The 56,529-nt window shown below is 63.7% G+C and carries 53 protein-coding genes (2 of these 53 running past the window's edge); 32 read left to right on the top strand and 21 right to left on the bottom strand.

Translation table 11 applies throughout. The features are described from left to right. Positions 1-1,231, top strand: the 3' portion of a protein-coding gene (locus PPGU16_RS19040; RefSeq protein ID WP_180724314.1) for a winged helix-turn-helix domain-containing protein. The gene continues 536 nt to the left of window position 1, outside the view; the window shows 1,231 of its 1,767 coding nt (coding positions 537-1,767); the start codon falls outside the window, past its left edge; its stop codon occupies positions 1,229-1,231. Between the two features lie 55 nt (positions 1,232-1,286). On the opposite strand, the gene PPGU16_RS19035 is transcribed toward PPGU16_RS19040, so the two are convergent. Both PPGU16_RS19035 and PPGU16_RS19030 read right to left on the bottom strand, forming a co-directional pair. Next, positions 1,287-1,550, bottom strand: a complete 264-nt coding sequence (locus PPGU16_RS19035) for a hypothetical protein (RefSeq protein WP_180724312.1) — start codon at positions 1,548-1,550, stop codon at positions 1,287-1,289. A gap of 171 nt (positions 1,551-1,721) precedes the next feature. Then, on the bottom strand, positions 1,722-2,636 hold the full coding sequence (locus PPGU16_RS19030) for a LysR family transcriptional regulator (protein WP_180724310.1): 915 nt from the start codon (positions 2,634-2,636) through the stop codon (positions 1,722-1,724). A 110-nt stretch (positions 2,637-2,746) separates the two neighbouring features. Between PPGU16_RS19030 and PPGU16_RS19025 the strand changes: the two genes are divergently transcribed. Both PPGU16_RS19025 and PPGU16_RS19020 read left to right on the top strand, forming a co-directional pair. Further along, positions 2,747-3,310, top strand: coding sequence for an ester cyclase (locus PPGU16_RS19025; protein WP_180724308.1), 564 nt, complete (start codon positions 2,747-2,749; stop codon positions 3,308-3,310). 39 nt (positions 3,311-3,349) lie between these two features. Continuing rightward, the gene (locus PPGU16_RS19020) at positions 3,350-4,063 is read left to right on the top strand and encodes an SDR family oxidoreductase (protein WP_180724306.1); all 714 of its coding nucleotides are present in this window, start codon (positions 3,350-3,352) and stop codon (positions 4,061-4,063) included. A 21-nt stretch (positions 4,064-4,084) separates the two neighbouring features. On the opposite strand, the gene PPGU16_RS19015 is transcribed toward PPGU16_RS19020, so the two are convergent. Continuing rightward, positions 4,085-4,471, bottom strand: coding sequence for a DUF488 domain-containing protein (locus tag PPGU16_RS19015; RefSeq protein ID WP_180724304.1), 387 nt, complete (start codon positions 4,469-4,471; stop codon positions 4,085-4,087). 39 nt (positions 4,472-4,510) lie between these two features. After that, positions 4,511-4,816: a putative quinol monooxygenase gene (locus PPGU16_RS19010; RefSeq protein ID WP_180724302.1), complete on the bottom strand. Its 306-nt coding sequence runs from the start codon at positions 4,814-4,816 to the stop codon at positions 4,511-4,513. Positions 4,817-5,024: 208 nt separating this feature from the next. Between PPGU16_RS19010 and PPGU16_RS19005 the strand changes: the two genes are divergently transcribed. The 3 genes from PPGU16_RS19005 (at position 5,025) to PPGU16_RS18995 (ending at position 9,167) form a co-directional block, all read left to right on the top strand. Further along, entirely contained in the window at positions 5,025-5,963 is a 939-nt protein-coding gene (locus PPGU16_RS19005; RefSeq protein WP_180724300.1) for a dihydrodipicolinate synthase family protein, read from the top strand. 101 nt (positions 5,964-6,064) lie between these two features. Further along, a complete protein-coding gene (gene araD / locus PPGU16_RS19000; protein WP_180724298.1) occupies positions 6,065-7,819 on the top strand; it encodes an L-arabinonate dehydratase in 1,755 nt (584 codons plus the stop codon). 124 nt (positions 7,820-7,943) lie between these two features. Then, complete coding sequence (locus PPGU16_RS18995) at positions 7,944-9,167, top strand: porin (RefSeq protein WP_180724297.1); 1,224 nt, start codon at positions 7,944-7,946, stop codon at positions 9,165-9,167. A 138-nt stretch (positions 9,168-9,305) separates the two neighbouring features. Here PPGU16_RS18995 and PPGU16_RS18990 read toward each other — a convergent pair whose 3' ends face one another. The 4 genes from PPGU16_RS18990 to hyi all read right to left on the bottom strand — a co-directional run bounded on the left by PPGU16_RS18990 (position 9,306) and on the right by hyi (position 13,217). Then, on the bottom strand, positions 9,306-10,076 hold the full coding sequence (locus tag PPGU16_RS18990) for an HpcH/HpaI aldolase family protein (protein WP_180724295.1): 771 nt from the start codon (positions 10,074-10,076) through the stop codon (positions 9,306-9,308). A 65-nt stretch (positions 10,077-10,141) separates the two neighbouring features. Continuing rightward, entirely contained in the window at positions 10,142-10,957 is an 816-nt protein-coding gene (locus PPGU16_RS18985) for an NAD-dependent epimerase/dehydratase family protein (protein WP_180724293.1), read from the bottom strand. Positions 10,958-10,994: 37 nt separating this feature from the next. Beyond that, positions 10,995-12,311, bottom strand: coding sequence for an MFS transporter (locus tag PPGU16_RS18980; protein ID WP_197986845.1), 1,317 nt, complete (start codon positions 12,309-12,311; stop codon positions 10,995-10,997). Between the two features lie 129 nt (positions 12,312-12,440). After that, entirely contained in the window at positions 12,441-13,217 is a 777-nt protein-coding gene (gene hyi, locus PPGU16_RS18975) for a hydroxypyruvate isomerase (RefSeq protein WP_180724289.1), read from the bottom strand. 367 nt (positions 13,218-13,584) lie between these two features. Between hyi and PPGU16_RS18970 the strand changes: the two genes are divergently transcribed. After that, the gene (locus PPGU16_RS18970; RefSeq protein WP_434064430.1) at positions 13,585-15,609 is read left to right on the top strand and encodes a glycoside hydrolase family 28 protein; all 2,025 of its coding nucleotides are present in this window, start codon (positions 13,585-13,587) and stop codon (positions 15,607-15,609) included. Positions 15,610-15,855: 246 nt separating this feature from the next. Next, complete coding sequence (locus tag PPGU16_RS18965; protein ID WP_180724288.1) at positions 15,856-16,629, top strand: DUF4410 domain-containing protein; 774 nt, start codon at positions 15,856-15,858, stop codon at positions 16,627-16,629. Positions 16,630-16,731: 102 nt separating this feature from the next. Here the strand turns inward: PPGU16_RS18965 and PPGU16_RS18960 are convergent, their stop codons facing one another. Next, positions 16,732-17,748, bottom strand: coding sequence for a 1-aminocyclopropane-1-carboxylate deaminase (locus PPGU16_RS18960; RefSeq protein WP_180724286.1), 1,017 nt, complete (start codon positions 17,746-17,748; stop codon positions 16,732-16,734). Positions 17,749-17,905: 157 nt separating this feature from the next. On the opposite strand from PPGU16_RS18960, the gene PPGU16_RS18955 reads away from it, so the two are divergent. Then, a complete protein-coding gene (locus PPGU16_RS18955; protein WP_091786641.1) occupies positions 17,906-18,415 on the top strand; it encodes an Lrp/AsnC family transcriptional regulator in 510 nt (169 codons plus the stop codon). A gap of 128 nt (positions 18,416-18,543) precedes the next feature. Beyond that, positions 18,544-20,979: a hybrid sensor histidine kinase/response regulator gene (locus PPGU16_RS18950; protein WP_180725133.1), complete on the top strand. Its 2,436-nt coding sequence runs from the start codon at positions 18,544-18,546 to the stop codon at positions 20,977-20,979. A gap of 14 nt (positions 20,980-20,993) precedes the next feature. On the opposite strand, the gene PPGU16_RS18945 is transcribed toward PPGU16_RS18950, so the two are convergent. After that, on the bottom strand, positions 20,994-21,659 hold the full coding sequence (locus tag PPGU16_RS18945) for a UdgX family uracil-DNA binding protein (RefSeq protein ID WP_243460633.1): 666 nt from the start codon (positions 21,657-21,659) through the stop codon (positions 20,994-20,996). 145 nt (positions 21,660-21,804) lie between these two features. On the opposite strand from PPGU16_RS18945, the gene PPGU16_RS18940 reads away from it, so the two are divergent. Together PPGU16_RS18940 and PPGU16_RS18935 are read left to right on the top strand one after the other, a co-directional pair. Further along, positions 21,805-22,206, top strand: coding sequence for a chemotaxis protein (locus PPGU16_RS18940; protein ID WP_180724283.1), 402 nt, complete (start codon positions 21,805-21,807; stop codon positions 22,204-22,206). A gap of 144 nt (positions 22,207-22,350) precedes the next feature. Continuing rightward, positions 22,351-22,974: a hypothetical protein gene (locus PPGU16_RS18935; protein ID WP_180724280.1), complete on the top strand. Its 624-nt coding sequence runs from the start codon at positions 22,351-22,353 to the stop codon at positions 22,972-22,974. Between the two features lie 85 nt (positions 22,975-23,059). On the opposite strand, the gene PPGU16_RS18930 is transcribed toward PPGU16_RS18935, so the two are convergent. The 3 genes from PPGU16_RS18930 to PPGU16_RS18920 all read right to left on the bottom strand — a co-directional run bounded on the left by PPGU16_RS18930 (position 23,060) and on the right by PPGU16_RS18920 (position 26,219). Further along, positions 23,060-23,218: a hypothetical protein gene (locus tag PPGU16_RS18930; RefSeq protein WP_180724278.1), complete on the bottom strand. Its 159-nt coding sequence runs from the start codon at positions 23,216-23,218 to the stop codon at positions 23,060-23,062. A 71-nt stretch (positions 23,219-23,289) separates the two neighbouring features. Then, entirely contained in the window at positions 23,290-24,042 is a 753-nt protein-coding gene (locus PPGU16_RS18925) for an endonuclease/exonuclease/phosphatase family protein (RefSeq protein WP_180724276.1), read from the bottom strand. Continuing rightward, the gene (locus tag PPGU16_RS18920; RefSeq protein ID WP_180725132.1) at positions 24,039-26,219 is read right to left on the bottom strand and encodes a VTT domain-containing protein; all 2,181 of its coding nucleotides are present in this window, start codon (positions 26,217-26,219) and stop codon (positions 24,039-24,041) included. The genes PPGU16_RS18925 and PPGU16_RS18920 overlap by 4 nt, the downstream gene beginning before the upstream one ends. A gap of 288 nt (positions 26,220-26,507) precedes the next feature. Here PPGU16_RS18920 and PPGU16_RS18915 point away from each other — a divergent pair, with 288 nt between their 5' ends. Beyond that, positions 26,508-26,711: a hypothetical protein gene (locus PPGU16_RS18915; RefSeq protein WP_180724275.1), complete on the top strand. Its 204-nt coding sequence runs from the start codon at positions 26,508-26,510 to the stop codon at positions 26,709-26,711. 77 nt (positions 26,712-26,788) lie between these two features. Here PPGU16_RS18915 and PPGU16_RS18910 read toward each other — a convergent pair whose 3' ends face one another. Beyond that, positions 26,789-28,375, bottom strand: a complete 1,587-nt coding sequence (locus PPGU16_RS18910) for an FAD-dependent oxidoreductase (protein WP_180724273.1) — start codon at positions 28,373-28,375, stop codon at positions 26,789-26,791. Between the two features lie 277 nt (positions 28,376-28,652). On the opposite strand from PPGU16_RS18910, the gene PPGU16_RS18905 reads away from it, so the two are divergent. From PPGU16_RS18905 to PPGU16_RS18895, 3 genes are read left to right on the top strand one after another with little or no spacing between them, the layout of a single operon-like run. Continuing rightward, positions 28,653-29,792, top strand: coding sequence for an acyl-CoA dehydrogenase family protein (locus tag PPGU16_RS18905; protein ID WP_180724271.1), 1,140 nt, complete (start codon positions 28,653-28,655; stop codon positions 29,790-29,792). An 11-nt stretch (positions 29,793-29,803) separates the two neighbouring features. Beyond that, positions 29,804-30,403 (top strand): class I SAM-dependent methyltransferase, encoded by a 600-nt coding sequence (locus PPGU16_RS18900; protein ID WP_180724269.1) that lies wholly within the window; start codon positions 29,804-29,806, stop codon positions 30,401-30,403. Then, positions 30,400-31,056: a glycosyltransferase family 2 protein gene (locus PPGU16_RS18895; protein ID WP_180724267.1), complete on the top strand. Its 657-nt coding sequence runs from the start codon at positions 30,400-30,402 to the stop codon at positions 31,054-31,056. The genes PPGU16_RS18900 and PPGU16_RS18895 overlap by 4 nt, the downstream gene beginning before the upstream one ends. 21 nt (positions 31,057-31,077) lie before the next feature. Here PPGU16_RS18895 and PPGU16_RS18890 read toward each other — a convergent pair whose 3' ends face one another. Beyond that, positions 31,078-31,713, bottom strand: coding sequence for a TetR/AcrR family transcriptional regulator (locus PPGU16_RS18890; protein WP_180724265.1), 636 nt, complete (start codon positions 31,711-31,713; stop codon positions 31,078-31,080). Between the two features lie 85 nt (positions 31,714-31,798). Here PPGU16_RS18890 and PPGU16_RS18885 point away from each other — a divergent pair, with 85 nt between their 5' ends. From PPGU16_RS18885 to PPGU16_RS18875, 3 genes are all read left to right on the top strand, one after another. Further along, entirely contained in the window at positions 31,799-32,914 is a 1,116-nt protein-coding gene (locus tag PPGU16_RS18885) for an MBL fold metallo-hydrolase (protein WP_180724263.1), read from the top strand. Between the two features lie 948 nt (positions 32,915-33,862). Continuing rightward, the gene (locus PPGU16_RS18880; protein ID WP_180724261.1) at positions 33,863-34,264 is read left to right on the top strand and encodes a RidA family protein; all 402 of its coding nucleotides are present in this window, start codon (positions 33,863-33,865) and stop codon (positions 34,262-34,264) included. Between the two features lie 76 nt (positions 34,265-34,340). Then, the gene (locus PPGU16_RS18875; protein ID WP_224032403.1) at positions 34,341-35,210 is read left to right on the top strand and encodes an aldo/keto reductase; all 870 of its coding nucleotides are present in this window, start codon (positions 34,341-34,343) and stop codon (positions 35,208-35,210) included. An 82-nt stretch (positions 35,211-35,292) separates the two neighbouring features. Here PPGU16_RS18875 and msrA read toward each other — a convergent pair whose 3' ends face one another. The 3 genes from msrA to msrB are packed head-to-tail and all read right to left on the bottom strand — an operon-like array spanning position 35,293 to position 38,490. Continuing rightward, positions 35,293-36,030 carry a peptide-methionine (S)-S-oxide reductase MsrA gene (msrA, locus tag PPGU16_RS18870; protein WP_180724258.1) on the bottom strand — a complete coding sequence of 246 codons (738 nt, stop codon included), beginning with the start codon at positions 36,028-36,030 and terminating at the stop codon, positions 35,293-35,295. A gap of 52 nt (positions 36,031-36,082) precedes the next feature. Next, positions 36,083-37,927 (bottom strand): cytochrome c biogenesis protein DipZ, encoded by a 1,845-nt coding sequence (locus PPGU16_RS18865; RefSeq protein WP_180724256.1) that lies wholly within the window; start codon positions 37,925-37,927, stop codon positions 36,083-36,085. Positions 37,928-37,974: 47 nt separating this feature from the next. Next, the gene (gene msrB, locus PPGU16_RS18860) at positions 37,975-38,490 is read right to left on the bottom strand and encodes a peptide-methionine (R)-S-oxide reductase MsrB (protein ID WP_180724254.1); all 516 of its coding nucleotides are present in this window, start codon (positions 38,488-38,490) and stop codon (positions 37,975-37,977) included. Positions 38,491-38,681: 191 nt separating this feature from the next. On the opposite strand from msrB, the gene PPGU16_RS18855 reads away from it, so the two are divergent. Beyond that, positions 38,682-39,413: a response regulator transcription factor gene (locus PPGU16_RS18855; RefSeq protein ID WP_180724252.1), complete on the top strand. Its 732-nt coding sequence runs from the start codon at positions 38,682-38,684 to the stop codon at positions 39,411-39,413. Further along, positions 39,410-41,002, top strand: coding sequence for a sensor histidine kinase (locus PPGU16_RS18850; RefSeq protein WP_243460632.1), 1,593 nt, complete (start codon positions 39,410-39,412; stop codon positions 41,000-41,002). The genes PPGU16_RS18855 and PPGU16_RS18850 overlap by 4 nt, the downstream gene beginning before the upstream one ends. A 576-nt stretch (positions 41,003-41,578) precedes the next feature. On the opposite strand, the gene PPGU16_RS18845 is transcribed toward PPGU16_RS18850, so the two are convergent. Then, positions 41,579-41,923 carry a hypothetical protein gene (locus PPGU16_RS18845; protein WP_180724250.1) on the bottom strand — a complete coding sequence of 115 codons (345 nt, stop codon included), beginning with the start codon at positions 41,921-41,923 and terminating at the stop codon, positions 41,579-41,581. Positions 41,924-42,149: 226 nt separating this feature from the next. Between PPGU16_RS18845 and PPGU16_RS18840 the strand changes: the two genes are divergently transcribed. The 4 genes from PPGU16_RS18840 (at position 42,150) to PPGU16_RS18825 (ending at position 46,609) form a co-directional block, all read left to right on the top strand. Further along, positions 42,150-43,262 (top strand): ABC transporter substrate-binding protein, encoded by a 1,113-nt coding sequence (locus PPGU16_RS18840; RefSeq protein WP_180724249.1) that lies wholly within the window; start codon positions 42,150-42,152, stop codon positions 43,260-43,262. Then, complete coding sequence (locus PPGU16_RS18835; protein ID WP_180724247.1) at positions 43,262-45,091, top strand: GGDEF domain-containing protein; 1,830 nt, start codon at positions 43,262-43,264, stop codon at positions 45,089-45,091. The genes PPGU16_RS18840 and PPGU16_RS18835 overlap by 1 nt, the downstream gene beginning before the upstream one ends. A gap of 88 nt (positions 45,092-45,179) precedes the next feature. Further along, on the top strand, positions 45,180-45,353 hold the full coding sequence (locus PPGU16_RS18830; RefSeq protein ID WP_007744500.1) for a hypothetical protein: 174 nt from the start codon (positions 45,180-45,182) through the stop codon (positions 45,351-45,353). 173 nt (positions 45,354-45,526) lie between these two features. After that, a complete protein-coding gene (locus PPGU16_RS18825; RefSeq protein WP_180724245.1) occupies positions 45,527-46,609 on the top strand; it encodes a hypothetical protein in 1,083 nt (360 codons plus the stop codon). Between the two features lie 78 nt (positions 46,610-46,687). Here the strand turns inward: PPGU16_RS18825 and PPGU16_RS18820 are convergent, their stop codons facing one another. Further along, a complete protein-coding gene (locus PPGU16_RS18820; protein ID WP_180724243.1) occupies positions 46,688-47,881 on the bottom strand; it encodes an acyltransferase family protein in 1,194 nt (397 codons plus the stop codon). Between the two features lie 416 nt (positions 47,882-48,297). Between PPGU16_RS18820 and PPGU16_RS18815 the strand changes: the two genes are divergently transcribed. The 7 genes from PPGU16_RS18815 (at position 48,298) to PPGU16_RS18785 (ending at position 55,491) form a co-directional block, all read left to right on the top strand. Further along, on the top strand, positions 48,298-49,671 hold the full coding sequence (locus PPGU16_RS18815; RefSeq protein ID WP_180725131.1) for a GH1 family beta-glucosidase: 1,374 nt from the start codon (positions 48,298-48,300) through the stop codon (positions 49,669-49,671). An 82-nt stretch (positions 49,672-49,753) separates the two neighbouring features. Next, entirely contained in the window at positions 49,754-50,998 is a 1,245-nt protein-coding gene (locus PPGU16_RS18810) for an ABC transporter substrate-binding protein (protein WP_180724242.1), read from the top strand. 42 nt (positions 50,999-51,040) lie between these two features. Then, entirely contained in the window at positions 51,041-51,964 is a 924-nt protein-coding gene (locus tag PPGU16_RS18805; RefSeq protein WP_180725130.1) for a carbohydrate ABC transporter permease, read from the top strand. Further along, positions 51,964-52,872, top strand: coding sequence for a carbohydrate ABC transporter permease (locus PPGU16_RS18800; RefSeq protein ID WP_180724240.1), 909 nt, complete (start codon positions 51,964-51,966; stop codon positions 52,870-52,872). Before PPGU16_RS18805 ends, PPGU16_RS18800 begins: the two co-directional genes overlap by 1 nt. Positions 52,873-52,882: 10 nt before the next feature. Next, positions 52,883-53,980, top strand: a complete 1,098-nt coding sequence (locus PPGU16_RS18795) for an ABC transporter ATP-binding protein (protein ID WP_224032412.1) — start codon at positions 52,883-52,885, stop codon at positions 53,978-53,980. Positions 53,981-54,016: 36 nt separating this feature from the next. Continuing rightward, a complete protein-coding gene (locus PPGU16_RS18790) occupies positions 54,017-55,030 on the top strand; it encodes a LacI family DNA-binding transcriptional regulator (RefSeq protein WP_180724238.1) in 1,014 nt (337 codons plus the stop codon). 80 nt (positions 55,031-55,110) lie between these two features. After that, positions 55,111-55,491, top strand: a complete 381-nt coding sequence (locus PPGU16_RS18785; RefSeq protein WP_180724237.1) for a PaaI family thioesterase — start codon at positions 55,111-55,113, stop codon at positions 55,489-55,491. A gap of 280 nt (positions 55,492-55,771) precedes the next feature. Here PPGU16_RS18785 and PPGU16_RS18780 read toward each other — a convergent pair whose 3' ends face one another. Then, on the bottom strand, positions 55,772-56,529 hold the 3' portion of the coding sequence (locus tag PPGU16_RS18780) for an IS5 family transposase (protein ID WP_180724236.1). Its footprint extends 184 nt past the window's final position; the window shows 758 of its 942 coding nt (coding positions 185-942); the start codon falls outside the window, past its right edge; its stop codon occupies positions 55,772-55,774.

The following is a 56,529-nucleotide window of genomic DNA, read 5'->3' as shown; positions in this document are numbered from 1 at the left end:
CGCGGAGATCGCCTTCGAGCTTTCCGTCGATTACGTGCTGGAAGGCTCGCTCATGCGCGATGGCGGACGCCTGCGCATTCTCGTGCAACTGATCCGCTGCTACGACCAGGTGCAGGTGTGGCGCCACGCTTACGAGCCCGTCGCGAAGGGCGCGCTCGACATCCAGATGGAAGTGGGCGCGGCGCTCGCGCGGGAAGTGTCACTGGCGCTCGGCGAGCAGTTTCAATTGCGGCTTGCGCGCCGGCTGCCCGTCGATCCGCGTGCGCACGACGCATATCTGCGTGGCCGTTACTACTGGACGCGCCGCGTGCATTTCGATGCGGGGTTCGCCGCGCATCACGCGCTGAGCGACGAGGACTTCATTCGCGCGCGCGGCTATTTCGAAGAGGCTGTCGAACACGATCCGACCTACGCGCTGGGCTACGTCGGGCTGTCGAATGTGTTCGGCGGCACGGCGGCGCATGGTTTCTATCCTTCGTTGCAAGGCTATCCACGGGCGCGCGAAACCGCGCTGCGCGCGCTCGAACTCGATAGCAGCCTGCCCGAGGCGCATCAGGCGCTGGCCGGCGTGCATTACTTCTTCGACTGGGACTGGCGGCGCGCAGAAGAAGAGTTTCTGGAGGCGCTGCGCCTGAACCCCGAGCATGCGGAAACGAGCCGCCTGTATGCGCGGCTTCTGCTCGTGCTGGGCCGCGAAGCCGAGGGGCGCGCGCAGTTCGAGCGCGCAGAACGGGCCGATCCGCTCGGCTTCGAAGGCTCGCGCATTTTCGGTCTCGTGCAGTCGGGGCGCTACGAAGAAGTGACGCGCGACTATCTGAGCGCGGGGCACGGCAACCGTTCGCCGCTCGTGTATCAGTTGCTGGCCATCGCGTTCGAAGTGCGCGGCGACTATGAGCGCGCCGTCGAGGCAACTGTCGATGCGCTCACGCGCTGCAACGAATTCACGCGCGCCGAAAGCGTGCGCGCGGCGTGGGACGCGGGTGGTTATGACCGGGTGCTGCAGTGGTATCTGCAGGACCTGCAGGCGCGGCGTCAGACACGCTACACGTCGCCGTTCCTGTTCGCCGAACTCTACGCCCGGCTGGGACAGGCCGACGAGATGTTCCGCTGGCTCGAGGTGTCGCTGGCCGAACGCTCGCCGCGGCTGTGCGAACTGCGCACGAATCCGTGGTTCAACCACTATCGGTCGCTGGGAAAGTTCAGGAGTGTCGAGAAGCGGATCGGTTACTGAAGCGCGCAGGATGCGATGCGCCGCGAAGACCCTGGGCGCATCGCGTGGATGGCGTTCACTTGCCGTGATAGAGGCTGGCGTTCAGCCGATGCTGCTCACCGGACTGCTCGGACCGCAGCAGATCCTGATAGACGTCGGAGCGTGTCGTTCCCATCGCACGACCGGACTGACCCACCGACGCATCCGGCATGCCGCCGACATCCTGCGCCGTTTGTGCGACGGGCACGGCTGCGGGCTGCTGATCCTGTGCCCATGCGTGCCCAACATAGCCCACTGACAGAGCGACCGCGCAGGTCGCCGCGATACGAAGCGTCTTCATGATCTGACTCCTTCGAAACGATGTGGGTACGGTCAGCGGTGACTGGCCGCGAGGCGAAACCGGAGGATCGGAGTTCGCTGCTTACATGGTGCGAGCCGCAGGAGGAGGGCGCTATCGACAGATCATGAAGAAATCATCAAGCCGTAGCCGTGCGGCGCGTGCGCATGCGGCTTACAGCGTTTCCCATCGCCAGGCCTGCGCGAGCCGCTCGCGCAGATAGTCGACGAACGCGCGCACGCGCGGCGCGAGATGCTGGCTATGCGGATAGATTGCGTGCAGCGGCGCGGCGGACATCGAATGCTGCGGCAGCACGCGGCGCAGCTTGCCCGCGAGGATGTCGTCGCCCACGTCCCAGATCGACTTCACGGCAATGCCGGCGTCGGCGAGCGCGAACAGATGCGCGGCCTCGCCGTCGTTGGTGACGATTGCCGCATCGACGCGTACCGCGATGCTTTCGTCGCCTTCGAAACGCCATTCCGCGCGCCGCTGGTCGCCGATCAGGATGCAGCGGTGCGCGGTCAGATCGTCGGGGTGCTTCGGCGTGCCGTGCGCCTGCAGATACGCGGGCGACGCGCACAGCACGCGAAAGTTCGGCGCGAGCGAGCGCGCGATCAGCGACGAATCCGCGAGGCTGCCGAAACGGATCGCGAGATCGAACCCGCTTTCGACGAGATCGACGACGGCGTCCGTCAATTCGAGCTGCACGGTGAGCTGCGGATGAAGCCGCTGAAAATCGGCGATCAGCGGCGCGATCTTCTGCCGGCCGAGCTGGCCAGGCGCCGTGACGCGCAGCAGGCCGCTCACTTCCTGGCGTCGTTGCGACAACAGTTCTTCCGCCTGCTCGATTTCATCGAGTATCCGCACGACGCGGGCATGAAACAGCGCGCCTTCTTCCGTCAGCGTCTGACGGCGCGTGGTGCGCTGGATCAGCCGCACGCCGACGCTTTTCTCCAGTTGCGCGAGCCGCTTGCTGACGACGGACAGCGGCAGGTCCATTTCGCGTGCCGCCGCCGACAGACTTCCCGCCGCCACCACGCGGGAAAAGGCCATCAGGGCCGGCAGGCTGTCGATGCGGGTGTCGCTCATTCTTCTCAAAAAGGAAAGGATTCATCAATCTGGAAGTGGTATTTCTTCCATGGCGCGAAGACTAGCATACCTATCAATCCGATCCGTTGCTTTTCTTCAAGGAGCCCATCATGTCGTTTCGTCCTGCTACTCCGTTGCGCCGCGCGCTGTCCGCCGCGTTGGCCGTCGTGTCGATGGCGGCTGCGCCCGCGTTTGCCACGGCTGCGCACGACTCGCTCGTCCAGCCGCATCAGTTGACCGTGGATCACAGTCTGCCGAAAGCGCAGCGCGACGCGCAGATTCTCGCCGCCCGCCGCTACGACACGTTCTGGAGCACAGGCGACGAAGCGCTCGCCCGCGCAGCACTCGCGCCCGGCTTCACCGATCGCACGTTGCCGCCGGGCCGCGCGCAGGGAATCGAAGGGCCGCTTGCCGCGTCGAAGTTCGTGCGGGCCGCCGTTCCTGATCTGCAGGCGGATATCGAACAGATGGTGGTCAGCGGCGATCGCGTGGTCGTACATCTGCGTTTTCATGGCCATTTCACGGGCCAGTTCAAGGGCGTGCAGGGGCAGGGCCAGAACGTGGATTTCATCGCGACGGATATTTACCGCGTCGCGAACGGCCAGATTGCCGAAAACTGGCATCTCGAAGACAACCTGACGTTTTTGCAGCAGCTTGGCGTCGTCGCGAAGTGACGGCGCAATCCATCCCTTTTCTTGAGCAAGGAGACACACATGAATTCGCTTGAATCGAAACGCGTGCTGATCGTCGGCGGCAGTTCGGGCATTGGCGCGGCGGCTGCACAGGCTTTTGCCGCGCTCGGCGCGAAGGTGACGATTGCATCGCGCAATGCGCAGAAGCTGTCGGCGGCGGCACAGGAAATCGGCCACGGTGTGCAAACGGCTGAGATCGATACGACGGATGCCGCCGCCGTCGAAGCCTACTTCGCCGCGCAGCAACCGTTCGATCACGTTGTGATTTCGGCTGCGCAGACGCCGTCCGGTCCCGTGCGCCAGTTGCCGCTCGACGACGCCTACAAGGCGATGGACAGCAAGTTCTGGGGCGCCTATCGCGTGGCGCGCGCCGTGAAGATCGCCGAAGGCGGCTCGTTGACCTTCGTGTCGGGCTTTCTCGCAGTGCGGCCGAGCAAGATGTCGGTCCTGCAAGGCGCGATCAACGCGGCGCTCGAAGCGCTCGCGCGCGGTCTCGCGCTGGAACTGTCACCCGTGCGCGTGAACACCGTGTCGCCGGGTTTGATCGCGACGCCGCTCTGGTCGAAGCTCACCGACGAGGCGCGCGACAGCATGTTCGAAGGCGCCGCGAACCGGTTGCCGGCACGGCGCGTCGGCCAGCCCGAAGACGTCGCGAACGCGATCGTCTATCTGGCGACGACGCCTTACGCGACGGGCTCGACGGTGCTCGTCGACGGAGGCGGGGCAATCGCCTGAACGCGGTTGACGATCCCCTGGCTAGGCGAGCGTCGCGCCCCGGTCGGCGAGCAGCTCGCGTAGCACGCTGCGATGGCAGCGGTTCTCGTGCTCGCAATAGCAGCCGACCGAGAAATTCGCGGTGGCGGACAACGCGGCGAGGGTGTCGAGCACCTTCGGCGCGTCGCCGTGGTTCATCTCCGCGCGAAACTTGCGCACGAAATCCTTCCACTCGGCATCGGTTCTGGCGGCCAGCGCTTCGTGAACGAGTTCCGGAGTAGGCGACAGTGTCGGCAGCCAGACGTCGTAGAAATTGCGGCTGCCGAACTCGGCCTTCGGCACGCCGCGCGGCGGACGCCGCACGGTGCCGATGCGCACGCCTTCGTCCGGCGCGCGTTCCGATCCGAGTCGAACGATGCGTATGGCCATGGGCTTGGGTCTCCTTTTGCGGTGCGTCTTGTGTGACGCTCAACCGAGCGTGTTCTTCATGCCCAGCACGTCGATGCGGCCGATCTGCGGCGGCCGCGTGAACAGGTCGTCCGCGACGCTCATCAAGGCCTTCGCGATCGGACCGTCCAGATGCGCCTGGCGGCCGGCCTCGTCGGGGAAGGCATCGAACACGCCGTAGGTGTGCTCGGCGATTTTCAGCGCGAACCAGATCGGCGTGGTGGTTTCCTGGTTCGCCAGCTCCAGTCCCTTCTGCAGAAACGCTTCGACCTCGGCTTCCTTGCCGGGCTTGGCCTCGAATCGCGCGAACAGTGCGTACTTGATCATCGTCTGTCTCCTTTCGATGCGGCTTGCTACGGGTCTTCCAATGTAACCGGATGTCGGCGGCAATGGCGACTGCGGTGCGACGCGCATGACAACCGTTGTCAAACGATTTCATGGAAAACACCAAGTCGTCAAAAAGTTGTTTGACAACATTGCGACGCGGGTGCTAATTTTCTGGCTTGTCAGCCACCCATCCGAACCACGAGATCTTATGAACGAGTCCCAGATCGTCGAGAGCGAATTCGCATCGACCGTGATGGCAGTCCCGCCGCTCGCGCGCCGCGCGGATTTGTCGCTCGATATCGACGCCAACCAGAAACTGATCCGCCATATCGAAGCGGGCGGCGTGCGTACGCTGCTGTACGGCGGCAACGCGAATTTCTATCACGTGGCCGTCAGCGAATACCGCGAGTTGCTCGACATGCTGGCAGAGAGCGCGGCGCCCGCCACGCGCGTGATCCCCGCCATCGGTCCGGACTTCGGCAAGATGCTGGACCAGGCGCGCATCCTCGCGCAGACCTCATACCGCACCGCAATGGTGTTGCCGCTGTCCGGCTTCACGACGCCGGCAGGCGTCGAAGCGGGCCTGACGCGCATCGCCGACGTAGCGGGCATTCCGCTTACGCTCTATATCAAGAGCGAAGACTATGTGGATGTCGATACGCTGGCGCGCCTCGTCGACCAGGGCACGCTGATCGCCGTCAAGTACGCGATCGTCCGCGAGAATCCGGCGAACGATCCTTACCTGCGCCGTCTGCTCGAAAGCGTGAGCCCGTCGCGTGTGATCTCCGGCATGGGCGAGCGTCCGGCGCTCACGCATGTGCGCGACTTCGGCCTCGCCGCATGGACCACGGGCAGCGGCTGTATCGCGTCGCATGCGGTGATGGGTTTGCTGGCCGCCGCGAAGCAAGGGCGCGATGCCGAAGCGCAGCGTCTCTACGACGCGTTCATGCCGCTCGAAACGCTGCGCGACAACATCTCGCTGATCCGCGTGCTGCACGATGCCGTCACGTTCTCGGGTATCGCCGACATGGGGTCGATCCTGCCGCTGTTGAGCGAAACGCCCGTCGAGCATCATGCCGCCGTCGCTCAGGCGGCGCGTGAACTGCTCGAGTTCGAGCGCGCGTACGCGAGCACCGTGTCTGCCTGATCCGTTTGAATGCGTGCCCCGCGCCGCGTGACGAGCACGCGGCGCGGCGGCATCGCAGTGCAATTGAAGTGGACTTGAAGCAATACCTGGAGTGAGACGACGTGAGCAATAACGGCAACGAACGCAAGAAGAAGTCCCCCGAAGAGCTGCGCAGCCACCGCTGGTATGGCGTGAACGATCTGCGCTCGTTCGGCCATCGCTCGCGTACGGCGCAAATGGGCTACAGCCGCGAGGAGTATGCGGGCAAGCCCGTTATCGCGATCCTCAACACGTGGAGCGAGATGAACCCGTGCCACACGCACTTCAAGCAGCGTGTGGAAGAGGTCAAGCGCGGCATCTGGCAGGCGGGCGGCTTTCCGATCGAGTTGCCGGTGCAGACGCTGTCGGAGCCGTTCCAGAAGCCCACGACGATGCTCTACCGCAACTTCCTCGCGATGGAAGCGGAAGAGACGCTACGCTCGTATCCCGCCGACGGCGTCGTGCTGATGGGCGGCTGTGACAAGACCACGCCCGCGCTGCTGATGGGCGCGATCAGCATGGACCTGCCGACTATCTTCCTGCCCGCCGGCCCGATGCTGCGTGGCAACTGGAACGGCGCGACGCTCGGCTCCGGCTCTGACACGTGGAAGTACTGGGCCGACCTGCGCGCAGGCAAGATCACGGAAGAAGACTGGCAGGGCGTCGAAGGCGGCATTGCGCGCTCGCCCGGCCACTGCATGACGATGGGCACGGCGTCGACGATGACGAGCGCCGCCGAAGCACTCGGCTTCACGCTGCCGGGCTTCGCGTCGATTCCCGCGCCGGATTCTCGCCATGCGCAGATGTCCGCGAAAACGGGCATGCGGATCGTCGAGATGGTGTGGGAAGACCTGAAGCCGTCGGACATCCTCACGGTGAAATCGATCGACAACGCGGTCACGACCTGTCTCGCGCTGTCGGGCTCGACCAACGCAATCGTTCACATGATCGCGCTCGCGCGCCGCGCCGGGATCGAACTGACGCTCGACCGCTACGACAGCATTTCGCGCAAGACGCCGGTGCTCGCGAACATCCGGCCGACGGGCGCGTATCTGATGGAAGACTTCTATTACGCGGGCGGCCTGCAGGCGATGCTCGCGGAACTGGGCGAACTGATCGACCGCTCGCAGAAGACGGTGAACGGCAAGACGCTCGGTGAGAACCTCGAAGGCGCGCAGATCTTCAATGACGACGTGATCCGCCGCCGCAGCAAGCCGCTGATGCCGGACAACGGTCTGGCCGTCCTGCGCGGCAACATCGCGCCCGATGGCGCCGTCATCAAGCCGGGCGCAGCCGAGCCGCATCTGCTGGTGCACACGGGCCGCGCGGTGGTGTTCAAGGACTACAACGACATGGCCGCGCGCATCGACGACGATGCGCTCGATATCGACGAGAACTGCGTGATCGTGTTGCAGCACGCGGGGCCTGTGGGCGCACCGGGCATGCCCGAGTGGGGCCAGTTGCCGCTGCCGAAGAAGGTGCTGCAGAAGGGTGTGCGCGACATGCTGCGCATCTCCGACGCGCGCATGAGCGGCACGAGCTATGGCGCGTGCGTGCTGCACGTCGCGCCGGAGTCGTTTATCGGCGGGCCGTTTGCGCTGGTGCGCGACGGCGACATGATCGAACTCGATGTGCCGCAGCGCAAGCTGAACGTGCTGGTATCGGATGAAGAACTCGCGCGCCGCAAGGCCGAGTGGGTCGCGCCAACACCGCGCTTCTCGCGCGGCTACGGCGCGATGCATCAGGTGCATGTGCTGCAGGCCGACAAGGGCTGCGACTTCGATTTCCTGCAACGCGACGGCGCAAGCGCGGCAACGGGAGAGCCGGAGATTCATTGAAAGGCGTAACGGCCGTCCGTGTCGGGAAACAAGAAACAAGAAACAAGAACAGAGCAACAAGAACGCGCGCAGCGCGAAGACACCGAGCAACAACATCAATAACCAGGCCCAGGAGGGGATACGGATGGAGAAGAAACACTATGCAGGCGTCAAGGCGGTGCTGGTGATCGGCGCATCGCTGGCGACGGCGGCGCCTGCGTTCGCGCAGAGCAGCGTGACGCTGTACGGCATCGTCGATAACGGCATCGGCTATCAGTCGAGTTCGACGAGCCTCGGTTCGACAACGGGCGGTCACTCGGCCTTCAAGATGGTCACGGGTGTATGGGCGGGCAGCCGCTTCGGCCTGAAGGGCGCGGAAGACCTCGGCGGCGGTACGAAGGCGATCTTCACACTGGAAGAGGGCTTCAGCGCGAACAACGGCGCGATGTCGACGAGCAACCTGATGTTCAGCCGCCAGGCGTTTGTGGGCGTGTCGAATGCCACCTACGGCTCGCTGACGGCTGGCCGCCAGTACGCGTCGTACTACCAGCTGCTGTCGCCGTACAGCCCGACCACGTGGCTGACCGGTTTCTACGGCGCACATCCGGGCGACGTCGACGGTCTCGATACGATTTATCGCGCGAACAACACGCTGCTGTACATGTCGCCGCAGCTTTACGGCTTCAAGTTCAGCGGCTCGTATTCGTTTGCAGGTGTGCCGGGCAGCGCGTATCAGGGCTCGACGTGGAGCACGGCGGTCCAGTATGCGCAAGGCCCGGTCGGCATTGCGGTTGGCTTCTCGAAGATCAACAACTCGAACGTAAATGGCGGCACGTTCGGCACCGATACGACGACGTCGAACGCGGGCGGGCAGGCCGGTATCTCGGCTGTGACGAACGGCTACCAGTCGGCGCGCGCGCAGCAGCGCTTCGCGGTTGGCGCGGGCTACACGTTCAACAGCCAGTTCGACATCACGGCGACGTATTCGAACGTGCAGTATCTCCCGGGCATCGGTTCGGCGTTCCGCGACGAGGCGATCTGGAATACAGGCGGCATCGTGCTGCACTGGAAACCGACGGCTGCATGGGACTTCGCGACGGGCTACAGCTATACGCGCTCGACGAAGGCCAACGGCATCTCGAGCGCCGCGTCGTATCAGCAGGTCAATCTGTCCGAGTACTACTCGCTGTCCAAGCGCACCGGTCTGTATGCGTTGCAGGCATATCAGCGCGCGAACGGTCAGACGCTCGGCTCGAACGGCCGCAGCATCATCAACGCGACGGCAACGATTGGCGACGGCTTCAATTCGACGCCTTCGTCATCGCGCAGCATGGTTGGTGTGGGCGTCGGTATGGTGCATCGGTTCTGACGCTGTTCGAAGTTGCAGTAGCAGGACAGGGCGCCGCGATTGCGGCGCTTTTTTATCGAGTGCGCGAAATAGTTGGAGCACGAAAAGCCGCCCGTCGTGGGAAACGATCGGGCGGGTTGCTGTTCAGCTCACGCGGTTTTATCCAGCCGCCTTGAACCTCGCCGCAAGCTGCTCGGCGTTACGCGCAAGCAGCCCGATATCCGAACCCACCGCCGTGAACAGACAGCCGAGATCGATATAGTGCCGCGCGAGCGCTTCATCGCCGATCAGAATGCCCGCGGGCTTGCCCGTCGCAACGATCCGTTTGATCGCATCGTCGACGGCTGCCTGCACGTCAGGATGCTTGAGGTCGCCCACATGCCCGAGCGCCGCCGACAGATCGCCAGGACCGATAAAGATGCCGTCGACACCCTCGACGGCCGCAATGCGCTCCAGATTCTGCAAGCCGAGCCGGCTCTCGATCTGCACGAGCACGCAGAGTTCGCTTGCGCACAGCTTCGGATAATCCTTGATACGCCCGAAGTCCGACGCCCGCGCCGTCGATGCATAACCGCGCACGCCTTCCGGCGGATAACGGGTGAACGACACGGCATCGCGCGCTTCGTCTTCGGTTTCGACGTAGGGAATCAGCAGCGTCTGCGCGCCGCTGTCGAGCAGGCGCTTGATCGTCACCATGTCGTTCCACGGCGGCCGCACGACGGGATGCGTCGGCGTGCCCGCGCACGCCTGCAACTGGCTATGCACCATCGGCAGTTCGTTGGGTGAATGTTCCATGTCGAGCAGCAGCCAGTCGAAACCCGAACCCGCCAGGATTTCGACCGACACATGGCTCGCAAGGCTCGACCACAAGCCGATCTGCTGACGCCCGGCCTGCAGCGCGCGTTTGAATGGATTCTCCGGAAGCTTCATCGTGTTCTCCATGGAAGGGAACCGTCGGGGACTTGCAACACAGAGTGCGCCGGGCGGCGCGTCGATCAGCGCCGGACGTTGCGTTGTTCGGGCGGCGTGTAGTCGATCGTCACGAAGCTGCCGCCCTGAAAACGCTGTGCGACGGGATCGAGCGGATTCGGCTGCTTCAGGATTTCACCGGCGTAGTCTTCTGCGTTCTGCTTCGGCTGATAGCCGAGCGGCGCTGCCGCGGCATTGTCCCAGTAGCTGCGCGTGTTGTTGGACACGCCCCAGACCACCTGAAAACCAAGCTCGGGCACATTGATGCAGCGGTCGATGAGATGCAGGAAATCGTCGTGACCGAGCCAGGTGCTGAGGTGCCGAAACTCCGTCGGCTTTTCGATGCAACTGCCGATGCGGATGCACACGCTTTCGATGCCGTGCTTGTCCCAGTACATGCGCGCCAGCGATTCACCCCACGCCTTGCTGAGACCGTAAAAACCATCGGGACGGAACGCGCAGTCGAGCGTGAGCTTGTCTTCGACGGGATACATGCCGATCGCGTGATTCGAGCTTGCGAAGATAATGCGGCGCACGCCATGCCGCCGCGCGCCTTCGTACACTTCGACGAGGCCGCGCAGATTGTTTTCGATGATTTCGGGCAGCGGCCGCTCGACGCTCGTGCCCGCCATGTGGATCAGCACGTCGACGCCTTGCATCAGCCGGTCGACCACGGCGGGGTCGCGCAGATCGCCATGCATCACGTCCTCGCCGTCGAACAACGGTTCCAGCGCGCGCGAGCCCGCCGCGGACCGCAAGTTCACGCCACGCTCGTTCAGCGCGGCGCGCAGGAAGCGGCCAAGCTGACCGCCCGCACCGCTCAATGCAATTTTTTTCGTCATGATCAAACCTTATGGCAGATAGCAGGTATTCAGGAAGTCAGCGGCCCGAGGTCTGTTGCTCCGCGAGTTCCGCGGGTACGGCGACATGCGCGGGCGCGGACGACTCGCCGTGCGTGATCAGCTTCCACGCGACCGTCGCGCCGATGATGTCGAACAGCATCAGACAGACGAACAGCGGGTTATAGCCGAGAGTAGCCGCCAACGCGCCGACGATCAACGAGAAGATCATCCCGCCCAGCCAGCCGAACATGCCGGAGAAGCCCGTCGCCGTGCCGACTTCGTGCTGGCCGAACACGTCGGACGCGAGCGTGAACAGCGCGCCGGAGATGGCCTGGTGAGCGAAGGCGCCCATGCAGAACAGCGCGATCGCGACATACGGGCTGGCCGCGAGGCCGATGCACGCCGGGCCGACCATCAGCACCGCGCCGCAGATGATGACCAGCTTGCGCGACGTGATCAGCGACGCGTTGAAGCGACGAATGAAGAACGGTGCGAGATAACCGCCGACCAGACACCCGAGATCCGCAGCAAGGAACGGCATCCAGCCGAACAGCGCGATCTCCTTCAGGTTCATATGTCGAACGGTGAACAGGTAGAGCGGAATCCAGAAGTTGAAGGTCTGCCATGCCGGCTCGGCGAGAAAACGCGGAATCGCGATGCCCCAGAAACGGCGCGTCGACAGCACGTGACGCCACGACGGACGCGCCGTCGCGTCCTGCGCACGCCGCTCCTGGCCGGCCAGGATGTACTGGCGTTCGTCCGTCGACAGATTGGGGTGATCTTCGGGCTTGCGGAAGAACACGAGCCACAATGCCACCCAGATCAGCGCCGAGCCGCCCGTCACGACGAAGGCCATCTGCCAGTTGAACGTCAGGATGCAGTACACGACGAGCGGCGGTGCGAGCATCGCGCCGATCGACGTGCCCGTGTTCAGCCAGCCCGTCGCGATGGAGCGCTCTTTCGCCGGGAACCATTGGCTGATCGCCTTCATGCCCGCCGGGAAAATCGCGGCTTCGCTCATGCCGAGCAGGCCGCGGAAGAACGCCAGCGACGTCCAGCCAGTCGCAAGACCGTGCAGCATGTTCGACGCGGCCCACGCGATAGCGAAAATCGCAAAGCCGATCTTGAGCCCGACGAAGTCGAGGATATAGCCCGCGACGGGCTGCATCACCGTGTACGCGCCCTGGAACGCCGCGACGACATACGAGTATTGCTGCGTCGTCATGTGCAGCTTTTCGGTGAGCGTCGGCGCGGCGACGGACAGCGAGCTGCGCGCGAGATAGTTGAAGACGGTCCCGAGCATGATGAGCCCGATGATCCACCAGCGTAATCCTTTGATCGTATGGCGTTGCACTGCATGTCTCCTGCGGATGACGGGCATCGCGTGTGGCTCGCGATGACGTCTGGATGAGTCTGTATGTGGTGTGGCGCGAGGTTGTGACCGCTGCGGCTTGCGCCGCGCCGCAGCAGCGTGTTCAGGCAATCAGAGGTAGGCAGCCGTCCAGCCGAGGCCCGCATCCGTGGTCGTGGCGGGCTTGTACTCGCAGCCGATCCAGCCTTCATAGCCGATCGCATCGAGGTGGCCGAACAGGAACGGGTAGTTGATCTCGCCCGTGCCGGGTTCGTGGCGGCCCGGATTGTCGGCGAGCTGGACATGCGCGATGCGCGGCAGGTGTTTCTGGAGCGTTGCGGCCAGTTCGCCTTCCATCCGCTGCATGTGATAGATGTCGTACTGCAAATAGAGGTTGTCGCCGCCAGCCTCGTCGATCAGATCGAGCGCCTGTTGCGTGCGGTTCACGTAGAAACCTGGGATATCGAACGTATTGATCGGCTCGACCAGCAGGCGTATACCTGCCCGTTTCAACTCTGCCGCGGCGAAGCGCAGATTGCCGACGAAGGTCTCGCGAATCGTGTCCTGATCCACACCCGCTGGCGCGATACCCGCCAGCACGTTCAACTGTTTGCAGCCAAGGGCGCGCGCGTAGTCGATCGCGGTACCGACGCCTTCCTGAAACTCGCCGACGCGCTCCGGCAAACACGCGATGCCGCGCTCGCCGCCTGCCCAGTCGCCCGCCGGCAGGTTGTGCAGCACCTGTTCGAGGCCGTGCTGGTGAAGCAGCGCGGCGAGCCGGTCTTTTTCGTATGCGTACGGGAACAGATACTCGACACCCTTGAAACCTGCCTTCGACGCAGCGGCAAAACGCTCCGGAAAATCATGCTCGGTGAAGAGCATGGTCAGATTGGCGCAGAGTTTTGTCATGGCGTGTCTCGCTCCTGATGTCGGGCGGTGCAGCAAACGCGTGGTCGGGCGATGGTGCCGGAGCGTGTGCGTTGGGACTTTTCTATGTCAGACATCGTCGCTTTTGAGAAACAAGTTGTCAAGCAAATAGTGCGTTGTCTTAGGGCCATCCCTGGTCCACCAGGACGCAGTGATAATGCCTACAAGCCGCTTGTAATATCAGTATTAACGAATCAGACGCGCATTCATCGAGCCGAGAAGATTGCCGAATTACGCTTGACACTCATCAAGTTGTTTTACAACAATGTCTCCGTCGCGATCCAACAGGACAACGTGCGGATCGCGCGAACGATCCCCATCGAAGCAGGCAGACGACAAGGAGACATCGGTGACGACGCACAACAGAAGCAGTCGCGCGAACAGGGCAGGCTCGAGCACATCCAGCGTGGGCCCAGACGGCCCGCAATCCCCGCAACGCCGTACCTTCATCGCATTCGCGGGCGCGGCAGCGGGCGCAACGCTGCTCGGCACGCTGCCCGGTTGCGGCGGCAATCATTCGAACTCGACAGCGCCAACGGCAAACAGCGACCCGGTCTGGGGCAGCAATGGCGCAGCGGAGCAGATCATCGCGTCGCTGCAGAAGGTCTCGCAGTCGATGTTTCCGTCCGTCGATTTCGTCGTCACGAGTTACGGCGCGCAGCCTTGCGGTGTGATCGCCGCGACGAATCCGTACGGCGCTACGGCGTCATCGCCAACCAGTCCCGGCGCGGACCAGACCCACGCGCCCGGCTCGTTCGATTCGCGCCCCGCGTTCCTTGCCGCTATTGCCGCGTGCGGCGCGGCGGGCGGCGGGCGTGTCGTGGTGCCGGCGGGCACGTGGTATTGCGCCGGTCCGATCGTGTTGCAGAGCAATGTGAACTTCCATCTGGGCGCGAACTGCACGATCTATTTCAGCCCGAATCCCGCCGACTATGCGAAGGACGGCCCCGTCGACTGCGCATCGAACGGCAAGCTCTATTACAGCCGCTGGCAGGCAAACGATTGCCTGAATTTCGGCGCTCCTGTCTATGCGCGCAACCAGACCAACATCGCGATCACGGGCGAAGGCGCGAGCTCCGTGCTCAACGGCCAGGCGATGACGCCGTTCGCGGGCAGCGGCACGACGAGCACGTGCTGGTGGACCTATAAAGGCACGAAGAACGCCTATGGCTGCACCGGCTCGACGACGCCTTCGCAGGCCTACGCAAACCCGAATAACGTCGATCTGAAAGCGGTCGTGCCCGGTATTTCTGATGCGCTCTACGCGCTGTTGACCAGCACCGCGACGCCCTGGCAGCAGGACCAGAACTATCTGCCGGCGCTATCGGAAGCGGGCGTGCCCGTCGAGCAGCGGATCTTCGGGCTCGGTCATTATCTGCGGCCATGCATGGTCGAGTTCCTCGGCTGCACGAACGTGCTGATGGAGAACTACCGCACGAACAACACGCCGTTCTGGCAGCACCATCCGACCGACTGCGCGAGCGTCGTGATACGCGGCGTGACGGTGGACAGCATCGGACCGAACAACGACGGCTTTGATCCCGACGCCTGCAACAACGTGCTGTGCGACGGCGTCACCTTCAACACGGGCGACGACTGCATCGCAATCAAGTCCGGCAAGGCGCTCGACACCACGTACGGCCCCGCGCAGAACCACGTGATCCAGAACTGCACGATGAACAGCGGCCACGGCGGCATTACGCTGGGCAGCGAAATGGGCGGCGGCGTGCAGAACATCTATGCGCGTAACCTGCAGATGCTCAACCAGAACTGGCAAACCAATCCGCTGAACATAGCGATTCGCATCAAGACCAACATGAATCGCGGCGGCTATGTGAAGAACTTCTACGTCGATAACGTCACGCTGCCGAACGGCGTCAATCTGACGGGCGGCGGCTATGGCAGCGCGTTGCTCGCGGGCAGCCCGATCAATGCGACGGTGCCGCTGGGCGTGGCGACGGCCTCCGCCGCCAATCCATCGGCGGCGCAAGGCGGGTTGATCACGTTCGATTGCGACTACCAGCCCGCCAACGATGCCGTGCGCACACGTCCCGCGCTCGTGCAGAACGTGAACATCTCCAATGTGACGGCGAGCAACGTAACGGTGAACGGCGTGACGGCCTCGTGCTTTCAGGCGATCGTCGCGCAGGGGCCCGTCGCATTCGACTACAACGGTCCCGCGCCGGCGCCCGCGATTCCGCCCATCTCCGGCGTCACGATCACGAACTGCAATCTCGGCACACCTGTGTGCAACGGCACGGCAAGCTCGACCACGCCGGGGGCGATCTACGCGTACAACGTGAATGCGATTTCGCTGTCCAACGTGTCGATCGGCGGGACAGTCTACAACACCTCGGTGGTGGACTCGCGCTGAACCTTGAGAAACGCTGGAACGCCCGCCGCATAAGCCGCAGCGCCGCATGACATGAGTCGACATAATTCGTCGATAGCCATCGCCAGGGCGCTCGGAGATACTGCGTTCCGCGTGCAGAGCTAACGGAACACAACAACAGAACGACACCGGCGATTCACGCAACCGTGACATCGCCGATGTTGCTTCGAGTGAAGCCAGAAACATCGGACGATCTGCTTAATCTTCTGACCGATGACAGGATTTCACATGTTTGCAGCTCTCAACTCCGTTCGTGGCAAAACCCTTCGCAGCGCGTCCGCTGCCATCGCCTTCAGCGCGATGCTGCTGAGCGGCTGTGCAGCCGCCAGCGTCACGAACACCGCCCAATATTCGACGCTCACGCAAGCGAACCCGCAGAACGTCTACGTCTACACGTTCGCGAGCAATCCGGAATCCGTGAAGCTCGACAACAGCGGCCTGATTCACAAACTGGGCGCAAGCTTCTCCGGTTCGTCGCAAACGTCGCAATCGTCGCAAATGCAGGAAGCAGCCGCCGCCAGCGACACGCTGACGGACGAAGTCGTCGCGAAGCTCCAGTCGATGGGCATGCACGCAATCCGCACGGATGCACCGCCGCCCGCCGACCAGAACGTGCTGATCGTCGAAGGCGCGGTCGGCTCGATCGACGCGGGCAATCATCGCCGCCGCACGCTGATCGGCCTGGGCGCCGGCAAGAGTGAAGTGACGGCGCATGTTCAGGTGCTGTACAAGCCGGCAGGCGGCATGCCGCAACTGGTGCAGACGTTCGATGCCGACGCGAACAGCGGCCATATGCCGGGCGTCGCGGAAACGGCGGGCGTGGGGGCGGTGGCGGGACACGTCGCGACATCGGCGGCTGTCGGCGGCGCGCTGCATGTCGGCTCGGAGCACAAGGGCGATACCGTCACGAGCGATGCGAAGAAGCTGGCGGATTCGGTGGCGAAGCAGGTGGCGCAGATCGGCGTCGCGCAAGGATGGGCGTCGGGCGATCTGGTGAAGTAACGCGGGAAAAACTGGGAAATCGGGGCCGCGCGCTTCACGGCCCCGATGCGAGGAGACGGATGGCGATGCCAGGCGGCATCACCATTTGTTTTGGTACGCCGATCAGCCTTCGCGGAACAGGAAGCTATAGGCGTTCAGCGCGGGCACGCCGCCCAGATGCGCGTACAGCACCTTCGAGCCTTCAGGAAATTCGCCGCGCCGCACCTTGTCGATCATCCCGTGCATCGATTTGCCTTCGTAGACGGGATCGGTCATTACGCCTTCGAGCCGCGCACACAGGCGGATCGCTTCGAGCGTGCCTTCGTTCGGCAAGCCGTATTCCGGGCCGCCGTAGCGCGTATCGAGCACGACGTCCTGCGCGGTGATATCGCGGCCCAGATCGACCTGTTCGGCCGTGCGCTTCGCGATGCGCGTGATCTGCTCGCGCGTCTGTTCCGGTTTCGCCGATGCGTCGATACCGATCACGCGGTCCGCGCGTCCGTCCGCCGCGAAGCCGACGATCATCCCGGCCTGCGTGCTGCCCGTCACCGAGCACACGACGATGTAATCGAACTTGAAGCCCAGTTCTTCTTCCTGCTGACGCACCTCTTCCGCGAAGCCGACGAAACCCAGTCCGCCGAGCGGATGGTCCGAGCAGCCGGCGGGGATCGCATAAGGCTTGCCGCCTGCCGCGCGCACGCTGTCGAGCGCATCTTCCCAGCTCTTGCGAAACCCGATATCGAAGCCATCCGGCACGAGCCGCACGTCCGCGCCCATGATGCGCGACATCTGGATATTGCCGACGCGGTCATACACGGCGTCGGAATAGTTCACCCAGTTCTCCTGCACCAGCACGCACTTCATGCCCAGATGCGCGGCGACGGCGGCCACCTGGCGCGTCTGGTTCGACTGGATCCCGCCGATCGACACCAGCGTGTCGCAGCCTTGCGCGAGCGCTTCGGGAATCAGGTATTCCAGCTTGCGCGTCTTGTTGCCGCCGAACGCGAGACCGCTGTTGCAGTCCTCGCGCTTCGCATACAGCTGGACCTTGCCGCCGAGATGATCCGAAAGGCGCTTGAGCGGCTGGATCGGCGTCGGCCCGAAGGTGAGGGGATAGCGGGGGAAACGTTGCAGGTTCATGGTCGAGGTCCGTTGTCTGGAAGGGCGCGAACGGTGCCGCGCTGACAGACATGATAGAAAAGACCCCGCGAAATGAGCTTGCGAAATAATTCAGTCAAAGCTACTTTACAGGCGAATACATACCTTCCAGACCTCGATTAGTTTTGTGTAAAACTCCATGTGCGCAACAAAATTACGCAGCCAGTCTGCCGAAGAAGCCACACCGCTGTCGCAACTCGACCGCATCGATCGCGCGATCCTCAAGCAGCTCCAGCAGGACGCGTCGATCTCGAATGTCGCGTTGGCGGCGAAGGTGAAGCTGAGCGCGCCCGCGTGCCTGCGGCGCGTCGAACGTCTGAAGGAAATGGGCCTGATCCGCGCGACGGTCGCGCTGCTCGATCCGAAAGCGCTCGGCGCGGGGATGCTGGTGGTGATCGGCGTCGTGCTCGACCGTTCGACGCCCGAAACCTTCGCCGCGTTTGAAAAGGCCGCGCAAAAGGTGTCGGGCTGCATGGAGTGCCACGTCGTGACGGGGGAATTCGATTACTTCATGCTGGTGCGCACGCGCGACAGCGAGAGTTTCAACCGGCTGCACGCCGAGCAACTGCTCTATCTGCCGGGCGTGCGGCAGATCCGCAGTTTCATGGTGCTCAAGGAAATCCTGTCGACGACGAAGTTTCCGTTCTGAGCCACCCGAAGTCGCCCGAAGTCTCCCGAAGTCGCGCGAATAGCGGCGGGCATAGGGTTTGATCGGCATGCCGACAGCCGGCCGGTGCTTATACAATGACCGCGCAGAGAGAGGCCACACAACAGGCAATGAGCGACGACGACAAGGACATCGGCAGCGTGGCGGGCGACAACGCGAACCCACCTGAACCGCACGCGGACGAAAGCGCCGCGGCGAGCGGCACGTCCGCGCGCGCCGTCGGCTTCAGCAGCCAATGGCTGCGCCTGTGGGCCGAATCCACCACCGACTACTCGATCTTTGCGCTCGCGCCGGACGGTACGATCATCAGCTGGAACCGCGGCGGCGAGACGATCCAGGGCTACCAGCCCGACGAGATTCTCGGCCGGCACGTGCGCGTGATGTACACCGACGAAGACCAGCGCGCCGGTCTGCCGGAACTCGGGCTTCAGCGTGCGCGCGAGGAAGGCCGCTACGAAGCGGAAGGCTGGCGCGTGCGCAAGGACGGCAGCCTGTTCTGGGCGAACGTCATCATCAATGCGCTCTACACACCCGATGGCGATCTGCTTGGCTACGGGCGCGTCGTGCGCGACATCAGCGACAAGAAAAAGGCCACCGACGACGCCCTTGAAAGCGACCGGCGCTTCCGGCTGCTGGTGCAGGGCGTGAACGACTACGCCATCTTCATGCTGTCGCCGGAAGGATGCGTCACCAACTGGAATCCCGGCGCGCGGCGCATCAAGGGCTATACCGACGAGCAGATCATCGGTAAGCATTTCTCATGCTTCTACACGCCGGAAGACGCGGCGGCGGGGGTGCCGCAGCGCGGCCTCGAAACGGCGACGCGCGAGGGCCGCTGGGAAGCCGAAGGCTGGCGCGTGCGGCGCGACGGCAGCCGCTTCTGGGCGCATGTCGTGATCGACGCGATCCGCGACGAAAACGGCGAGCTGATCGGTTTCGCCAAGATCACCCGCGACATCACCGAGCGCCGCCAGGCGGCGGAACTGCTCGACCAGACTCGCAACGCGCTGTTTCAGTCGCAGAAGATGGAAGCGCTCGGCAAGATGACGGGCGGCGTCGCGCACGACTTCAACAACGTGCTGCAAGTGCTGCGCGGCAATCTGGAACTGCTCGGCGCGCGCCACGACGATGCGTGGAGCCGGGCGCGAATCGGCCGCGCGATCGAGGCGGTCGAGCGCGGCTCGAAGCTCGCGTCGCAACTGCTCGCCTTTGGCCGCCGCCAGGCGCTGCAACCTGTCACAACCCATCTCGGCGACGTGCTGCGCGGCATGGAAGACCTGCTGCGCCGCGCGCTCGGCGAGCGCGTGCAGGTGCGTGTCCACGAATCGCATGCGGGCGGCGAGCTGTGGAACGTGCTCGTCGACGCGCATCAGCTCGAAAACGTCGTGTTGAACCTCGCCATCAATTCGCGCGATGCGATGCCCGAGGGCGGCGTGCTGACCTTCGGGCTGTCGAACGCCATGCTCTATGCGCAAGCCGCGATGACCGCGCAGGTCGAGCCGGGCGAGTACGTGAAGATGACCGTCACAGATACCGGCGCGGGCATGAGCGCGGAAGTCGTCGAGCGCGCGTTCGATCCGTTCTTCACGACGAAGCCCGAAGGCGAAGGCACGGGGCTCGGCCTGAGCATGGCCTATGGCTTCGTGCTGCAAAGCGGCGGGCACATCGAACTGGCGAGCACGCCGGGTGTCGGCACGACGGTGACGATCTATCTGCCGCGCTCGACGGACCCGGCCGTCGCCCGGCCCGTCGTCCAGGCCGAGCCCGAGTCCGACGAAGACCTGCGCGGAGGCGAGACCGTGCTCGTCGTCGAAGACGACCGGCGCGTGCAGCTGACCGTGGTCGACATGCTGTCGCAACTCGGCTACGGCGTGCTGACGGCGAACGACGCAACAGAAGCGCTGACCGTTTTGCGCAGCGGCGCAAAAGTCGATCTGCTGTTCAGCGATGTCGTGATGCCCGGCCCGCTGCTGAGTCCCGAGATGGCGCGTCAGGCGCAATTGATGCGGCCGTCGTTGAAGGTGCTGTTTACGTCGGGCCACACGCGCGACACGACTGGCCTCGACGCGCAACTGCGGCGCGGCGCCGATCTGCTGCAAAAGCCGTATAGCCGGGTGCAGCTCGCGCGAAAGATACGCGACGTGTTCGACGGCACCGCGCGGGCGGCCCATGACGCGGCGCTTTCCGCCACGCCGCGCACGCTGCATATTCTCGTCGTCGAGGACGACCGTGACGCCCGCGATGCGCTGTGCGAACTGCTCACGCTGCTCGGTCACACCTGGGACGCGGTGGCCAATGCAGAAGAGGCGCTGAAACGCCTGCAACTGCATCCGTTCGACGTGCTGTTGACCGATCTCACGCTGCCCGGTATGTCGGGCCTCGATCTCGCGCACGCGGCGATTGCCGTGCATGCCGTCAAGCACATCGTGTTCTCATCGGGTCGGGAGGCGCCGTTGCACGACGAATCGCTGCCGTTCACATGGACGGCGTTGCGCAAGCCTTATTCATTCGATCAACTGAAGGCCGCGCTCGACGCGCAACATTGACGCGGTCCCGCGTTTCATCGGCCGCTTTCGCGCGCCGCTACGCGCTGCGCGAGTTTTCCTGCTTCACCCAATGCCGCGACGATGGCCGCGTAGGCGCGCTCGCGTGTCGCTTCATCGGGCGCACGCAGCGCAAACGATGGATGATAGGTCGGCACCACATGACGCCCGCCATGTTCGAGCACCTTGCCAACGACGGCCTGCAGCCGCGCGTCGCGATCTTCCAGTAACGCCTTCAATGCCGTCGCGCCGAGCGCGACGATCACCCGCGGATCGACGGAAGCCTGCTCGCGCTCCAGCCAGTAATGGCACGCGTCGATCTCGCGTTGCGCGGGCGTCTTGTGCATACGGCGCTTGCCGCGCGGCTCCCATTTGAAATGCTTGACGGCGTTGGTGACATACACGTCGTGGCGCGCGATGCCGGCTTCCTCCAATGCATCGTCGAGCAGTTGTCCGGCGGGGCCGACGAACGGCTTGCCCTGTTGATCTTCCTTGTCGCCTGGCTGCTCGCCGACCATCATGATCGGCGCATGGTTCGGCCCGACGCCGCCGACTGCCTGCGTCGCGTGCGCCCACAACGCGCAGCGGCGGCAATCGTCGAGGTGCTTCGGCTGCTGGTCGGGGTCGATCTGTGGTGTGTCCTTCGCTGCGGCGTCCGGTTGGCTGGGTTTGCGTGAGTTCATGACGTGGTGGTTCGAAGATAGATGCACGCGCTGCATGCATGGCGACGCGAGCAATCCATGTTCCCCGCAGCAGATCGATCAGCGGAATGCTTCTTGCGCTTTCGTAGCGACGCACCATCCAGATCAACCCACTGTGGAGGCCAGCATGAGCACACTCAATCCCGACGACGAACAACGCCCCGAGGTCAGGCAAACGGGCCACGACAATGCATCGCTCGGGCCGAGCGATTCATCGGATAGTGGCAGCGATGTCGCGGGCGCGAAGCGTCACGCATTCGATGTCGACGATGAACTCGACAATCACGCGCTCGAAACGGGCGAAGCGGAACTCGCGAGCGACACCGACCGCTTCGGCACAGGCGAACGCGCCTCCGCCGATGGCGACTCGACGCTCGAGGATAACGAGGACATCGATGTGGACCGCGTGATCAGCGCGGCGGGCGAAGAAGACGCCGACGGTATCGCGGACGAGATTGCCGAAAGCTCGGACGAAGATCTCGACGACGACACGGATATCGACGACGCGCCGCGCGAACGCCGCAAATGACGCAGGCAAATGAGGCAGGCAAATGAGGCACGCAAATGAGGCACGCAGATAAGCCAGGCGCGTGCCTTGCTCAATTCATGCCATAGCGGGACGGCATGTGCTGCCGTCTTTTATCGAACGAAGTCTGGAACAAGGGAGGCATCCATGTCGCTCATCGTTGCCGCACGATTCACCACGTTTCCGACGGCCGAAGCGGCCGCCGAGCGTCTTTTTCGAGCGGGTTTTGTCGAAGAAGACGTGTCGCTGTTCTTCGTCAATCCGAGCGGGCAGCATGCGCGCTTTCCGATCGGCGGCGATCACAACAAGGACGCCGCCGCCACCGATGCGCCGAAAGGTGCGGGCTTGGGCGTAACGATCGGGGCCGTCGCGGGCGCCGTGGTCGGGGTGGGCGTCTTCACGGCATTCTCGGCGCCCGTGCTGGTGTCGGCGATCGCGGCGGGCGTCGGCGCGTATATCGGTTCGCTGGTCGGCGCCATGTACAAGACACGCGGCGGCGGCAAGGGGGCGCATCACGTGCGGGCGCATCACGAGGAGCGCGACTCCGGCGTGCTGCTGGCCGTGCATGTGACGCCCGACACGCAGCAAATGGCGGCGGGTCTGTTGCGCGAGGCGGGTGGCGCGTCGATCGAGCGCGCCACGGGGCGCTGGCAGCAGGGCCGTTGGGCCGACTTCGACCCGACACAGCCGCCGCAGCCGGTGCAGTCGGAGCGCAGCGTCGACGGGCGTATCCAGCGGCCTGGCGACAGGCCTGCCGAACGGCACGCATAGATCCACTTTTCCAAAAACAAACGCAGCGCGCGGTTGACACCACGTGCTGCGTTTTTTTCTTACGCTTCCGTCAGTTCGTTAGCGGTTAGCGCGAGCCTTCCGCATCGTCCTCTTCTTCATCGTCCAGGTCGTCCTCGAGATCGTCATCGTCGAGCGAGATCCGGCCCATGCCGACACCCGCATCCTTATCCGCATACGGTTGACGTGGGGCGTTTTCGTCCGGGGCGTAATTCTTTCTGACCATTGGCAGCTCCATGAAGAAAGTTAAACGAACCCGCAGAGCGCGCAAGCGATGCGCCTGCGCTCCACCGCGAACTAGTAATGATGCTCCCGCGCGATCCGCGCGACCAGCGGTAAGTGATCCGATGCGACACGCGCACGCGTGCTGCGGTGCACCGTTACGTCGATCAGGCGATCGGCAGGGTGCATCCAGATGCGGTCGAGCGCGAACACGGGCAGGCGCGACGGAAAGGTGCGCGGCGCAGGCGCCGCCCGAAAATGGGTGACGAGCATGCGCAGCGCGTGACCCCAGACGAACCACTCGTTGAGATCGCCCATCAGCAGTACGGGCATGCGCGGTGTATCGAATGCGGCAATCAGCGCGCGGATCTGCGCGCGACGCTCGCGCGACGACAGACCGAGATGGGTCGCGACCACACGGAGCGGCGAACCAGTGCCGTCCGTTTCCACATCGACGTCGAGCGCGCCGCGCGCTTCGCGCGTACCGAACGAGAGATCGAGCGAACGTGTCGCGCAGATGGGCAACCGGCTCAGGATCGCGTTGCCGTAGCGTCGTTCGGGCGTATCGAGCGTCGGGCCGGCGATCGCGTCCATGCCTGTCATTTCGCGCAAGACAGGCAGCGCATTCGGCGCAAAACTGCCGCCTAGTGGCACTTCCTGCAACGCGACAATATCGGCGTCGAGCTCACGGATCACGCCCGCGATGCGTTCCGGCGATGCCTGCCCGTCGGTGCCGACCGTGCCGTGAATGTTGTACGTGGCGATGCGCAACGCACGAAGGTCGGTTGCAGCCCTCTGTTCGCGCAAGGTCAGGACGCTGTCGTTCATGCGCGTCCCGCGAAGAAGCGTTGCAAGGCAACCGACAGTCCGATCAGCGCCGCGCCGATCAGCGCGACGAGCGCGAGCCCCGTAAGCGACGGATGACGGACGGCGGCGACGAGCTGATGAGCGAAGGTCGTCGCGAGCACGATGCCCGGCGTCATGCCGAGCACGGTGCCCGCCAGATAATCGCGCAGGCCGATATGCGATGCGCCCGCCGCGAGATTGATGATCGTGAACGGCGCAATCGGCACGACGCGCAGCACGAGAACCGTAATCAGCCCCTTTTTGCCGAGCTTTTCGCTGATCCGGTTGATACGATGCCCCGCGAATTTGCGTACCGCATCGTGACCGAGCGACAGCCCCGCATAGTACGTGATGCATGCCGAGATCATCGTGCCCGCGAACGCGTAGGTGCTGCCCCACAGTGCGCCGAACACGAATCCGCTCACGGCGATCAGCAGCGTGACGGGCACCGAGACGCTCGCCGCGATTGCATACAGCGCAACGATCGCAAAGGGCCCGAGCGGCGACGCGTGCACGCGCTGTGCGCCGTGCACGAGCGCGGTGAAACTGACGGCTTCGCGCAGCGGCGTGAAGCGCCACAGCATGCCCAGTGCGACGACGATCAGCGCGAGCGCGCCGAGCGCCAGCAGTTTGCCCATCAGCGGGCGGCTGTGTTCCTCGGGCAGAAAGTGCCGCACGAGTTCATGCGGCGCGACGGGCGCTTCTGCGTCGAACACGGACACGTGCGACGCCAGTTCTTCGAGATCGCCGGAAACGACGGGATCGAGCGGCATCAGCGTGCGCTCGCCGTGCCGCAGGTGCGCGATCGCGTCGTTCAGACGCCGGGTTGCGAGCGCGGCTTGCACATCGGCGGGCGAAACGTCCAGGTGCTCGGCCAGCAGCCGGTTACGGACCGATGCGATAGCGGCCTGCACGCGCGCATCGCCGCGCGCTTCAAGCGTGATGTTGCATTCCGTGTCGAGCACCATCGAGCGGTTGTTGAGATTCGCGCTGCCGACGATCAGCACATCGTTGTCGACGGTCATCAGCTTGCTGTGCACGTTGATGATCTGGTTGGACGTGCCGTTCATGCCGGCGATGGTCGGTGCGTACATCGCGTAGCGGCGGTGGCCGTCGGCGTGTTTCAGCAGGCCGTGAAGCCGCGCGCGCAACACGCCCATCGTCGCTTCCTGGAGCCAGCCGCTGGTTCGCTCGGGACCGACGACGGCGATGTCGGGGCTATCGGTATCCGCGAGACGCGCGGCCAGCGCCGCGCCGACGCGGCTCGCGGTGAAGTATTGGTTCTCGATGTAGATGGTGTGTTTCGCGTTTGCGATCGCATCGATATAAAGCTGCTGGATCTGCCCGACGAGTGGCCGTCCTTCAAAAGCGGGTTCCGTCAGCGAGATGCCGAGTTCGACGTCGTCGATATCGGCGGTAATGTCTGCGGGCCAGATACCGGCGTGGTCGTTCGAGTCCGGCGAGACGTCGAGCGGCTTGCCCGTCGCGAGTCGCCAACGCTCGCGCACGAGCCGGCTGACAGCGTGCGCGGCGGGGCCGTCGAACATCGCCTGCACGTCGTGCATTGGCTGATAGGGCGTGTCGCCTGCGTTGCGGCGCAAGGGCGCGTGAAGACGATGCTCGGGTGTGTCCCAACGCGAGCTGGTGAGATCGATGCCGCCGACGAACGCCAGCGCATCGTCGATCACGACGATCTTCTGATGATGCGACGCCCCGATGGGATGCCGACCGTCCTGCCGGAAGCGGATGCGGCGATGCGTGCGCCAGCCCATCTTGTACACGGGCAGCCATTCGCGCTCGAACGCATACAGCATCGCGAAGTCCCACGCGAGGATATAGATGTGCAAATGGCGATTGGTTTCCGCGAGCGCGCAGAGAAAGTCGGCGAGACCGGCGGGAAGACGATCGGGCGCGCCGCCGGGAACCAGTTGCAAACGGCTGTCGATATCCCAGCCGACGATATGGATCGTGTGGCGCGCACGGGACATCGCGTCGCGCAAGGCGGCGAAGTAATCGGCGGCGTCGATCAGGATGCGGAAGTGATGTGCGTGCTCGTGCCACGCGCAGTTGCGGTTCACGCGCAGGAGGCCCGGCGCGGCGCGGGTGTCGATAGTAGGCGGCTCTGCTTCGGCAGTGGTGATGGTCTGGGTTTGCGTCATCGTCGTGGTGTGCTTTTCGTTGTCGTGTGCAACATGCCGTTGCGTACGCAAGAAAGAGTCCATCGCGAACATTCAGAAAACCTGCAGCAAGCGACGTTCCCCGCGTTCGCGGGAACACCGCTTGCCACATTGACGATGCACAGCGTGTTGCAGAGCGTTCTTTCATACATGCGTGCAAACCTTCCACGCCACATGTAGATCTTCCAGCGCTCGACGCGCGTTATGAACGGACGCCGCAGAAGCGAAGCATCCGGTCACCACGGCTTTAACGGCCAAGGGAGCATGAAGATGGACGAAAAGCACTCACAAAAGAAGGACGATCAACGACGCACAGGCACGACAACCCAGCCTGGCGAGCCGACCGAAACGGCGAAGGCCACGAATCCGCCGCGTTCGAATCCGCATCCGAACCAGACGGCAGAGGTGCCGCTGGGGAGCGGAGATCGTTCGGAACCGCCGGGCGCCGGCGGGCATCCTTCGCATAGCAGTTGATCACGGACACGAGGCGCATGGCGCCGTGCATCGCATACGATCCGCGATGCACGGCGCGACTCAGTTCAAGATTGCGTTCACGCGGATTCAGCAATCTTCATCGCATCGGCGAGACTCAACGAATCGCGCATGGACTCCACGAGCATGCCCGTCTGTTTCTCGCGATTGCACCCGACAGCGGCCACCAGCTTTCCCTTCTCGCCGAGCAGCGCGATGAATTCGAACGTATCGGGCGTTCCGGTGAATTTGATCTGGTCCCAGTGTTTCGCGTGGCCGAGATATTCGAACGTCTTGCCGAAGTGATACGTCCAGAAGTACGGCACGTATGGCTCCTTTGGCGGCATGCCGAGCATCGCGTGCGCGGCGATGCGCGCGTGCTGTTGCGCGACGCGCCAGTGCTCGATCCGCACACGTTCTCCGCCGTGCTGGGGCAACTCGAAGCGCGCGATGTCGCCCGCCGCATAGAGACCGTCAGTAACGCGCATGGATGCATCGACGTTGATGCTTTTGTCGTCGTTGCGCTTCACGCCTTCGATGAAGTCCGTCGCCGGCGTCACGCCGATGCCCGCCACGATAAAGTCGCACGCTACCGTCTCGCCGTTGTCGAGCGTCACGCGTAACGCGCCATCCGCGGCTTCATCCGCGTTGCCCGGACTGACGGAACGCGCGTGATGGCCCATGCGGATGCGTACACCATGCGCTTCATGCAGGCGCATGAACAGCCTGCCGAGTTCGGGGCCGAACTGCTTTTCGAACGGCACATTACCCGGCGATACAACTGTCACGCGCAGCTTGCGCTCGCGCAGTGCCGACGCGACTTCCAGCCCGATGAAACTCGCGCCGAGTACCAGCGCGTGCTGCCCCTGCTCGGCCGTCTCGACGAGATGTCGCGCGTCGTCGCGGTTGCGCAGCAGGCAAATGCGCGACTTCACGCCCGCCGCATCGCTGCCTTGCAACGACACGCGCTTTGGTATGCCGCCCGTTGCCACGAGCGCCGCATCGTAGTGCAGCGACGGCGCGCTACCGATATCGATACGCCGCGCGTTCGCATCGAGCGTGGTGACCTCGGCCTGAATCACGTCGATCGCGTGAGCGGAGAAATAGTCGTCGGGCAGCAGCGGTGGAATGTCGTCGGGCGACATCTCGCCGGACGGCACGAATTTGCTCAGCGACGTGCGGTCATACGGCGTGCGCGGCTCGCGATCGATCAGCGCGATGCTTCCCGCAAAGCCCGCTTCGCGCAGCGCCGCGCAGGCGGCCGCACCCGCCGCGCCCGCGCCGACGATCGCAAACGTGCGCCTGTCCGCTGCCGTGGACGTGGGCGGCTTCGACGGCTCGGGCGTGCTGTCGACGAGCACGTCGTCGTGTTCGACACGCACCGGATAGCGCGTCAACGGCAACAGCGCAGGCGGCTCGACGAGCGCGCCCGTCTCGATGTCGAAGGTTCCCTTGTGCCATGGACAGATGAGCCGCCCGTTGCATAGCGCGCCCTGGTCGAGCGGCGCACCCGCATGCGGACAGTCGGCGCTGTAGGCATTCACGGCGTCGCCGCGGCGGATCAGCAGGATCGGCGTGCCGTTCACCTCGACGCGTTTCATGCCGTTGTCAGCGAGATCGGAGAGCAGGGCGACCTTTTGCATGTTGGTGTTCGTGTTCGTGGCCATTGTTTTCCTCGTGGAGACCGACCGCGCGGCGCATGCCGTCAGCCGCGCGCGAAGAGCGTTTGCCTTGACTGGTGCAACCGCGGATGCATTGGCGGCGCCAACCACGGGTGCAATCGGCATGCCGTCTCGCGTCTTGCGTCCAGAGACACCTTACGTCGGAACGGCGCGTGTGTCTTCGCATGGGCATGCCGCTTGCGTCGTCGCTCGCAAAGCACCTGTTTCATCGACGGGTGCCACGTCGGACCCAACACTCCCACGCTTCGCCATGGAGGCTTGCATGAACGATATCGGCCACGATCCCCTGCGGCGCGCCGCGCCCGCTGCGTGGTACATCAACAGCGGACTCCGTCTGTCTGACGAGGAACCGGACGCCGACATCGAGCCGAAACGCTATGCGCTCGTCCCTGCGCTCGAACGTTATCTGGCGGGCCTGCGCTTCGCCGACGAGGCCGCCGCCGGCCGCGCGGCCACGCTCGACGCCTTGCGCGCGCGGGGCATGGACTGGCTGCCGTTGCCGGGCCGCGGCGAGACAGCGACGCGCTGGCGCGGCCTCGCGGCCGTTGCGGCATGCGACCTGTCGCTGGTGAAGCTGTATGAGGCGCACACCGACGCGCTCGCCATCCTCGCGGAACTGGGGCGCGCCGAACTCGCGGACGACGGCAGTTGGGCCGTGTGGGCCGCCGAGCCGCCGAACGCAAAGCTGATCGCGCACGCAGCGGACGGGAATGTGCTGACGCTCGAAGGCACCAAGCCCTGGTGCTCGGGCGCGCCGCACGTCACGCATGCGTTGGTCACGGCATGGCGCGACGACGAGCCGGTGTTGGCTGCCGTCGAACTGTCGCAGCCGGGCATTGCCATCGATCCGGGCGGCTGGCAGGCCGTCGGCATGCGCGCGACGGGCACGAGCAGCGTGCGCTTCGATGGCGTGCGCGCCGTGCAGGTCGGCGCCGCGGGCGCGTATCTGAAGCGTCCGGGTTTCTGGCATGGCGGCGCTGGCATTGCCGCGTGCTGGTACGGCTGTGCGGCGGCGCTCGCGTCGATTCTGCGCGACAGCGTCAAACGTCACGACGACCCGCACGCGTGCGCGCATCTCGGCGCCGCCGATGCCGAGCTGTCCGCCGTGGCAGCCTTGCTGCGCGAGTCGGCTGCATGGATCGACGCGCATCCGCGCGACGATGCGCAGCAATGCGCGTTGCGCGTGCGGGTGGCCGTCGAACAGGCGGCGGAGCAGGTGATGCAGCACGTGTCGCGCGCGCTCGGCGCAGCGCCGTTCTGCACGGACCCATGGTTCGCTCGCGCGATCGCCGATCTGCCCGTGTTTCTGCGCCAGAGCCATGCGGAGCGCGACGAGTGCGCACTCGGCCGGACGCTGCTCGACGATGAAGCGGGCGAGACGTGGAACCTTGGACATCACTGAGGATCGCTTGCATGTCTTTCCCCACCGCCTATTTCGACGATCTGTACCGACAGGACGACGATCCTTGGGACTATCGCGCGAGCTGGTATGAGCGCCGCAAGCGTCTGCTGACCATCGCGGCGCTGCCGCGCGAGCGCTATCGGTCGTGCTTCGAGCCGGCGTGTTCGAACGGTGAATTGTCGGCGCTGCTCGCGCAGCGTTGCGACAGCCTGAACGCGTGCGACATCAGCGATCATGCCGTGCGTCTCGCGCGCGAACGTCTTGCAGGCGTGCGCAACGTCACCGTCGAGCAGCGCGCGATGCCGGACCAATGGCCCGACGCGAGCTTCGATCTGATTGTGATCGGCGAACTGGGTTATTACCTGTCGCGCGAAGCGACGGCGGAACTGGCGCAGCGCGCGTGCGCGTCGATGACGGCGGACGGCACGCTGGTCGCATGCCACTGGCGACATCCATTCGAAGGCAAGCTGCTGAGCGCGGAAGACGTCCACGCGAGCTTCGACGCGCTCCCCGCGCTGCATCGCCTCGTACAACATGCGGAGCATGATCTGCTGCTGGATGTATGGTCGAAGGACGGGTATTCGGTGGCGCAGTGTGAGGGGCTGGCATGATCGGCATCGTGATCCCCGCGCACGACGAAGAAGAACTGCTCGCCGATTGCCTGCAGGCTGCGCGGATCGCGGCTGCGCATCCTGAGTTGCTCGGCGAGACGGTGAGAATCGTCGTTGCACTCGATAGTTGCACCGACGGGTCCGAGTCGATCGCACGCTGTTTCGACACACATCCGTTGATGCTCGACGTGCGCAACGTCGGCAAGGCTCGGGCGGCAGGCGCCGCGACGCTGATCGAGCAGGGCGTGCGCTGGCTCGCGTTCACCGACGCCGACAGCCGCGTCGCGCCGGACTGGCTGGTCGCGCAACTCGCGCTCGATGCGGAAGCGGTGTGCGGGCCGGTGATCGTGGAAGACTGGCGCGAGCACGACGAACTGACTCGCGAATCGTTCTATCGTGCGTACATGAACGCGGATGGCCACCGGCATATTCATGGCGCGAACCTCGGCGTGTCGGCGCGCGCGTATTGCCGCGTCGGTGGATTTCCGCCGCTGACGTGCAGTGAGGATGTGGCGCTGGTGGGATTGCTCGTCGAGACGGGCGCGCGCATCGCGTGGAGCGCGGCGCCGCGTGTCGTCACGAGCGCGCGGATTGCGTCGAAAGTGCGGGGCGGATTCGGGGATACGCTGATGGGCCTGACGGCCCATGAATGATGCGCTGTTCGACGGACGAGATCAGGCCGTGCCGCCAGCACCCGTTCCGTAGCGCGCCAGAAACATATCCGCCGATGACTCGGCAATGGTCTTCTGTTCGTCCGCTGTCAGGGACGGTTGGCCCATCGTCACCTGCGGCCAGAACGCAAAGCCCTTCACGAGACCATGCAACTGCTGCGCGGCGAACGCCGGGTCCGGCGTGTCGAGCCTGCCATCGGTGGCGGCTGCGCGTATCCACACGGTCAGTCCTTCCTCGCGCTCGCCGATGCGCGCCACCATGTCCCGCGCGCGCTCAGGCGAATGAATGCCCGCCGCGATCGCGACGCGCGCGAGCGACATGAACGCCTCGTCGTTCAACAGCCGCAGCTTCTGCGCGAGCAGTGCGATCAACTGAGGGCGCAACGGCTGGTCGGCGCGATAGCCGGGCGTATCGCCCGCTTTGCTGGCGTCCCATAGCTGCTGGAGGATCGCCGCGAACAGCGCCTCCTTGCTGGGGAAGTGGTTGTACACGGTGCGCTTCGACACGCTCGCGCGCGCGGCGATCCGGTCCATGCTGGTCGCGTCGAAACCGGCCGCGCGAAATTCGTCGATGGCCGCGTCGATGATGGCCGCGCGCTTGCGATCGGTCAGACGGGAAAGGGTGGTGCTGTCGTCCATCCGTTAATTTTACACCGATGGGTTTACTTTTCGAGATAATAAACTACACTGTGCAGTCTACCTTCTGTCTCGAGTGACGCTTCGCATGAAATCGATCATCGGCTCCATCAGTCAGGTTTTTGGATTCACCGCGGCGCAGCGCAGCCGCGCGTTGTCGAGCACGTCGCCGCAGCACGACGGCGAGCGTTTTCGCAACGTGAAGCCGCGCCCTGTCGAAGGGTTCGGCAAGACGTTGCGGATCGCGTGGAACGTGCTCTTCAACAAGCCAGGCGGCACCGAGCCATCCGGCACGCTACCCGTCGATGCGCTCACGCGCGCCGACCTGGACGCCGCGCCGGACGGGAGCCTGTTCCGCCTTGGTCATTCGACGATGCTGCTCAAGCTGCGCGGCCAGTTCTGGCTGACCGATCCGGTGTTTGCGGAACGCGCGTCGCCGTTCAAACGGATGGGGCCGAAGCGTTTCCATGCGCCGCCGATTGCGCGTGACGCGTTGCCGCCGTTGCGCGGCGTGATTCTGTCGCACGATCACTACGACCATCTGGATCGCGAGACCGTGCTGGCGCTGGCTGAGACGACGGGCGTGTTTCTGACGCCGCTTGGGGTGGGCGACCGGTTGATCGAGTGGGGCATCGATGCGTCGAAGGTGCGGCAGTTCGACTGGTGGCAGGGTGTCGAGATCGACGGTGTGCAGTTCACGGCGACGCCGGCGCAGCATTTCTCGGGGCGCAGTCTGTTCGATGGGAATAGCACGTTGTGGGCGTCGTGGGTGATCGTCGATGGTGATCTGCGGGTGTTTTTTAGTGGTGATACCGGTTACTTCGATGGCTTCAAGGCCATTGGCGAGCGACTTGGGCCGTTCGATGTCACTTTGATGGAAACGGGCGCGTACGACGCGCAATGGCCTTACGTGCATATGCAGCCTGATGACACGGTGCAGGCGCATGTCGATTTGCGTGGGCGCTGGCTCGTGCCGATTCATAACGGGACTTTCGATCTGGCGATGCATCGGTGGCAGGAGCCGTTCGAGCGTGTCGTAGGGCTTGCCGCTGCGCGCGGCATTGCGCTTTCGACTCCCCGGATGGGGGAGAGGTTGGATCTGGCTGCGCCGCATCGTGGGGAGAGATGGTGGCGGGAAGTGGTTGAGGTTGATGCGCCTAAGGCGGCGCGGCGGGTTTTTTGTCGGGCTGCGGGGGTGGAGTGATTTTTTTTGTCTTCGACGGTTGGGGTGGTTTGCTTGTTTTTGCGCTGGCATCCGCGTGATGTTATTGGTGCCTCAAGCGTTGCCCCTGTGCGGGGCGGCACCTACTTTTCTTTGCCGCCGCAAAGAAAAGTAGGCAAAAGAAAGCGGCTCACACCGCCAGTTCTAGTGTTTGCCTGAGGGTCCCCAACCGGTCTTATGCTTCACACGGCAACGTCTGTGCTGGTGCCCGTTGCCAACGCTTCGAATGAATGCCTCACCCGCTTCGAATACCCGTACTCGGGCCAGCGGCAGCGACTGGCTTGTGCCGCCAAGGTGGCAAACTGTGTGCAGGTTGTCGCGCCACAACGGGTAGCGCTCTTACGGGGTGGGACGCGTGCGCTACCGGTCCGAAGTGAGGCGTGTGGAGCACTTGGGCCTACACACAGTTTGCCACCTGGGCGGCCGTGGACTATGTGACACGATGTGCTGCGACGCGGGCATACGAAGTGGGTGAGGCGTACAGAGAGAACGTTGGCAACGAACATGAGCAAGCGTACTGCCGCGTGAAGCGTAAGAACCTTTGGGGGCCCTCAGGCAAACACACGGGCTGGCGGTGTGAGCCGCTTTCTTTTGCCTACTTTTCTTTGCGGCGGCAAAGAAAAGTAGGTGCCGCCCCGCACAGGGGCAACGCCTGAAGCACCAATAACAAAACGCGGATGCCAGCGAACAAACAAGCAACCCACCCAGCGTCGCAGACAACCAAGACCAGGTGCCGCCCCACACAGGGGCAACGCCTGCAGCGCGCTAACAAATCACGGATGCCAGCGAAAACCCAAAGCAAACCACCTCAGCGTCGCAGACAAAAAAAACAAAAACCCGCCTGCATGACAAAAAAATCCGCGCTAAGGTATGACCTTGCCACCAACCCAGGCGGCGCAGCCAACAAAACAACATGGAGAACCCAAACCGATGACCGAACCCACCCAGTTCTGGATGATCGAAGGCGCGCCGACGCCGGTCGGCCCTTTTTCCCATGCGACGGAATCAGGTGGCTGGGTCTTCGTAACGGGCCAGATGCCGACCTCTCCCGACGACGACTCAGCGCCCCTGCCCGAGGGCGTCGCCGCGCAAACGAAACGCGTCATGGATAACCTCGTGCTGGTCCTCAAGGGCCTCGGCTTGGGCCTGGAAAACGTGGTCTCGGCGCGCATCTTCCTCACGGAATTCAAACGTGACTACGCCGCGATGAACGCCGTCTACGCCGCGCATTTCCCGCCGGGACGGCTGCCAGCGCGCACCTGCGTCGGCGTAACAGGTCTCGCGCGCGACGCGCTGGTCGAGATCGATTTCATCGCGCGCCGTCCGGGCTGACGCAAAGTCGATGCGCTCCCATCGACCGTCCGCGCGCCGCCACTTCCTGCAACGCGCGCTCGTACTGCCCCTTGGGATGTCCATCCCATCCCTCGGCGATGCCCAGCAAAAGCCGCCCCCGCGCATGGAGCGGCGCGCGATTCCATCGACGGGAGAGCCGCTACCCGTCGTCGGTTGCGGCACGTGGCGCACCTTCGACGTCGGCGACGATCCGAACGGCCAGGCGCGGCTTGCCGAAGTGCTGAAGGTTCTGTTCGCCGCGGGCGGCTCGGCAATCGACTCGTCGCCGATGTACGGCTCGTCGGAAGCCGTCGCGGGCACGCTGCTCACGCGGCTCGATGCGCACAACAAGGCGTTCGTCGCGACCAAGGTGTGGACGCAGGGCAAAGCCGCAGGCATCGCGCAGATGGAAGAGTCGATGCGCCGCCTGCAACAACCGAAGATCGACCTGATGCAGGTGCACAACCTCGTCGACTGGCGCACGCAACTCGCCACGCTGCGCGACTGGAAAGCAAGTGGGCGCATCCGCTATATCGGCATCACGCACTACACGTCCGGCGCGTTCGACGAGGTCGCCAGCGTGATGCGCAGCGAGAAGCCCGACTTCGTGCAGATCAACTACGCGGCCGACGATCGCGATGCGGAACAGCGCATCCTGCCGCTCGCGCGCGATCTCGGCATCGGTGTCGTGATCAATCAGCCGTTCGGCGGCGGCGGGCTGCTGTCGCGCGTCGGCAAGACGCCGCTGCCCGCGTGGGCCGCCGACATCGGCTGCACGACGTGGGCGCAACTGCTGCTGAAATTCGTGCTCGCGCAACCCGCCGTCACCGTCGTGATTCCCGGCACGGGACGCCCCGAGTACATGGCCGATAACGTCCACGCAGGCGTCGGCCCGTACCCCGACAAGGCGATGTGCAAGCGGATCGTCGAGGCCGTCGGCGGCTAACCGTCAACGTGACGGCGAGACATCCGCAACGCGCCGCGCGACCGTGGCCATATCGCAGGCCACTTCACACCGCACGACACCATCATGAAGCCGACGCCTTCAGCAACACGGGCTCGTTGCGATAGACATCCGGGAACATCTTCTTCAGATAATCGATCTTCGGCAGATCGTTGATCGCGATATACGGCGAGTCCGGATGCAGTACCAGATAGTTCTGGTGATACTGCTCGGCAGGATAGAAGCCCTTGAAGTCTTCGATCTTCGTGACGATCGGCGCGGAAAACACTTTCGCGCTGTTCAACTGCGCGATATAAGCCTGCGCGATGCCACGCTGCTCGGCATTCTGCGGAAACACCACCGACCGATACTGCGTGCCGTGATCCGGGCCCTGGTAATTCAACTGGGTCGGATTGTGCGCGACGGAAAAGAAGATCTGCAGCAGCCGGCCATACGTAATCTGCGTCGGGTCATACGTGATTTGCACCGACTCCGCGTGGCCCGTGTCGCCGCCGCTTACTGTCTCGTACTGCGCGGTGTTCGCCGCGCCGCCCGCGTAGCCCGACGCGACCTGCTTCACGCCCTTGACGTGTTCGTACACGCCCTGAACGCCCCAGAAGCAGCCGCCTGCGAAGACGGCCGTTTCCGTGTGCGCGCTGCCCGCTTTTTCGTCCTGCGCGGGCGGCGGAATCCGCACCGCCTGTTCCGCCGACGCAACGTGTTGCCACGCCAGGGCGCCCGCGCCGATGGCGACGCACGCCGCGATCCTGCCCGCCGACGTGCGGGTCCAGCCCAATGCGCTTGCGATGAGTTTCTTGTTCACGGTGATAGTCCTCGATTAACAGGGTGGTGATGTGCAGTCGTTCCGGATGTCGTTAGCCGAAGGTGAACGCATACGCCTCGACGCCCGGATCGAGAAACTCGATCGCAAAGGTGTGGTCGGCCACGTCGCCCGATTGGCGCACGAGCTGATAGAGGCGCTGTTCCGTGACGACGCCCGTACCATCGGCGCTCACGTCGGTGCCGCGCGCATCGCCGGGCGCCGCGCCGTCGATCGTCACGCGAAAATGCACTGGCTTGCCGGCCGCGCCCGGCCCGAGCACCAGATGCAGGTCGCGCGCATGGAAGCGATAGACGATGCGTCCGTTCGGCGCGGAGAGCGTCGCGTGTTCGGCGCCCACTTTCCACGTGCCCGCGAGTCCCCAGTCGTTGACGTCGGGGCTCGACGGCGCCGCATAGGTGTGCGCGCGGTTCTCGGCTTCGCCGCCCGGCGACGCGAAGTTCTCGGCACGCGCATAGCCGATGTACGTTTCGGGCGACATCATGTCGTGGCCGTCAGCGGCCGCCTCGACGCCATTCGCGCGCTGCGTGAGACCCGTCGCGACCTGGGCCGCTTCCGGATGGCCCGCTTCCACGAGCAGTTGCTGGATCACCTTCTCCGACTGTTCATACTCGCCTTCACCGAAGTGATGATGACGCACGCGCCCTTGTGCATCGACGAAATAGTGGGCCGGCCAATACTGGTTGCCGAACGCGCGCCAGATTGCGTAATTGTTGTCGATGGCAACCGGGTAATCGACGCCGAGATCGTGCGTCGCCTTCTTCACATTGTCGATATTGCGCTCGAATGCGAACTCCGGCGCATGGACGCCGATCACGACGAGCCCCATGTCGCGATACTTCTGCGACCACGCTTTCACGTACGGCAACGTGCGCAGGCAGTTGATGCACGAATAGGTCCAGAAATCGACCAGCACGACCTTGCCCTTCAACTGCGCATTCGTGAGCGGCGGCGAGTTCAGCCATTGCACGGCGCCCGTGAGCGACGGCAGCGTGCCTTCGTCGGGCAGCGGCGCGGCCGCCGCCGATGCGCGCATCATCGTGCCGGCGGGCGGCGTGGCATCGGCGGAGGCCGGCTGCTTGTCCGCGGCTTTCATCATGGCGGGGCCATCCGTTTGCACATTGGCCGACATCATCGCGTCGCCGGCAGGCTTGCGCGGCGACAGGCTGTCCACGAGGTGCTGCTCGATGCCGCTCGTCGCCACCGTCGATACCTTCGTCAGGACGCCCGTATCGAGGCCGAGCGCGATGGCCGCGACGCCGCACAGCATCGCCGCGCCGATTCCGCGCCGCACCCATTCGCCCGCGCCGAGCGAGCGTTTCATCGCCGTGAAAACCTTTCCGCCGATCAGCAGCGCAATCGCCAGCGAGGTCGCCGCGCCAGCCGCATACGCGAGCAGCAGCAGCGTCGTGCCGACGCTTGCGCCGCGCAGCGCGGCTCCCGTCAGCACGAGGCCGAGGATAGGGCCTGCGCAGGGCGCCCACAGCAAGCCCGTTGCGATGCCGAGCAGAAACGACGAGCCGATGCGCGACTTGTCGCCACCCGTCTGCGCGAGCTCGGACAGCCGGTTGCCCGCGCTGACGAGCGGGTGCATCAGGCGGTCGGCGAGACGCGGCAGCAGCAGCGTGAGGCCGAACACGCCGAGCAGCACGATCGCGATCCAGCGGCCGTACTGGTTGGCCTGCGTGACCCAGCCGCCGCCGACAGCCGCAAGCGTCGCGACGAGCGCGAACGTGAGCGCCATGCCGCCGAGCAGCGGCAGGCCGGAGCGCACGAACGGCTGGTCGGCGCGCGCGAAGACGAAGGGCAGCACGGGCAGAATGCACGGACTCAGGATCGTGAGCGCGCCGCCGAGGTAAGCGAGGACTATGAGTAACATGATCGTTTGGCTGGTTGATCGTGCGAAATGGGCGATGAAAGAGAGTGTCAGGCGGCGCGCGGCGTGAAGGTCATCGCGAGACCGTTCATGCAGTAACGCAAGCCCGTCGGCTTCGGGCCGTCGTCGAACACGTGGCCGAGATGGCCGCCGCAGCGCCCGCAATGCACTTCCGTGCGCACCATGCCCCACGAGCCGTCCTCACGCGTCGCCACGGCATGATCCAGCGGCGCCCAGAAGCTCGGCCAGCCCGTATGGCTGTCGAACTTCGTGCGCGACGAAAACAGTTCACGGCTGCAACCCGCGCATGAAAACACGCCGCTGCGGTGCTCGTCGTTCAGCGGGCTGCTGAACGGGCGCTCGGTGCCTTCCTCGCGCAGCACGTGGTATTGCGCGGGCGTGAGCTGCGCGCGCCATTGCGCGTCGGTGCGCGTGACTTCGAACGGGGCTGGCGCGCCACTCGCTGCGCCCGGCGTACCCGCTGCAAACGCCCGCCAGTGCGTGAGCGCGGCCAGCGCGGCGAGCGCGCTGCCGCCCGATAACAGGAACCCCCTGCGGCTTTTCATCGTGTGCTCCTTGGTGCGACTCGATTGAATATGGCGTAGCGTAAGTCGGTTGTGATATCCGGGTCCTCACGAAAACTTAAATTAATTGTGATAACCCGGTGGCCGAAAATTCTGCACAATGTCAGTGCTGTAAACGTTGTATGGCAACGTTTAATCCCTGCATTCAATCCCACGTTGATTCAAGCCAGCCGATGGACCATCCGAAGCGCGTACTGATCGTCGAAGACGATGTCGACATAGCGAATGTGCTGAGCCTGCACCTGCGGGACGAACGCTACGAGGTCGTCCATAGCGCCGACGGCAACGAAGGGCTGCGGCTGCTGGAGCAGGGCAACTGGGATGCGCTGATCCTCGACCTGATGCTGCCGGGCGTCGATGGCCTGGAGATCTGCCGGCGCGCCCGCGCGATGGCGCGCTATACGCCCATCATCATCACCAGCGCGCGTTCGAGCGAAGTGCACCGCATTCTTGGGCTGGAACTCGGCGCGGACGACTATCTCGCCAAGCCTTTTTCCGTGCTCGAACTGGTCGCGCGCGTGAAGGCGCTGTTGCGACGCGTCGATGCGATGGCGAAAGACGCGCGGATGGAAGCGGGCAGCCTGAACCTCGCCGGACTGTTCATCGATCCGCTCACGCGCGAGGCGAGCGTCGACGGCAAACGGATCGAACTGACGCCGCGCGAGTTCGATCTGCTGTATTTCTTCGCGAGCCGTCCGGGCAAGGTGTTCTCGCGCATGGACCTGCTGAACGCCGTGTGGGGCTATCAGCACGAAGGCTATGAGCACACCGTCAATACGCACATCAACCGGCTGCGCGCGAAGATCGAGGCCGACCCCGCGCAGCCCACGCGCATCCTGACCGTGTGGGGACGCGGCTACAAGTTCGTCGCCGATCCCGCGGCGCACGAAGGAGAGGCGTCGTGAATCTGTCGTTGACACAGCGGCTTTCGCTGGTGTTTTCCATCTTGCTGCTCGCGTGCTGCGGCGCGTCCGCGTGGCTGCAGATACGGTCGAGCGATCTGCACGAAAAGGAAGTCATACAAAGTCTGTCGCGCGATCTTGCCTCGCATATCGCGCACAGTCCGGCGCTGTCGGACGACAGCAACGACGGCTCGCGCAAGGAGGCGTTGCGCGAGATTTTCGGGCAGCTGATGGTCGTCAATCCGAGCGTCGAGGTGTATCTGCTCGACCAGAGCGGCCATATCGAAGGCGACGACGCGCCCGCTGGACACCTGAAGCGGATGCAGGTCGACGTGCGACCGGTGCGCGAGTTCATCGCCGGCGATCCGCTGCCGATACTCGGCGACGACCCGCGCAGCGTCGACGGCCGCAAGGTGTTCAGCGCCGCGCTGCTGCCGCACACGGGCAACCGGCCGCCCGAATACCTTTACGTCGTGCTGCAAGGCGAAGCGCACGATGCGCTCGCGGCGCGCGTCGCTGCCAGCTCGGTGTTGCGCACGACGCTGTGGTCGATGGCCGTTGTCGCGCTGCTCGGACTGGTGGCCGGTCTGATGGCATTCGGGCTGATTACGCGACCGCTGCGCCGTCTGACCGACGCGATGCGCAAGTTCGATGCGAACGGCGAGCCGGATACCCAGCCTGCGATTGCCAACGCGGCGCGCCTGCCGCCTTCGAATTCGCGCGACGAAATCGCAACGCTGGAATCGACGTTCGCGCAGATGGCCGAGCGTATCGGCCAGCAATGGCGCGCGTTGACGCGGCAGGACCAGGAGCGGCGCGAACTGGTGGCGAACATTTCGCACGACCTGCGTACGCCGCTGACGTCACTGCACGGCTATCTGGAAACGTTGTCGATGAAGTCGGACACGTTGAGCGACGCCGAACGCAAGCGATATCTGGCCATTGCGCTTGGACAGAGCGTGAAGGTCGGCAGGCTCGCGCAGTCGTTGTTCGAACTCGCGCGGCTGGAGCACGGCAACGTGCAGCTTGCGCTCGAGGATTTCTCGCTCGTCGATCTGTTGCAGGACGTGTTCCAGAAGTTCGAGCTGTCGGCCGAAGCGCGGCATATCGCGTTGCGCGCGGGCATTCCGCCGCGTTTGCCGAACGTGACGGCGGATCTTGGGATGATCGAGCGTGTGTTGACTAATCTGCTCGATAACGCGATACGGCATACGCCTGACGCGGGCGCTGTCGATGTGGATCTTGCGGTGCGCGATGGCAAGGTGTCGGTGACCGTGAGTGACACGGGGCCGGGTATGTCGGAAGAGGTGCGGGCAGGTCTGTTTCAACGCGCGTTCACGTCGGGTGGTGCGCATCGCGGTGGGCTGGGGCTGCTGATCGTGCAGAGGATGTTGCAGTTGCATGGGAGTCAGATTCGGCTCATTGAGCGGGATGGTGCGGGTGCTGCGTTTTGTTTTGAATTGCAGCCGGTGGGTAGGGTGCAGAAGGGGGGAGGGTGGTGGCGGCCGTGTGATGCTCGCTGGTTGGTGGTTTTAGGTTTTCGCTGGCATCCGGGATCTGGTTTTGGGCGCGCGGGCGGTTTGGTTTGCTAGTGTTCGCGTTGGCATCCGCGTTTTGTTATTGGTGCTTCAAGCGTTGCCCCTGTGCGGGGCGGCACCTACTTTTCTTTGCCGCCGCAAAGAAAAGTAGGCAAAAGAAAGCGGCTCACACCGCCAGCCCGTGTTCTTATCCACGGGCCCCCAACGTCCCCACACTTCATACGGCAGTGCCCTGGTTGGTGCTCGTTGCCAACGCTTCGAACAATCGCATCACCCGCTTCAGGCACCCGTACAACGGCCAGCGGCAGCGATTGGTATGCGCCGCCCAGGTGGCAAACTGTGTGTAGGTTGTCGAGTCGTATAGCTCGGCGCTCTTACATGGAGGGATGCGCGTGCTACCGGTCCGAAGTGAGGCGTGTGGAGCACTTGGGCCTACACACAGTTTGCCACCTGGGCGGCCGTGGAATATCCGACACGGCACGCTGTAACGCGGGCGCGTGAAGCGGGTGAGGCGTAGAGAGAGAACGTTGGCAACGGGCGCGAACCATAGCGTTGCCGTGTGAAGCGTAAGACCCTTCGGGGGCCCTCAGGCAAATACAAGAACTGGCGGTGTTAGCCGCTTTCTTTTGCCTACTTTTCTTTGCGGCGGCAAAGAAAAGTAGGTGCCGCCCCGCACAGGGGCAACGCCTGAAGCACGCTAACAAATCGCGGATGCCAGCGAAAACCCAAAGCAAACCAAACCAAACCAAACCAAACCAAACCAAACCAAACCAAACCAAACCAAACCAAACCAAACCAAACCAAACCGCCCCCTCCCCAGCACACACATAAAACCACTACAAAACCAAACCAAAACCAAACACCAGTTTGAAACAAGCGATAAAACCCCACGCGCCCCGCGCCCCTTACCTCCAGTAATTTTCTGAAACGCTGTTTGAAAAGTTCGAGCACCTGAATCGTTAAAGAAGCGGCCATGCAGGCCGTTATCTGCAGTCAGACCACAACAGGGTATATTTTGACGCGCGCGATTCCGCTAGACTGCTGTTCCTTCTCCCGAAGAAAAAGCGTCGCGCATCATTCACACGCGACCAAACGTCGTTTCCCTCGTATGTGGCGGCCGCATCACCGCCATCGAGCCGATGCCGCCCCTGGTGTGCGCGTTGAAGTGCATTGAAGTCGGATCGCAATAAGGACAGACGAAATGCGGTGGTGCTACTCAAATGCATGTGTCTGGCGGCGTGGCGTGCCCGCCCGCATCGCGCACGCGGCCGTCCGTCCAAATCGTTTTCTTGACTCAGTCATCCTTTTTATCGGCTGCTGTATGCTGATCGCGCATGCGTCAGCGGCCGAGAACGTATTGCGCGTGCTCGCATGGCCGGGCTATGCGGACCCCGACGTCGTAAAAGGTTTCGAGAGCCGGTATCACGCGAAAGTCGAAGTCACGCTGATCGATTCCGATGAAGCGCTGTGGGACAAGATGCATCAGGGAAAGGCGCCGCAGTTCGACGTGCTCGCCGCGAATACGGCTGAAATCCAGCGCTACGCGCACGACAATCTGCTCGCGCCGCTCGACCTCGGCAGTCTGCCGAACACGAAACGGCAGCTGCCGCGCTTTCGCGCGTTGTCGTCGATCGACGGACTCACGAAGCAAGGCGCCATCTACGCAATTCCGTTCACCTATTCGACGATGGGCCTCATCTACGACCGCAAGCAGGTGAGCGTCGCGCCGCATTCGATGAACGAACTGTGGAATCCGCGCTATCGCGGCAAAGTGCTCGACTACAACAGTGCACAGCACAACTTCTCGTTCACGGCGCTCGCGCTCGGCTATCCGAATCCGTTTCAACTGAACGGCGCGCAGATTCAAACCATCACGCGCAAGCTGATCGATCTGCGGCGCAATCTGCTGACTTACTACAACTTGCCGGAAGAGGCCGCTGCGTTCTTCGTGCAGCACAAGGTCGCGCTGATGTTCGGCAACTACGGCACGCAGCAACTCGAACTGCTGCGTCGCGCGGGCGCCGACGTCGGCTACGTGATTCCCGACGAAGGTGTGCTCGCCTGGCTCGACTGCTGGTCGATGACGAGCGCCGCAGCAAACCGCCCGCTCGCGCTCGCGTGGATCAACTACATGCTCGAGCCGGATGTCAGCCGCTTGCTGACGCAACGCCAGGGTCTCGCCAATACGCTCACCGAGCCGCCCGAAAACACGGACAAGAGCCACATTCTCTGGATCGAGCCCGTCGAGAACATCGACAAACGCGAGGCGTTGTGGAGCCGCATCGTCTCGGGCGACCGCCCGGAGCGTTTCTGATGATGCGCCCCGGGCTCACGTTCAAGCTCTCGGTGCTGCTCGCACTGATCGGCGTGCTCGCATCCGGCACGACGGGCTATTACGCGTATCGCGCGAACCGGACCATGCTCGTGCACGAAGCAGAACGCAGCCTGCTCACGTCGACGGAACTGCTCGGCCAGCGCTTCACGATGGCCATCAACGACATCGCGGCGGACGCGCTCGTGTTGTCGACGATGCCGTCGGCCGCGACCGTGGCGCTGAACGACGACGGCCAGTCCGTCGACAACCCGACGCGCGACCGGCTCGCGCAGGTATTCGCGAGCTTCATCGCGCAGCATCCCGAGTATCTGCAGGTGCGGCTCATCGCGCGAAATCACTATGGGCTGGAACTGATCCGTATCGACCGCGAATCGGGCGGCACGGTGCGCGTGCAGGAAGGCGCGCTGCAGGAGAAAGGGCAGTTCGCGTATGTGTTCGATACGCTCGCGCTGCCGCGTGGGCGCGTCTATATTTCGCCGATCGCCGTCAATCACGAGCACGGCGCGCACGCGGCCGAAGGCAAGCCGACGCTGCGAGTCGGCACGCCCGTCGCGAACGCGCGCGGCGACGTGGTCGGCGTGGTCGTGATCGATGTCGATCTGGCGAGCCTGTTGCGGCTCTCGCAAGCCGATCTCCCCGCCGACTATCAGGTCTATCTCGCCAACGAGTGGGGCGATTTTCTCGTGCATCCCGACCCGTCGCTGACCTTCGGCTTCGACAAGGGCCGGCGCGTGTTCATGCAGGAAAGCTTCGCGGCGACGAAGCCGTTGTTCGAGCAGTCGACGCAGCCCGTGCTGCTGAACGGACTCACGCAACCGAACGAAGCGGCAGCCCACGTATTCTCGTTCGTGCGGCGGCCGTTCGGCGAATCGCAGGGCAATCGCTTCATCGTGATCGGGCTCGGGAAGCCGCTGCACGATGTACTCGTCGGCGCGAACATGCTCGGCAACAGCATCGTGCGGATGGTGCTGGTTTTCAGCGCGTTCGCAATCCTGCTCGCCATTCTGTTCGCGCGCGCGTTGACGCGACCGCTGCATATTCTCGCGGACGCCGCCACGCACTTCTTTTCCGAGCACACGATGGAAGCCTTGCCGCTCCGGCGCAACGACGAAATCGGCGTGCTCGCGCGCTGCTTCGACCGCATGCGCCGCGAGATCCGCGTGCAGATGGACGAACTGCGCAGCAAGCAGCACGAGCTCACGCATCTCGCGAGCCACGACGGCCTGACGGGGCTGCCTAACCGGATGCTCTTCATGCAGAAGCTGGAGGAAGCCATCAGTTGGGCGCGCGTGAGCGGCGAGCGGCTCGCCGTGCTGTTCATCGACCTGAACCGCTTCAAGCAGATCAACGATCAATACGGCCATTCCGTCGGCGACGACGTGCTTGCCGTCGTCGCGCGCCGTCTGCAACATGTGCTGCATCCCGGCGACATCGTCGCGCGGCTCGGCGGCGACGAATTCATCGTACTCGTCAGAGGCGAGCGCTCCGCCGATGCGGCGCCCGCGATTGCCGCGCGCATCGTGCGCACGCTCGACGACGAACTGACGATCGACGAGCAGCCGATGGCCGTCGGCGCGAGTATCGGCATCAGCCAGTTCCCGTCTGACGGCGATTCCGCCGAAGCGCTGCTGCTCAACGCGGATGCCGCGATGTACGCGGCGAAATCGGGCGGCTCGGGCGCATGGCTGTCCTATCGCGAGCTGATCGACATGCAGCGCATGCGGACGGGACGCGACAAGCCGCGCGGTGGCGAGCGCGAATCCGAAAAGGTCGAGCCTGCCGGCGACGGCACCGACGTCGTTGCATAAGCGCTGAAGAAAGGCATCGGGTTACGTGGCCCGGCGCGCGGCATGGTTCTTGCAAAACGCTTGCTGTCAAAGCGGAAAGGAGAACCCGATGACCTTGGCCATTTATCTGATCGGCTGGCTGATTTTCATTGGCGGCGTGTCGTGGGCCCTCGTCACCATGCACGTCGCGCAGCATTACGTCCTGATCGTCGCCGTGATTCTGCTCGGTATCGGCGTCGTCACGGGCGCGACTCGCGCGCGCGGACGCGACCGCTCTTCATAGCGCTTCATGTCACTTACGCGGGTCACGGCGCGGGCATTTTTTGCACGTCGCCGTGACCCGTGGTGACATTTTTCGACATAGTTTTTGAACTGACCTCGCAGGCAGATTCTTCTACGATTCATTCCGTCGCCACGCTGCATCAGCAAGTGGCCCGAACCGTGAAGGACACTGCCGTGAAAACCCGCTCGCACCTCTTCTCCTCGTTGTCTGGTCTGCTGAATCGTTCGTCGACATCCGCTGCGCGCGGCCTGTCGTGCGGCTTGTCGCGACGCATCGCACTGGCGGCGGCAGCGACGGTGATCGGCGCCAGCGCGTCGCTCGTCAGCGTCCCCGCGTGGGCCGGCTGGTACGGCCACGGCACCGCTTACACGTCGCGCGGCGAATATAACGGCGCGCACGGCGGCTACTGCAGCGGCGGCACCTGCAATCACGCGGGCGGCGTGGCCGGCCCCTACGGCGGCGTCGCGAGCAACTCGGGCAGTGTCACGCGCACGTCGCCGGGCCAGTTCTCCAACTCGGGCACAGCCTACGGACCGAACGGCCGCTCGGTGCAGCATTCCGGCGACACCAGCTGCGCCAGCGGCACCTGCTCGCATACGGGCACGATGACGGGCTCGGACGGCAAGACGGCATCGACCTCGGGTGACGTGACGCGCAACGGCGCCGGACAATACTCGTCGTCGGGCACGGTGACGGGCGGCAACGGCAACAGCTACAACCATTCGGCATCGACGAACTGCTCGGGCTGGACGTGCTCGCGCTCGGGCACCGTGACGGGCAGCAACGGCGGCACGGTCTCGCACTCGGGCAGCGCGACGAGCGCGGCGCCTGGCGTGGTCGTCACGTCGGGCAGCGCGACGGGCACGCACGGCAACACCGTGACGACCAGTGGCACCGTCGTGCATGGCGGCGTGGTCACGACGGGCGGCACGACCGTGGTGACGGGCACCACGACGCGGGTCGGCGCAGCCGTCGTCGTGCCGCCGCCCGTGATCGTTCCGCCGCCCGTGATCGTTCCGCCGCCGCCCGCTGTGGTCGTTGCCGCGCCGGTACCCGCGCCCGTCGTGGTGGCACCGCCGCCCGCTGTGGTGGTCGCGCCGGCTCCCGTCGTCGTGCCGCCGCCGCGCGCGCATGTCGTGGTCGTCGCTCCGCCGCCGCCCCCGCATGTCGTCTATGTCGCACCGAAGCCGCGTCCCGCCGTCTGGATTCCGGGTCACTGGATCGGCCGCGTGTGGATTCCGGCGCACTGGGCTTGAACGAACAAGGCAGACGTATCAACACAAACGGCGCGTGAAGCGCCGTTTGTGTCTGGTGCGTGACGCGAAAGCGGAAGATCAACTCGGCTTCATGCCGTGGCCGACCGTCACGGTTGAATCGACAGGGACGGTTTCCGGCACCACGCTTGCGGGCGCGAGCGCCTTGCTGCGAAAACGCGAGCGAATGCGGCGGCGCATCGGCTCTTCGAAATACGTGAACACGATGACGCTGAACAGCAGCGTGAACGTGAGCGGAATCCAGCCGTTGCTTGCGCGAAAACCCACCAGCCACGCGAGATACGCAAGCGGCACGTGAATCAGGAAGAGTGCATAACTCGCTTCACCGAAGCGCACCAGCCAGCGCTGATTCAGCAGGCCGAGCACGGGCCGCTCCAGCAGTGCAAGGCCGAGAATCAATGTCGCGAAGAACGGGCTTTGCGGATAGAACACGGGCGTCGTGGGCTGCCACAGCGCGAGCACGATCAGCACGACGACGGAACCCGACACGAGCGCGATGCCGCGTCCATGCATCGACACGCCGCGCGTGCGCAAGGTCTGAAACGCGAGCGCCGCGCCGATGCCCAGCATGAACTCGGCGATCCGGCACAGCGGCAGCGCGCCCGCCAGAAAGTGACTGCGCGAGACGGGGAACGCGGCCATGAGGAACAGGATCATCAGGCCCTGCGCAATCCAGATGCCGACCATCGTGACAGCGAGCGTCGATGCGCGCATCTTCACGAAGCGCGCGAGAATCAGCGGAAAGAGCGCGTAGAAAAACGCTTCGCACGACACGCTCGATGCCGGCCCATTCCAGGGCTGATTGATCGCTGCGAACGGGAACCATGCGGTGATCAGGAACACCTGGCAGATGAAGCTCACCACCAGCGAAAGATTGATCGACGTCTTCAGCGCGAACCACTTGAGCAGCAGCACATCGTTGTGCGAGATGAGGAGGTACGCTGTCGTGACGGAGGCAATGGCGAGCGCGAACAGGATGTTCGGATAGATACGTGCAACGCGCGCGACGTAAAAATTATGCGGGCTTTGCGTCGCGAGTTCGTCGCGATACGTGTACGTGAGGATGAAGCCCGAGAGCACGAAGAAGAGCGAGACGGCCGAGCGTCCACCATCGACGAAATTGAAGAACGACGCGGGCGTATTGAGCAGTTCGAGCTCGCGGTAATGCGACAGGACGACGGTCAGCGCCGCAAGAAAGCGGATGCTCGTCAGCGCAGGAACGATGCCGTTGGCCTGAGTGGTCGTCGCTCGCATTGGGCTCTCATTCTTAAAAGGATGCGCCAAAAGTTTCCGCATCGACAGCTCAGTTTAACGGTCTGCCATCACCTTCTTTCCGGTTGAACCCCTAGGTGTCGGAAAACACCGAGACATTGGCCGAGCGATCCCCGTTGCGCGTTGTGTACCGGCACCGATTAATTGTCACAAGAAATGAAACATGCCCTGTCTTGATCCGAAGTGCGATGCGCGTTGCATGGCGATTTCGGACGGACTCTGTCCGATCCAGACAAACCCTGATTGCTGCGCGGAAAGGGCCGCTGATATCGTGCGCAGGTCATGTGGAAGCGCTTCCACTCGGGCTTTCATTTCGTCGATCGATTCGTTTCAGACACGCATCACACCATTCAGCGAGAGGAGGTTCCGTGGCATACGATGCAGTGGCACCCGGCGGTATGAAACCGGACGGTCAGCAAAGCGATCCCTTCACGCCGGCCGCCGACTCCGTGCTCTGGCGCAAGGACTTTTTGCTCGGCGCGGCAACGGCCTCGTATCAGATCGAAGGCGCCGTCAACGAGGACGGCCGCCTGCCGTCTATCTGGGACACGTTCTCCGCGACGCCGGGCAAGGTGCTCGCCGGCGACACGGGCGCCGTGGCCTGCGACCACTACCATCGCTGGGAAAGCGATCTCGACCTGCTCGCGGGGCTCAACTTCGAGGCATACCGGCTGTCGATTGCCTGGCCGCGCGTGATGGACGAAGCGGGCCGCCCGAACCCGAAGGGCCTCGATTTCTACAAGCGGCTGCTCGGCAGGCTGAAGGACAAGGGCTTGCAGACGTTCGTCACGCTGTATCACTGGGACTTGCCGCAGCATCTGGAAGATCGCGGCGGGTGGCTCAACCGTGAGACCGCCTATCGCTTTGCCGACTACGCGGACCTGATGAGCCGCGAACTGGCGGGCCACGTCGACGCATGGATGACGCTCAACGAGCCGTGGTGCTCGGCATTCCTCGGCTACGGCAACGGCCACCATGCGCCCGGTCTTACGAACGTCCGCTATGCGACGCAGGCGATGCATCATCTGCTGCTCGGGCATGGACTCGCGACGCAGGTATTGCGCGCGAACGATCCGTCGTCGATGAAAGGCATCGTTGCGAACGTGGGGCGCGGTACGGCCGCAACATCAAGCGAAGCCGACCAGCGCGCCGCGCATCTGTTCGAAGTGCAGCACAACGCGTGGATTCTCGATCCGCTGCTGAAGGGCGAGTATCCTGCCGACCTGTGGGAACTGTGGCCGGGCGCCGAGCCGCTCGTGCTCGAAGGCGATCTGCAAACCATCGCCGCACCGCTCGACTTTCTCGGCATCAACTATTATTTCCGCACCAATGTGAAGAGCGACGGCGCGCATGGTTTCATCGACACGCCGCTGCCCGATGTCGAACGCACGCAGATGGGCTGGGAAGTCTATCCGGACGGGCTGCGCGATCTGCTGACGGGCTTTCACGGCACGTATCCGAACCTGCCGCCCATCTATATCACCGAGAACGGCATGGCGTCGGACGATCAGGTGCGGGACGGCCGCGTCGAGGACCCGCAGCGCATTGCATTCCTCAAGCGGCATCTGGCCGCCGTCGATCAGGCCGTGAAGCAGGGCGTCGATATTCGCGGCTACTTCGTCTGGTCGCTGCTGGATAACTTCGAATGGGCGTTCGGCTACGAGCGGCGCTTCGGCGTCGTGCATGTCGATTACAGCACGCAGCAGCGCACCGTCAAACGCAGCGGCGAACTGGTCGCGAAGTTCATCGAGGCGCGCAAACAGCAGCGCTGATCGGAATGCGCGGAAACGCAGTCACAAGAAGCTGATAAGCAGTCGACCTGATAAATCGGGCCTCGAGCCTGAAGGAGACGGAATGAACAGCAGAAAACAGTGGGCGTTGAAAAGCGGTATCGCACTCGCATTGGCCATCACGGGCGTCATCGCGCAAGCGGAGCCGTTGAAGGCGAATGTGATTCACTGGTGGACCTCGGGCGGCGAATCGGCGGCGATCCGCCAGTTCGCCGATGCGTACAACCAGGCGGGCGGCCAATGGGTCGACAACGCCGTGGCCGGGGCGGACCAGGCGCGTGCGACCGCGATCAACCGCATTGTCGGCGGCGATCCGCCCACGGCTGCGCAGTTCAATACGTCGAAGCAGTTTCATGACCTGATCGATCAGGGCCTGCTCAACAACGTCGATGCCGTCGCCACAAAGGAGAACTGGGCAGCCATCTTCCCGCAATCGATACTCGAGAGCATCAAGGTCAACGGCCATTACTACGCGGCGCCCGTCGATATCCACATGCCCGCGTGGTTCTTCTATTCAAAGCCGGTGTTTGCGAAAGCGGGCATTGCGGGCGATCCGAAGAGTTTCGATGAATTCGTCGGCGATCTCGACAAGCTGAAGAAAGCGGGCGTAATACCGCTCGCGCTGGGCGGCCAGCCATGGCAGGAGAAGATCACTTTCGACGCCGTGTTCGCCGATGTCGGCGGACCCGATCTGTATCTGAAGGTGTATCGCGACCGCGATCAGAACGCGGTGAAATCGGATGCGTTCAAGAAGGTGCTCGCGTCGTTCAAGAAGCTGCATGATTACGTCGATGCCGGCTCGCCGGGCCGCAACTGGAACGATGCGACGGCGCTCGTGATTTCCGGAAAGGCGGGCGTGCAGATCATGGGCGACTGGGCGAAGGGCGAATTTTCGGCGGCGAAGCAGGCACCCGGCAAGGACTTCGGCTGCTTCCCCGGTTTTGGTCCGCGCTCGCCGTATCTGGTGGCGGGCGACGTGTTCGTGTTCCCGAAGACGGACAACGCGACGGCCATCAAGGCGCAGAATCTGCTCGCGACGGTGATGACCTCACCGCAGGCGCAGGTCGCGTTCAGCGCGAAGAAAGGCTCGATCCCGATCCGGCCCGACGTCGACGTGAATCAACTGGACATCTGCGCGAAGGAGGGCATTGCGATCATGAAGGACAAGTCGCGCCAGCTGCCGAACCCGGAAATGCTCCTGTCGCCCGACATGCAAGGCGCGTTGACGGATGTCATCACGAACTTCTGGAACAAGAACCAGTCGGTCGACGATGCACAAAAGGCCTTTGCCAGCGCACTGAAGGGCTGACGCGCGATGGGCACGCTCAAGTCGCATGCCTTGCCGCCTGAAATGACTGCGAGCCGGAGGCCCGTCGCCGCGAGGCGCGGGCGGCCTTTGCGCAAGCGCTGGTCGCTTGCTGCATGGGTCGCGCTGATTCCGATGATGGTCACGGTCGTCTTCGCGTATCTCGGCACGATGTTGTGGACGGCGCGCGTGTCGCTCAGCAACTCGCGCACGTTTCCATCGAACGACTTCGTCGGGTTCACGCAATACGTGCGGCTGTTTCATAACGACCGCTGGCTCGTGTCGCTGCAGCACATCGCAGTCTATGGCGTGTGTTTCATCGTCGCGTGTCTCGTGATTGGCATGCTGCTCGCCATCTTCATCGACCAGCGCGTGATGGCGGAAGGCGTGTTGCGCACGGTGTTCCTGTATCCGTATGCGATGTCGTTCGTTGCAACGGGGCTCGTGTGGCAGTGGATTCTCAATCCCGAGTTGGGCGCGCAGTCGCTGCTGCACAAGATGGGCTTCACGCATGCACGCTTCGACTGGATCGTCGATCAGGACTTCGTGATCTATACGATCGTGATCGCGACCGTGTGGCAGGCGTCGGGGCTCGTGATGGCGGTGATGCTCGCGGGCTTGCGGGGCATCGACGACGAGCTGTGGAAGGCCGCGCGCATCGATGGCATACCGCGTTGGCGCGTCTATATGAGCATCGTGATCCCGATGCTCGGCCCGTCCGTCTCGACCGCGTTCGTGCTGCTGTTCGTCGCGGTGGTGAAGCTGTTCGACGCCGTCGTCGCGATGACGCAGGGCGGTCCCGGCACCGCGAGCGAAGTGCCCGCGAAGTTCATCATGGACTATCTGTTCGGGCGCGCGAATATCGGCCTGGCGTCGGCGGCATCGATCGTGCTGCTCGCGACGGTGCTCGCGATTCTCGCGCCGTTCCTGTATGCCCGCAGCCGAAGCGCGTCGCGCAAGGAGGTGTGATGAGCACGACGCTTGAACCGTCCGCTCGTGTGTCACGTCAACAGCATGCACGCAGAAAGCGCTTTTCGCCGTCGCGTCTCGGCATCTATGGCTTTCTGATTATCGCTGCGCTGTTCTTCCTGTTGCCGCTTTACGTGATGCTCGTGACATCGGTAAAGCCGATGGACGAAATCCGCCTGGGCAATCTGCTCGCGCTCCCTGCGCATTTCACGCTGCAACCGTGGAGCGATGCATGGCAGTCGGCATGCACGGGACTCGATTGCAACGGCATCCGCGTGGGCTTCTGGAACTCGGTGCGCATCGTCGTGCCGAGTACGGTGTTCTCGATCGTGATCGGCGCGATCAACGGCTATGCGCTGTCGTTCTGGCGGCCGCGCGGCGCGGGCGTGTTCTTCGGCGTGCTGCTGCTCGGTGCGTTCATTCCGTATCAGGTGATGATCTACCCGATGGTGCGCGTGCTCGCAAGCGTGCATCTGTTCAGCTCGCTGCCGGGCATCGTGATCATTCACACGATCTTCGGCATGCCCGTGATGACGCTGCTGTTCCGCAACTACTACGCGGGCATTCCGCTGGAGCTGTTCAAGGCTGCGCGCATCGACGGCGGCGGTTTCTGGCGCATCTTCTTTCAACTGATGCTGCCGATGTCGCTGCCCATCATCGTCGTCGCGATGATTTTGCAGGTGACGAACATCTGGAACGACTATCTTCTCGGGCTGGTATTCGCAGGCACGCGCAACCTGCCGATGACGGTGCAGTTGAACAACATCATCAACACGACGACAGGCGAGAAGATCTACAACGTCAACATGGCGGCGACCATCCTGACTTCCGTCGTGCCGCTTGCCGTGTATTTCATTTCGGGCCGCTGGTTCGTGCGCGGCATCGCATCCGGCGCAGTGAAGGGTTGAAGGGACCAATATGGCAACCGTACCGAACGTTGCAAACGTCGCCGTCCGCGACCTGAAAATCCAGCTCGGCGCGAACACGGTGATCGACGCGCTCGATCTCGACGTGCGCGCGGGCGAGTTCGTCGTGCTGCTCGGACCGTCGGGTTGCGGCAAGTCGACGCTGCTGCACAGCATCGCTGGCTTGATCGACGTGACGGAAGGCAGTATCGAGATCGGTGGCGAGGATATGACGTGGGCCGATCCGAAAGACCGGCGCATCGCGCTCGTGTTCCAGTCGTATGCGCTGTATCCGACGATGAGCGTCGAGCGCAACCTGTCGTTCGCGCTGCGCATCAACGGCACGCCGAAGGCGGAGATCGAGCGGCGCGTCGCACGCGCGTCGGACATGCTGCAACTCGGGCCTTTGCTCAAGCGCAAGCCGTCGCAACTGTCGGGCGGGCAGCGGCAGCGCGTGGCGATCGGCCGCGCGATCGTGCGAGAAGCCGACGTATTCCTGTTCGACGAGCCGCTGTCGAATCTCGATGCGAAGCTGCGCACGGAATTGCGCCGGGAGTTGAAGCAGTTGCATCAACGCCTCGGCGCAACCATGATCTACGTGACGCACGACCAGGTCGAAGCGATGACGCTCGCCACGCGCATGGCCGTGATGAAGAGTGGTGTGATCCAGCAGTTCGGCACGCCCGCCGAGGTGTATGCACGCCCTGCGAACCTCTTCGTCGCGACCTTTCTCGGCTCGCCGGCGATGAATCTGCTGAACGGCACGCTGCATGCTCAGGGCGACGGCGTGCGATTTACGGGCGCGAAGCTCGATCTCGACGTGTCGCCCTACGCTTTCGCTGCGCAGCCCGACTACGGCAAGCCGTGCGTGCTGGGTGTGCGGCCCGAGGACGTGCGCGTGCGGGTGGGCGCGGACTCGAATCAGCGCGGGCAAGTGTCGCTTATCGAACCAATGGGCAACCACCGGGTTATCTGGCTCGATTATCATGGCACCCAGATAGCGTCGATCGATCAGGAGAAAACGCCCGTCGCCGTTGGCGATTCAGTGGCGTTCGCGATCGATGGCGCACATATATCGCTGTTCGACGAGGCGGGCGGGGCGCGCCTCTGAACGGCACGCCCAACAATACAAGCGGACGGAGACACCGTGGCGACCCTCAAAGATGTAGCGGAGCTGGCGGGCGTGGGGCTCTCGACAGCCTCGCGCGCCATTTCCGGCAAAGGACCCGTATCGGCCGAGGCGGCTGCTCGCGTGCAGGCCGCGATCGCCGAACTCAACTTCCGGCCTTCGTCGATTGGCCGCGCGATGGCCACGCAGCAACTGGGCATCATTGGCCTGTTCGTGCCGACGTTTTTCGGCTCGTACTACGGCACGATCCTCAAGCAGACCGATCTCGAACTGCGTTCGGTGCACCGGCACGTGGTGGTGGCGACGGGTTGCGGCGAGTCGACGCCCCGTGAGCAGGCGCTCGAAGCCGTGCGGTTTCTGATAGGAAGAGATTGCGATGGTGTCGTCGTGATCAGTCACGACCTGCACGATGAAGACCTGGATCAGTTGCACCGTATGCATCCGAAGATGGTCTTTCTGAACCGCGCGTTCGATGCGTTGCCGGATGCGTCGTTCTGCGCCGATCACCGGCGCGGTGGCGAGATTGCCGCGTCGACGCTGCTCGAACATGGGCATCGCAAGATTGCGGTGATCTCGGGGCCGTATACGGCATCGGACAATATCGAGCGGCTTGATGGCTTCTTCGAAGAGCTGGCGCGCCACGGCATTGCGCGCGAGTCGGTGCCGCTGATCGAGTCGGACTTCTCGCCGGAAGGCGGGTATGCGGCGACGTGCCAGTTGCTGGAATCGAACGTGCCGTTTACGGGGCTTTTTTGTGCGAACGACACGATGGCCGTCAGTGCGCTGGCGCGGTTTCAGCAGCTGGGCATTTCGGTGCCCGGCGATGTGTCCGTGATTGGCTACGACGATGATTATTCGGCGGCTTATTCGGCGCCTGCGTTGACGTCGGTGCACATTCCGACGGCTGAACTCACGCAGAACGCGGTGCGGTGGCTCATCAACCAGTGCTATGGGACCAAGTGGGATATCTATCGCGAGTTTCCCGTGACGGTGTCGATGCGTGCATCGGTGGGGCCGCCGAAAGCGGCGTGAAAGTGTGTTGCCGATGCCTTGATCTGTCGGAGTTTGCGGTGCTGCATTAGCATGAGGGTTCAACCGTCGCAGGAGCTTTTATGCAGCCGCCGCCTCTGGATAATCCCTTTCTCGAATCGCTTGGGGTCGAATTGACCGAATGGAAAAGCGGTTATGCCGAGTTCACGATGCCGATCCGGCCAGAGACGCTCAATCGCCAGCGCGTGCTGCAGGGCGGCGCGATTGCGACGCTTCTTGACGCTGCCGCGGGGTATTCGGGGCTCTTTAGCGAAGGGGATCCGATTCACGCGTTTACGTTGTCGTTGACGATTAGTTATCTCGACAAGGGGCTCGGGGAAAAGGTCATTAGTAAAGGGTTTCTTGAGCGTAAAGGACGGTCGGTGTTCTTTGCTCGCGCGGAGGCGTGGGTCGATCACAAGGTGTTGATTGCTAGTGCGCAAGGGGTTTTTAAGTACGCGTGAGGGTGGGGGTTTTGGGGTTTGCGGCCTTTGCGCTGGCATCCGCGGTTTGCTTCTGGTTTGCTTGCGTTGCCCCTGTGCGGGGCGGCACCTACTTTTCTTTGCCGCCGCAAAGAAAAGTAGGGGAAGGTCTGAATAACCCGTTTTTTTCGTTGGACTTCTAACCGAACACCTGGAGTGAAGATCGCGTCGTCATCCTCACGTTGCTGAATCACTACCAGTCGCATCTTTGCTGGCCGGCGCTGTGCTCATGCGGCGCATTTTCTTCCGTTGTTGCGCCGCTTCACAGCATCTTGCGCGCCATCCACAGATTGGCCAGGGCGAACTGCGTTTCGATGTGCGCCGTGTTCTTTGCCAGTCCCCGATATCTCGCCTTCAGATATCCAAACTGGCATTTCAGTACGCGAAACGGGTGCTCCACCTTCGCTCTCACGCCCGCCTTGAGCCGCTCGATCTTGTTGTAGATCCTGTCCAGCCGCTTTCTCTTGTCCAGCTTGTTTCGCTTGCTCGGTCTCATCGCGACGTACCACTGGACCGCACCCGTTTCACCTCGCTTCTCGATGCCCACATAGCCCGCATCGGCAAACGCAACCTTCTCTTTGCCATGCAACAGTTCATGTGCCACCGTGATGTCATGAACGTTCGCCGGCGTGCACTTCACGGTATGCACCAGCCCCGACTCCACATCGACTCCGATATGTGCCTTCATTCCGAAGTACCAGCTGCCGCCTTTTTGCGTCTGACGCATCTCCGGGTCTCGCGTGCCGGGCTTCTTCGTCGAATTGGGTGCCGAAATCAACGTCGCATCGACCGCTGAGCCCGCCTTGAGCATCAGGCCTTTCGCCTGCAGGATCTCGTTGACCGTCGCCAGTATTCTGGTCGACAGTTCATTGGCCTCAAGCAGGTGGCGGAACCGCAGGATCGTGCTCTCGTCTGGCAGCCGCGTTATGCCCGTGTCCAGCAGCGCGAACTCCCGATACAGCGGGATGTCGTGTAGCGCCTCCTCCATCGCCGGGTCCGAGAGACTGAACCACTGCTGCA

The organism is Paraburkholderia largidicola (assembly GCF_013426895.1).
GTDB classification, from domain to species: Bacteria; Pseudomonadota; Gammaproteobacteria; order Burkholderiales; family Burkholderiaceae; genus Paraburkholderia; species Paraburkholderia largidicola.
This window is presented reverse-complemented; position numbering and strand designations above follow the sequence as displayed.

Excerpts from the sequence above, each read along its gene's own strand:
- hyi (WP_180724289.1), bottom strand. The coding sequence starts at position 13,217 with ATGACAAAACTCTGCGCCAATCTGACCATGCTCTTCACCGAGCATGAT.
- PPGU16_RS18805 (WP_180725130.1), top strand. The coding sequence starts at position 51,041 with ATGACTGCGAGCCGGAGGCCCGTCGCCGCGAGGCGCGGGCGGCCTTTG.
- PPGU16_RS18925 (WP_180724276.1), bottom strand. The coding sequence starts at position 24,042 with ATGAACGACAGCGTCCTGACCTTGCGCGAACAGAGGGCTGCAACCGAC.
- PPGU16_RS18875 (WP_224032403.1), top strand. The coding sequence starts at position 34,341 with ATGTCCATCCCATCCCTCGGCGATGCCCAGCAAAAGCCGCCCCCGCGC.
- PPGU16_RS18910 (WP_180724273.1), bottom strand. The coding sequence starts at position 28,375 with ATGGCCACGAACACGAACACCAACATGCAAAAGGTCGCCCTGCTCTCC.
- PPGU16_RS18800 (WP_180724240.1), top strand. The coding sequence starts at position 51,964 with ATGAGCACGACGCTTGAACCGTCCGCTCGTGTGTCACGTCAACAGCAT.
- PPGU16_RS18915 (WP_180724275.1), top strand. The coding sequence starts at position 26,508 with ATGGACGAAAAGCACTCACAAAAGAAGGACGATCAACGACGCACAGGC.
- PPGU16_RS18950 (WP_180725133.1), top strand. The coding sequence starts at position 18,544 with ATGAGCGACGACGACAAGGACATCGGCAGCGTGGCGGGCGACAACGCG.
- PPGU16_RS18920 (WP_180725132.1), bottom strand. The coding sequence starts at position 26,219 with ATGACGCAAACCCAGACCATCACCACTGCCGAAGCAGAGCCGCCTACT.
- PPGU16_RS19025 (WP_180724308.1), top strand. The coding sequence starts at position 2,747 with ATGTCGTTTCGTCCTGCTACTCCGTTGCGCCGCGCGCTGTCCGCCGCG.
- PPGU16_RS18895 (WP_180724267.1), top strand. The coding sequence starts at position 30,400 with ATGATCGGCATCGTGATCCCCGCGCACGACGAAGAAGAACTGCTCGCC.
- PPGU16_RS18945 (WP_243460633.1), bottom strand. The coding sequence starts at position 21,659 with ATGAACTCACGCAAACCCAGCCAACCGGACGCCGCAGCGAAGGACACA.
- PPGU16_RS18810 (WP_180724242.1), top strand. The coding sequence starts at position 49,754 with ATGAACAGCAGAAAACAGTGGGCGTTGAAAAGCGGTATCGCACTCGCA.
- PPGU16_RS18840 (WP_180724249.1), top strand. The coding sequence starts at position 42,150 with ATGCGGTGGTGCTACTCAAATGCATGTGTCTGGCGGCGTGGCGTGCCC.
- msrB (WP_180724254.1), bottom strand. The coding sequence starts at position 38,490 with ATGAAAAGCCGCAGGGGGTTCCTGTTATCGGGCGGCAGCGCGCTCGCC.
- PPGU16_RS18835 (WP_180724247.1), top strand. The coding sequence starts at position 43,262 with ATGATGCGCCCCGGGCTCACGTTCAAGCTCTCGGTGCTGCTCGCACTG.
- PPGU16_RS19010 (WP_180724302.1), bottom strand. The coding sequence starts at position 4,816 with ATGATCAAGTACGCACTGTTCGCGCGATTCGAGGCCAAGCCCGGCAAG.
- PPGU16_RS18885 (WP_180724263.1), top strand. The coding sequence starts at position 31,799 with ATGAAATCGATCATCGGCTCCATCAGTCAGGTTTTTGGATTCACCGCG.
- PPGU16_RS18880 (WP_180724261.1), top strand. The coding sequence starts at position 33,863 with ATGACCGAACCCACCCAGTTCTGGATGATCGAAGGCGCGCCGACGCCG.
- PPGU16_RS19005 (WP_180724300.1), top strand. The coding sequence starts at position 5,025 with ATGAACGAGTCCCAGATCGTCGAGAGCGAATTCGCATCGACCGTGATG.
- PPGU16_RS19020 (WP_180724306.1), top strand. The coding sequence starts at position 3,350 with ATGAATTCGCTTGAATCGAAACGCGTGCTGATCGTCGGCGGCAGTTCG.
- PPGU16_RS18890 (WP_180724265.1), bottom strand. The coding sequence starts at position 31,713 with ATGGACGACAGCACCACCCTTTCCCGTCTGACCGATCGCAAGCGCGCG.
- PPGU16_RS18795 (WP_224032412.1), top strand. The coding sequence starts at position 52,883 with ATGGCAACCGTACCGAACGTTGCAAACGTCGCCGTCCGCGACCTGAAA.
- PPGU16_RS18905 (WP_180724271.1), top strand. The coding sequence starts at position 28,653 with ATGAACGATATCGGCCACGATCCCCTGCGGCGCGCCGCGCCCGCTGCG.
- PPGU16_RS18785 (WP_180724237.1), top strand. The coding sequence starts at position 55,111 with ATGCAGCCGCCGCCTCTGGATAATCCCTTTCTCGAATCGCTTGGGGTC.
- PPGU16_RS18830 (WP_007744500.1), top strand. The coding sequence starts at position 45,180 with ATGACCTTGGCCATTTATCTGATCGGCTGGCTGATTTTCATTGGCGGC.
- PPGU16_RS18965 (WP_180724288.1), top strand. The coding sequence starts at position 15,856 with ATGTTTGCAGCTCTCAACTCCGTTCGTGGCAAAACCCTTCGCAGCGCG.
- PPGU16_RS18960 (WP_180724286.1), bottom strand. The coding sequence starts at position 17,748 with ATGAACCTGCAACGTTTCCCCCGCTATCCCCTCACCTTCGGGCCGACG.
- PPGU16_RS18955 (WP_091786641.1), top strand. The coding sequence starts at position 17,906 with ATGTGCGCAACAAAATTACGCAGCCAGTCTGCCGAAGAAGCCACACCG.
- PPGU16_RS18865 (WP_180724256.1), bottom strand. The coding sequence starts at position 37,927 with ATGTTACTCATAGTCCTCGCTTACCTCGGCGGCGCGCTCACGATCCTG.
- PPGU16_RS19035 (WP_180724312.1), bottom strand. The coding sequence starts at position 1,550 with ATGAAGACGCTTCGTATCGCGGCGACCTGCGCGGTCGCTCTGTCAGTG.
- PPGU16_RS18820 (WP_180724243.1), bottom strand. The coding sequence starts at position 47,881 with ATGCGAGCGACGACCACTCAGGCCAACGGCATCGTTCCTGCGCTGACG.
- PPGU16_RS18845 (WP_180724250.1), bottom strand. The coding sequence starts at position 41,923 with ATGGCCGCTTCTTTAACGATTCAGGTGCTCGAACTTTTCAAACAGCGT.
- PPGU16_RS18995 (WP_180724297.1), top strand. The coding sequence starts at position 7,944 with ATGGAGAAGAAACACTATGCAGGCGTCAAGGCGGTGCTGGTGATCGGC.
- PPGU16_RS18990 (WP_180724295.1), bottom strand. The coding sequence starts at position 10,076 with ATGAAGCTTCCGGAGAATCCATTCAAACGCGCGCTGCAGGCCGGGCGT.
- PPGU16_RS18900 (WP_180724269.1), top strand. The coding sequence starts at position 29,804 with ATGTCTTTCCCCACCGCCTATTTCGACGATCTGTACCGACAGGACGAC.
- PPGU16_RS18935 (WP_180724280.1), top strand. The coding sequence starts at position 22,351 with ATGTCGCTCATCGTTGCCGCACGATTCACCACGTTTCCGACGGCCGAA.
- PPGU16_RS18940 (WP_180724283.1), top strand. The coding sequence starts at position 21,805 with ATGAGCACACTCAATCCCGACGACGAACAACGCCCCGAGGTCAGGCAA.
- PPGU16_RS18985 (WP_180724293.1), bottom strand. The coding sequence starts at position 10,957 with ATGACGAAAAAAATTGCATTGAGCGGTGCGGGCGGTCAGCTTGGCCGC.
- PPGU16_RS18930 (WP_180724278.1), bottom strand. The coding sequence starts at position 23,218 with ATGGTCAGAAAGAATTACGCCCCGGACGAAAACGCCCCACGTCAACCG.
- PPGU16_RS19030 (WP_180724310.1), bottom strand. The coding sequence starts at position 2,636 with ATGAGCGACACCCGCATCGACAGCCTGCCGGCCCTGATGGCCTTTTCC.
- PPGU16_RS18815 (WP_180725131.1), top strand. The coding sequence starts at position 48,298 with ATGAAACCGGACGGTCAGCAAAGCGATCCCTTCACGCCGGCCGCCGAC.
- PPGU16_RS18855 (WP_180724252.1), top strand. The coding sequence starts at position 38,682 with ATGGACCATCCGAAGCGCGTACTGATCGTCGAAGACGATGTCGACATA.
- PPGU16_RS19015 (WP_180724304.1), bottom strand. The coding sequence starts at position 4,471 with ATGGCCATACGCATCGTTCGACTCGGATCGGAACGCGCGCCGGACGAA.